Source organism: Pseudonocardia xinjiangensis, from assembly GCF_012911925.1.
Classification (GTDB): Bacteria; Actinomycetota; Actinomycetes; order Mycobacteriales; family Pseudonocardiaceae; genus Pseudonocardia; species Pseudonocardia xinjiangensis.
The window spans coordinates 1-55310 of sequence record NZ_JAAXKY010000030.1 but is presented as its reverse complement, the minus strand read 5'-3'; the positions used below and the strand labels follow the sequence as shown (position 1 = coordinate 55310).

At 71.4% G+C, this 55310-nt stretch carries 58 protein-coding genes, 1 tRNA gene and 1 pseudogene (1 of these 60 running past the window's edge); 28 read left to right on the top strand and 32 right to left on the bottom strand.

From position 1 onward, the window contains the following. The 5 genes from HF577_RS12100 to HF577_RS12080 form a co-directional block, all read right to left on the bottom strand. Nucleotides 1-567, bottom strand: the 5' end (the start) of a protein-coding gene (locus HF577_RS12100) for a glycosyltransferase (protein WP_169395896.1). It extends 648 nt beyond the left edge of the window; 567 of the gene's 1215 nt are visible here — the first part of the coding sequence; it begins with the start codon at nucleotides 565-567; its stop codon lies off the left edge, out of view. Further along, nucleotides 564-1481 carry a UDP-glucose/GDP-mannose dehydrogenase family protein gene (locus HF577_RS12095; protein ID WP_169395895.1) on the bottom strand — a complete coding sequence of 306 codons (918 nt, stop codon included), beginning with the start codon at nucleotides 1479-1481 and terminating at the stop codon, nucleotides 564-566. Before HF577_RS12095 ends, HF577_RS12100 begins: the two co-directional genes overlap by 4 nt. A gap of 474 nt (nucleotides 1482-1955) precedes the next feature. Then, entirely contained in the window at nucleotides 1956-4049 is a 2094-nt protein-coding gene (locus HF577_RS12090; protein WP_169395894.1) for an iron ABC transporter permease, read from the bottom strand. A gap of 4 nt (nucleotides 4050-4053) precedes the next feature. Further along, nucleotides 4054-5049 carry an ABC transporter substrate-binding protein gene (locus HF577_RS12085; RefSeq protein ID WP_169395893.1) on the bottom strand — a complete coding sequence of 332 codons (996 nt, stop codon included), beginning with the start codon at nucleotides 5047-5049 and terminating at the stop codon, nucleotides 4054-4056. Continuing rightward, complete coding sequence (locus HF577_RS12080) at nucleotides 5046-5918, bottom strand: ABC transporter ATP-binding protein (protein WP_169395892.1); 873 nt, start codon at nucleotides 5916-5918, stop codon at nucleotides 5046-5048. Before HF577_RS12080 ends, HF577_RS12085 begins: the two co-directional genes overlap by 4 nt. A 51-nt stretch (nucleotides 5919-5969) precedes the next feature. Here HF577_RS12080 and HF577_RS12075 point away from each other — a divergent pair, with 51 nt between their 5' ends. Next, the gene (locus HF577_RS12075) at nucleotides 5970-6584 is read left to right on the top strand and encodes an MSMEG_1061 family FMN-dependent PPOX-type flavoprotein (protein WP_169395891.1); all 615 of its coding nucleotides are present in this window, start codon (nucleotides 5970-5972) and stop codon (nucleotides 6582-6584) included. A gap of 4 nt (nucleotides 6585-6588) precedes the next feature. Next, entirely contained in the window at nucleotides 6589-8085 is a 1497-nt protein-coding gene (locus HF577_RS12070) for an amidohydrolase (protein ID WP_169395890.1), read from the top strand. A gap of 42 nt (nucleotides 8086-8127) precedes the next feature. On the opposite strand, the gene HF577_RS12065 is transcribed toward HF577_RS12070, so the two are convergent. Next, complete coding sequence (locus tag HF577_RS12065; protein ID WP_169395889.1) at nucleotides 8128-8511, bottom strand: cupin domain-containing protein; 384 nt, start codon at nucleotides 8509-8511, stop codon at nucleotides 8128-8130. 224 nt (nucleotides 8512-8735) lie between these two features. On the opposite strand from HF577_RS12065, the gene HF577_RS12060 reads away from it, so the two are divergent. Beyond that, on the top strand, nucleotides 8736-9674 hold the full coding sequence (locus tag HF577_RS12060) for an alpha/beta fold hydrolase (RefSeq protein WP_169395888.1): 939 nt from the start codon (nucleotides 8736-8738) through the stop codon (nucleotides 9672-9674). 62 nt (nucleotides 9675-9736) lie between these two features. Here HF577_RS12060 and HF577_RS12055 read toward each other — a convergent pair whose 3' ends face one another. Both HF577_RS12055 and HF577_RS12050 read right to left on the bottom strand, forming a co-directional pair. Next, nucleotides 9737-11125 (bottom strand): MFS transporter, encoded by a 1389-nt coding sequence (locus HF577_RS12055; protein WP_169395887.1) that lies wholly within the window; start codon nucleotides 11123-11125, stop codon nucleotides 9737-9739. A 198-nt stretch (nucleotides 11126-11323) separates the two neighbouring features. Beyond that, nucleotides 11324-12100, bottom strand: a complete 777-nt coding sequence (locus HF577_RS12050; protein WP_169395886.1) for an IclR family transcriptional regulator — start codon at nucleotides 12098-12100, stop codon at nucleotides 11324-11326. A gap of 87 nt (nucleotides 12101-12187) precedes the next feature. Between HF577_RS12050 and HF577_RS12045 the strand changes: the two genes are divergently transcribed. Further along, entirely contained in the window at nucleotides 12188-12955 is a 768-nt protein-coding gene (locus tag HF577_RS12045) for an SDR family NAD(P)-dependent oxidoreductase (protein ID WP_169395885.1), read from the top strand. A 38-nt stretch (nucleotides 12956-12993) separates the two neighbouring features. Here HF577_RS12045 and HF577_RS12040 read toward each other — a convergent pair whose 3' ends face one another. Next, on the bottom strand, nucleotides 12994-13995 hold the full coding sequence (locus HF577_RS12040) for an aldo/keto reductase (protein WP_169395884.1): 1002 nt from the start codon (nucleotides 13993-13995) through the stop codon (nucleotides 12994-12996). 126 nt (nucleotides 13996-14121) lie between these two features. Between HF577_RS12040 and HF577_RS12035 the strand changes: the two genes are divergently transcribed. Then, nucleotides 14122-14982 (top strand): helix-turn-helix domain-containing protein, encoded by an 861-nt coding sequence (locus HF577_RS12035; protein WP_169395900.1) that lies wholly within the window; start codon nucleotides 14122-14124, stop codon nucleotides 14980-14982. 27 nt (nucleotides 14983-15009) lie between these two features. Here the strand turns inward: HF577_RS12035 and HF577_RS12030 are convergent, their stop codons facing one another. Beyond that, nucleotides 15010-15576: a TetR/AcrR family transcriptional regulator gene (locus HF577_RS12030; RefSeq protein ID WP_169395883.1), complete on the bottom strand. Its 567-nt coding sequence runs from the start codon at nucleotides 15574-15576 to the stop codon at nucleotides 15010-15012. A gap of 67 nt (nucleotides 15577-15643) precedes the next feature. On the opposite strand from HF577_RS12030, the gene HF577_RS12025 reads away from it, so the two are divergent. Beyond that, the gene (locus HF577_RS12025) at nucleotides 15644-16138 is read left to right on the top strand and encodes an FBP domain-containing protein (protein ID WP_169395882.1); all 495 of its coding nucleotides are present in this window, start codon (nucleotides 15644-15646) and stop codon (nucleotides 16136-16138) included. Nucleotides 16139-16225: 87 nt separating this feature from the next. Then, complete coding sequence (locus HF577_RS12020) at nucleotides 16226-17164, top strand: CPBP family intramembrane glutamic endopeptidase (protein ID WP_169395881.1); 939 nt, start codon at nucleotides 16226-16228, stop codon at nucleotides 17162-17164. Nucleotides 17165-17194: 30 nt separating this feature from the next. Here the strand turns inward: HF577_RS12020 and HF577_RS12015 are convergent, their stop codons facing one another. Together HF577_RS12015 and HF577_RS39695 are read right to left on the bottom strand one after the other, a co-directional pair. Then, nucleotides 17195-17869 (bottom strand): response regulator, encoded by a 675-nt coding sequence (locus HF577_RS12015; protein WP_169395880.1) that lies wholly within the window; start codon nucleotides 17867-17869, stop codon nucleotides 17195-17197. Beyond that, a complete protein-coding gene (locus tag HF577_RS39695; RefSeq protein ID WP_169395879.1) occupies nucleotides 17866-19140 on the bottom strand; it encodes a sensor histidine kinase in 1275 nt (424 codons plus the stop codon). The genes HF577_RS12015 and HF577_RS39695 overlap by 4 nt, the downstream gene beginning before the upstream one ends. Nucleotides 19141-19359: 219 nt before the next feature. On the opposite strand from HF577_RS39695, the gene HF577_RS12005 reads away from it, so the two are divergent. The 4 genes from HF577_RS12005 to HF577_RS11995 all read left to right on the top strand — a co-directional run bounded on the left by HF577_RS12005 (nucleotide 19360) and on the right by HF577_RS11995 (nucleotide 22002). Then, the gene (locus tag HF577_RS12005; RefSeq protein ID WP_169395846.1) at nucleotides 19360-19581 is read left to right on the top strand and encodes a hypothetical protein; all 222 of its coding nucleotides are present in this window, start codon (nucleotides 19360-19362) and stop codon (nucleotides 19579-19581) included. A 247-nt stretch (nucleotides 19582-19828) separates the two neighbouring features. Further along, entirely contained in the window at nucleotides 19829-20584 is a 756-nt protein-coding gene (locus HF577_RS37435) for an amino acid ABC transporter substrate-binding protein (RefSeq protein ID WP_312859092.1), read from the top strand. Then, nucleotides 20585-21253: an amino acid ABC transporter permease gene (locus HF577_RS37430; RefSeq protein ID WP_246266260.1), complete on the top strand. Its 669-nt coding sequence runs from the start codon at nucleotides 20585-20587 to the stop codon at nucleotides 21251-21253. Then, a complete protein-coding gene (locus tag HF577_RS11995) occupies nucleotides 21250-22002 on the top strand; it encodes an amino acid ABC transporter ATP-binding protein (protein ID WP_169395878.1) in 753 nt (250 codons plus the stop codon). Before HF577_RS37430 ends, HF577_RS11995 begins: the two co-directional genes overlap by 4 nt. 87 nt (nucleotides 22003-22089) lie before the next feature. On the opposite strand, the gene HF577_RS11990 is transcribed toward HF577_RS11995, so the two are convergent. From HF577_RS11990 to HF577_RS11955, 8 genes are all read right to left on the bottom strand, one after another. Further along, complete coding sequence (locus HF577_RS11990) at nucleotides 22090-22653, bottom strand: sigma-70 family RNA polymerase sigma factor (protein WP_169395877.1); 564 nt, start codon at nucleotides 22651-22653, stop codon at nucleotides 22090-22092. Nucleotides 22654-22740: 87 nt separating this feature from the next. After that, nucleotides 22741-23178: a GlcG/HbpS family heme-binding protein gene (locus HF577_RS11985; protein WP_169395876.1), complete on the bottom strand. Its 438-nt coding sequence runs from the start codon at nucleotides 23176-23178 to the stop codon at nucleotides 22741-22743. 43 nt (nucleotides 23179-23221) lie between these two features. Then, a complete protein-coding gene (locus HF577_RS11980) occupies nucleotides 23222-24079 on the bottom strand; it encodes an MBL fold metallo-hydrolase (RefSeq protein ID WP_169395875.1) in 858 nt (285 codons plus the stop codon). A 107-nt stretch (nucleotides 24080-24186) separates the two neighbouring features. Further along, a complete protein-coding gene (locus tag HF577_RS11975) occupies nucleotides 24187-24639 on the bottom strand; it encodes a VOC family protein (protein WP_169395874.1) in 453 nt (150 codons plus the stop codon). An 85-nt stretch (nucleotides 24640-24724) separates the two neighbouring features. Continuing rightward, nucleotides 24725-25285 carry a carboxymuconolactone decarboxylase family protein gene (locus HF577_RS11970; RefSeq protein ID WP_169395873.1) on the bottom strand — a complete coding sequence of 187 codons (561 nt, stop codon included), beginning with the start codon at nucleotides 25283-25285 and terminating at the stop codon, nucleotides 24725-24727. A 17-nt stretch (nucleotides 25286-25302) separates the two neighbouring features. Beyond that, the gene (locus tag HF577_RS11965; RefSeq protein WP_211174131.1) at nucleotides 25303-25863 is read right to left on the bottom strand and encodes a carboxymuconolactone decarboxylase family protein; all 561 of its coding nucleotides are present in this window, start codon (nucleotides 25861-25863) and stop codon (nucleotides 25303-25305) included. 84 nt (nucleotides 25864-25947) lie between these two features. Next, nucleotides 25948-26709, bottom strand: coding sequence for an SDR family NAD(P)-dependent oxidoreductase (locus tag HF577_RS11960; RefSeq protein ID WP_169395871.1), 762 nt, complete (start codon nucleotides 26707-26709; stop codon nucleotides 25948-25950). A 201-nt stretch (nucleotides 26710-26910) separates the two neighbouring features. Further along, a complete protein-coding gene (locus HF577_RS11955) occupies nucleotides 26911-29055 on the bottom strand; it encodes a DEAD/DEAH box helicase (protein ID WP_169395870.1) in 2145 nt (714 codons plus the stop codon). A 522-nt stretch (nucleotides 29056-29577) separates the two neighbouring features. Between HF577_RS11955 and HF577_RS11950 the strand changes: the two genes are divergently transcribed. Continuing rightward, a complete protein-coding gene (locus tag HF577_RS11950) occupies nucleotides 29578-30480 on the top strand; it encodes an LLM class flavin-dependent oxidoreductase (RefSeq protein WP_169395869.1) in 903 nt (300 codons plus the stop codon). Nucleotides 30481-30550: 70 nt separating this feature from the next. Here HF577_RS11950 and HF577_RS11945 read toward each other — a convergent pair whose 3' ends face one another. Next, nucleotides 30551-31729: an acyl-CoA dehydrogenase family protein gene (locus HF577_RS11945; protein WP_169395868.1), complete on the bottom strand. Its 1179-nt coding sequence runs from the start codon at nucleotides 31727-31729 to the stop codon at nucleotides 30551-30553. 293 nt (nucleotides 31730-32022) lie between these two features. Between HF577_RS11945 and HF577_RS11940 the strand changes: the two genes are divergently transcribed. Beyond that, complete coding sequence (locus HF577_RS11940) at nucleotides 32023-33306, top strand: MFS transporter (RefSeq protein WP_169395867.1); 1284 nt, start codon at nucleotides 32023-32025, stop codon at nucleotides 33304-33306. A gap of 41 nt (nucleotides 33307-33347) precedes the next feature. Here HF577_RS11940 and HF577_RS11935 read toward each other — a convergent pair whose 3' ends face one another. After that, nucleotides 33348-33851, bottom strand: a complete 504-nt coding sequence (locus HF577_RS11935; protein ID WP_169395866.1) for a DUF4142 domain-containing protein — start codon at nucleotides 33849-33851, stop codon at nucleotides 33348-33350. A gap of 192 nt (nucleotides 33852-34043) precedes the next feature. Here HF577_RS11935 and HF577_RS11930 point away from each other — a divergent pair, with 192 nt between their 5' ends. Continuing rightward, nucleotides 34044-35060, top strand: a complete 1017-nt coding sequence (locus HF577_RS11930; RefSeq protein WP_312859091.1) for an amidohydrolase family protein — start codon at nucleotides 34044-34046, stop codon at nucleotides 35058-35060. Nucleotides 35061-35085: 25 nt separating this feature from the next. Here the strand turns inward: HF577_RS11930 and HF577_RS11925 are convergent, their stop codons facing one another. The 4 genes and pseudogenes from HF577_RS11925 to HF577_RS11910 form a co-directional block, all read right to left on the bottom strand. Continuing rightward, the gene (locus HF577_RS11925; RefSeq protein ID WP_169395865.1) at nucleotides 35086-35919 is read right to left on the bottom strand and encodes an alpha/beta fold hydrolase; all 834 of its coding nucleotides are present in this window, start codon (nucleotides 35917-35919) and stop codon (nucleotides 35086-35088) included. Between the two features lie 90 nt (nucleotides 35920-36009). Then, nucleotides 36010-37101 (bottom strand): family 2 encapsulin nanocompartment cargo protein polyprenyl transferase, encoded by a 1092-nt coding sequence (locus tag HF577_RS11920; RefSeq protein WP_169395864.1) that lies wholly within the window; start codon nucleotides 37099-37101, stop codon nucleotides 36010-36012. Continuing rightward, on the bottom strand, nucleotides 37098-38495 hold the full coding sequence (locus HF577_RS11915) for a family 2B encapsulin nanocompartment shell protein (protein WP_169395863.1): 1398 nt from the start codon (nucleotides 38493-38495) through the stop codon (nucleotides 37098-37100). Before HF577_RS11915 ends, HF577_RS11920 begins: the two co-directional genes overlap by 4 nt. A gap of 7 nt (nucleotides 38496-38502) precedes the next feature. Then, a pseudogene (locus HF577_RS11910) lies at nucleotides 38503-38670 on the bottom strand (Crp/Fnr family transcriptional regulator); the annotation flags it as partial. On the opposite strand from HF577_RS11910, the gene HF577_RS11905 reads away from it, so the two are divergent. Beyond that, nucleotides 38621-39181: a terpene synthase family protein gene (locus HF577_RS11905; protein ID WP_169395845.1), complete on the top strand. Its 561-nt coding sequence runs from the start codon at nucleotides 38621-38623 to the stop codon at nucleotides 39179-39181. The pseudogene HF577_RS11910 and the gene HF577_RS11905 sit on opposite strands and share 50 nt — an antisense overlap. Nucleotides 39182-39251: 70 nt before the next feature. Here HF577_RS11905 and infA read toward each other — a convergent pair whose 3' ends face one another. Together infA and HF577_RS11895 are read right to left on the bottom strand one after the other, a co-directional pair. Further along, entirely contained in the window at nucleotides 39252-39476 is a 225-nt protein-coding gene (gene infA, locus HF577_RS11900; RefSeq protein ID WP_169395862.1) for a translation initiation factor IF-1, read from the bottom strand. Further along, nucleotides 39473-40279, bottom strand: coding sequence for a GNAT family N-acetyltransferase (locus tag HF577_RS11895; protein WP_169395861.1), 807 nt, complete (start codon nucleotides 40277-40279; stop codon nucleotides 39473-39475). Before HF577_RS11895 ends, infA begins: the two co-directional genes overlap by 4 nt. A 282-nt stretch (nucleotides 40280-40561) precedes the next feature. Between HF577_RS11895 and HF577_RS11890 the strand changes: the two genes are divergently transcribed. Genes HF577_RS11890 through HF577_RS11875 form a run of 4 tightly spaced genes read left to right on the top strand, consistent with a single transcriptional unit; the run spans nucleotide 40562 to nucleotide 43182 of the window. Next, nucleotides 40562-41110: a dihydrofolate reductase family protein gene (locus HF577_RS11890; RefSeq protein ID WP_169395860.1), complete on the top strand. Its 549-nt coding sequence runs from the start codon at nucleotides 40562-40564 to the stop codon at nucleotides 41108-41110. 11 nt (nucleotides 41111-41121) lie between these two features. After that, nucleotides 41122-41466, top strand: a complete 345-nt coding sequence (locus HF577_RS11885; RefSeq protein WP_169395859.1) for a DUF1801 domain-containing protein — start codon at nucleotides 41122-41124, stop codon at nucleotides 41464-41466. A 21-nt stretch (nucleotides 41467-41487) separates the two neighbouring features. Further along, nucleotides 41488-41925 (top strand): YciI family protein, encoded by a 438-nt coding sequence (locus HF577_RS11880; protein WP_211174142.1) that lies wholly within the window; start codon nucleotides 41488-41490, stop codon nucleotides 41923-41925. Between the two features lie 3 nt (nucleotides 41926-41928). Then, a complete protein-coding gene (locus tag HF577_RS11875) occupies nucleotides 41929-43182 on the top strand; it encodes an RNA polymerase sigma factor (RefSeq protein WP_169395857.1) in 1254 nt (417 codons plus the stop codon). 75 nt (nucleotides 43183-43257) lie between these two features. On the opposite strand, the gene HF577_RS11870 is transcribed toward HF577_RS11875, so the two are convergent. Together HF577_RS11870 and HF577_RS11865 are read right to left on the bottom strand one after the other, a co-directional pair. After that, the gene (locus HF577_RS11870) at nucleotides 43258-44613 is read right to left on the bottom strand and encodes a Clp protease N-terminal domain-containing protein (RefSeq protein WP_169395856.1); all 1356 of its coding nucleotides are present in this window, start codon (nucleotides 44611-44613) and stop codon (nucleotides 43258-43260) included. A 202-nt stretch (nucleotides 44614-44815) separates the two neighbouring features. Beyond that, nucleotides 44816-44900: transfer RNA gene (locus HF577_RS11865), tRNA-Leu, on the bottom strand. 91 nt (nucleotides 44901-44991) lie between these two features. Between HF577_RS11865 and HF577_RS11860 the strand changes: the two genes are divergently transcribed. Together HF577_RS11860 and HF577_RS11855 are read left to right on the top strand one after the other, a co-directional pair. Further along, nucleotides 44992-46308, top strand: a complete 1317-nt coding sequence (locus HF577_RS11860) for a M20/M25/M40 family metallo-hydrolase (RefSeq protein ID WP_312859090.1) — start codon at nucleotides 44992-44994, stop codon at nucleotides 46306-46308. Beyond that, on the top strand, nucleotides 46308-47081 hold the full coding sequence (locus HF577_RS11855; RefSeq protein WP_169395855.1) for an SDR family oxidoreductase: 774 nt from the start codon (nucleotides 46308-46310) through the stop codon (nucleotides 47079-47081). Before HF577_RS11860 ends, HF577_RS11855 begins: the two co-directional genes overlap by 1 nt. Nucleotides 47082-47162: 81 nt before the next feature. On the opposite strand, the gene HF577_RS11850 is transcribed toward HF577_RS11855, so the two are convergent. Continuing rightward, nucleotides 47163-47378 carry a DUF5703 family protein gene (locus HF577_RS11850; RefSeq protein ID WP_169395897.1) on the bottom strand — a complete coding sequence of 72 codons (216 nt, stop codon included), beginning with the start codon at nucleotides 47376-47378 and terminating at the stop codon, nucleotides 47163-47165. 137 nt (nucleotides 47379-47515) lie between these two features. Next, nucleotides 47516-48460 carry an aldo/keto reductase gene (locus HF577_RS11845; RefSeq protein WP_169395854.1) on the bottom strand — a complete coding sequence of 315 codons (945 nt, stop codon included), beginning with the start codon at nucleotides 48458-48460 and terminating at the stop codon, nucleotides 47516-47518. A 50-nt stretch (nucleotides 48461-48510) separates the two neighbouring features. Here HF577_RS11845 and HF577_RS11840 point away from each other — a divergent pair, with 50 nt between their 5' ends. The 7 genes from HF577_RS11840 to HF577_RS11810 form a co-directional block, all read left to right on the top strand. Further along, complete coding sequence (locus HF577_RS11840) at nucleotides 48511-49332, top strand: undecaprenyl-diphosphate phosphatase (protein ID WP_169395853.1); 822 nt, start codon at nucleotides 48511-48513, stop codon at nucleotides 49330-49332. A 34-nt stretch (nucleotides 49333-49366) separates the two neighbouring features. Next, complete coding sequence (locus HF577_RS11835; RefSeq protein ID WP_169395852.1) at nucleotides 49367-50071, top strand: histidine phosphatase family protein; 705 nt, start codon at nucleotides 49367-49369, stop codon at nucleotides 50069-50071. A gap of 50 nt (nucleotides 50072-50121) precedes the next feature. Then, nucleotides 50122-50688: a DUF3090 domain-containing protein gene (locus HF577_RS11830; protein WP_169395851.1), complete on the top strand. Its 567-nt coding sequence runs from the start codon at nucleotides 50122-50124 to the stop codon at nucleotides 50686-50688. A 22-nt stretch (nucleotides 50689-50710) separates the two neighbouring features. Continuing rightward, nucleotides 50711-51505 carry an SCO1664 family protein gene (locus HF577_RS11825; RefSeq protein ID WP_169395850.1) on the top strand — a complete coding sequence of 265 codons (795 nt, stop codon included), beginning with the start codon at nucleotides 50711-50713 and terminating at the stop codon, nucleotides 51503-51505. A 117-nt stretch (nucleotides 51506-51622) separates the two neighbouring features. Further along, the gene (locus tag HF577_RS11820) at nucleotides 51623-52495 is read left to right on the top strand and encodes an LLM class F420-dependent oxidoreductase (RefSeq protein WP_169395849.1); all 873 of its coding nucleotides are present in this window, start codon (nucleotides 51623-51625) and stop codon (nucleotides 52493-52495) included. 141 nt (nucleotides 52496-52636) lie between these two features. Continuing rightward, complete coding sequence (gndA, locus tag HF577_RS11815) at nucleotides 52637-54085, top strand: NADP-dependent phosphogluconate dehydrogenase (RefSeq protein ID WP_169395848.1); 1449 nt, start codon at nucleotides 52637-52639, stop codon at nucleotides 54083-54085. A gap of 386 nt (nucleotides 54086-54471) precedes the next feature. Continuing rightward, on the top strand, nucleotides 54472-55310 hold an 839-nt coding region (locus HF577_RS11810), incomplete at its 3' end, for a molybdate ABC transporter permease subunit (protein WP_169395847.1).

Below are 55310 nucleotides of genomic sequence, written 5' to 3'. Positions count from 1 at the left end.
CACCGCCTGGCCGAGCAGGCTCTGGCTGGCGTTCTCGTCGAAGTACCGGTGATCGAGGAACATGTCGGTGATGCGGGCCAGGAAGCCCGAGGCCTCGTAGACGTTCTGCCGGGTTCCGACGCCTCCGATCCGGGGGTCCGCGAACGGCTTGCACACCTCGTCCGCGACGTCCGGCGCCCAGACGGTGTCGGAGTCGACGAGGGCGACCAGTTCGGTGCCGGCCGCCCGCCATCCCCGGCGCAACGCGTCCCGTTTCCCCGGCACATCAGTGATCAGCACCCGTACCGGGTAACGGCCGGCGACCTCCTGGCAGTCCGCGTCGGAGACGTCGATGACCAGGATGACGTCGTCGACCCTGTTCGCCAGCCAGGACTCGATCGCGGCGGCGAATATCTCCGGATCCTCCTGGTACACCGGCACGACCACGGTGATCGGCAGGCGATGGTCGTTCATCACCGGCCGGTACAGCACCGCGGGAATCCGCCGTACCAGCCAGCATCCCCACCGGATCAGACCGAGCACGCCGAGAGGCGTGCCCAGCACGTAGTAGTAGAAAGGGAGGGTCATGCCGTCGTGATGCCGGATGCCGCTTTTCCGGCGGCTTCGACCTCCTGTTTGACCACGTTTTCGAGCCGTTCGTTCGTTTCGACCACGGCCTGCAGTAACGGCATGTCGACACCGATCGCGTCGGAGTATCCGAGGAAGCCGCGGGTGTCCTTGGGCAGGCACGCTCCGCCGTAGGGGGCGCCGCCGCGGATCCCGTACCGTGAATTGATCGATCCTTCGGCGGACTTCGCGACCGTCGCCGCGATCGGGTCGAGGTCGAGCCCGATCTCCCGCGCGACGAGCCACATCTCGTTCCAGAAGCTGATCTTCGTGGCGTTGAAGATGTTGTGCGCACATTTGACGAACTCGGCCTCGGCCGGATCGGAGAACGTGCGCATCTCGCCACCGAACGGTGCGAGCAGCGCGCGCAGCTGAGCCACGGCCTGCGGGTCCCGGCTGGCGATGACGGTCATCCACGGGTGGCTGAAGTCCTCCTCCGCGGAGACCGCGCGCAGGAACTCCGGGTTCGTGGCCAGGCGGAACCCGTCACCGGCGGTCATGCCGGAGTTCTCCTCCAGCACCGGCCGCACCAGTTCTTCGGTGGTGCCCGGCGCCACCGTCGACCGCACGACGACGGTGTGCCGTGCGCTCGACCCGGCGAGGGCTCGGCCGACGGCGGCGGACCCCGCCGCGAACGCTCCCAGGTCGTACCCCCGTCCCGCGTTCGGCGTGGGCAAGGTGAGGAAGATGAAGGAGTCGGGCTCGGAGGCCAGGTCCAGCTCCGTACGTGCGTCCAGGCCCTGGGCCCGGAGGTCGCACACCCGTGGCACCGAGATGTCGATGAAGGTCACTGTGTTTCCGGCGGCCCGGAAACCCATGCCTGTCGCTGTTCCGACGACGCCGGACCCAACGACGAATACCCTCGATGGCTGCATTCGCAAGCCTCTCTCGCTCGGCACCGCGATCGATCACTGAGGAGTGTGAGTCTGCAGACCGGATCAAAGGCGCGCACACCGGTGTCGGGTCGCGCCGGGCGCCGGTTTGATCGACTCGTGCGGCGCCTTGGCCAAGATTTTCCCAGCTCAAAGGTCTGGGTAGACGTCGCCCTTAGCGGAGCGCCGTTACTCGATGACGAACCGTGTATCAGTGGCCGCCGAGAATAGTGACCAACGCCATCCTCATCTTCGATCATCTCGCATTGCAATCATTTCATAGTGATAAGGTTTATGTGTCGGGCGACCGTTTGGATGCTGATTGTGGCCCCCTTTCGTCGCATTGATCTGCCCGGAGTGTTCCTCCCGCATTCGAGCGCGGCCGGCTCGCCGGGCGGGAAGAGATGATCTGTCCGGGATAACCCGGTCGGCGGCGAGATGTGCCGGACGTCCCCGCGCCGACCCGCCCCGGAACCGTCAGGCCGCCAGCCGCCGGGAGCGCCAGAGCAGCCACGCGAAGTACGGCGTGCCGATCAGCGACGTGAGCGCGCCCGCGGGCAGCTGGGCCGGCGCGATGACGGTGCGGCCGACGGCGTCGGCGAGCCCGACGAGCAGCGCGCCGAGCAGGGCGGCGACCGGGAGCACGCGGGCGTGCCGGGCCCCGACGAGGGCGCGTGCGGCGTGCGGGGCGACGAGCCCGACGAACGCGAGCACGCCGATCGCGGCGACGGCGGTGGCGGTGAGCAGTGCCGCGGCACCCAGCAGCAGCACCCGGGTCCGGGAGAGCCGGATGCCGAGCACCTGCGGGGTGTCGTCGTCGACGGCGAGGAGGTCGAGCTCGTGACGCCGCCCGGCGAACAGCGCGAGGACGAGCAGCAACGCACCGACCACGGGCAACACCTGCGGGAACGTGCGCCCATACGTCGAGCCGGCCAGCCAGGTGAGCGCCTTCGTCTCGTTGAACGGGTCGGTGGACACGATCATGACGGTGATGAGCGCCATGGCCCCGTAGGAGACCCCGACGCCGATCAGGACGAGCCGGTCGGACGCCATGCCGCCACGCACGGCGAGCCCGAACACGAGTGTGGCGGCGAGCAGCGCACCGAGCGCGGCGCTGCCGGCGAGCGTCCAGACCCCGACGGCCGGGACGGCCGTGATCACCACGACGGCTGCCACCCCCGCGCCGCCGCTGACGCCGAGGAGAGCGGGCTCGGCGAGCGGGTTGCGGCAGACCGCCTGCACGGCCGTGCCTGCCACCGCGAGCGCGGCTCCCGCGAACAGGGCGGCGACCACGCGCGGCACCCGCGTGTCCAGCACGAACGCGGTGATCGGGCCGGCGCGACCGGTGAACCAGTTGAGGACGTCGCCTGCGAGCAGCAGCGTGTCACCGAGCAGCAGGCCACCCGCGGCCACGACCGCGGTGGCGGCGAGTGTCACGGCGAGCACGACGAGGAAGCCCCGGCGGTCACGCAGCCGCCCCGAGTGCGCGGCGGCGACCTGCCGCACCGGGCCGGACTCACGGAACCGGCGGGCCACGGCCACCAGGACGACCGCACCGAAGAGGGTGGTCACCACCCCCGTCGGCACCTCGACGCCGCCCTGCCCGCCGAGCACGAGTCGCACGAGCACGTCGGCCGCGAGCACCACGCCGACCCCGGCCAGCGCGGACATGGGCAGCAGCACCCGGTGTCGGCGCAGCCTGGGCACGAGCGGCGCGACGAGCCGGAGCACGGCGGGCGCGCACAGGCCCACGAAGCCGACCGGGCCCGCCACCGTCACCGCGGAGGCGGAGAGCAGCACCGCGAGCACGGTCACGAGCACGCGGGTGCGGCGGACCGGGACGCCCAGCACCGCCGCGGTGTCGTCGCCGAGGCCGAGGACGTCGAGCCTGCGGCCGAGCCCGACGAGACCGGCGAGGGCGAGCAGCACGACCGGGCTCATCCGCGCCACCGCGTCGAGCCCGGTCTGCGCGAGCTGGCCGCTGCCCCAGGCGTAGAGCCCCGAGGTCTCCTGCGAGAACAGCAGCAGGAGCACCCTCGTGAGCGAGAAGAGCGCGAGTGCGACCGCGGACCCGGCCAGCACGAGCCGGGTCGGCCCCGTGCCGCCGCCCGACAGCGCGAAGACGAGCGCCGCGGCGGCTAGACCGCCGGCGAACGCGAGCAGTGCCGACAGCTCGACGGGCACGACCAGGCCGAACGCCGCGACGGCGACGACCGCGAAGTACGCGCCCGCGTCGACCCCGAGGGTGTCCGGCGAGGCGAGCGCGTTGCGGCTGACGGACTGCAGCACGGCGCCTGCCGCACCCAGCGCCGCCCCGACCACGACGGCGGCGAGCAGCCGGGGCACGCGCGAGGCGACCAGCACCGCGGCGGTCCCGTCGGTGCCCGATCCGGTGAGCAGCGCCAGCAACTGGCCGACCCCGACACCCGATGTGCCCTGGGTGAGGTGCACGGCGGCGAGCAGCAGCACCGCGCCGACCCCCAGCACGGCAGCGGCGGCGACGCGCGACGGCACCGCACACGGCGCCGGCCGCGGGTCGGCGAAGACCTCCGAGACCCCGGCCCTGCCCACCGTCTCAGCCGGCCAGTGCCGCGGTGACGGCGTCGACGTACTGCCTCATCGATGCCGGCCCGCCGAACATCCAGATCCCGTCCGGGAGCCGCGTGACGTTGCCGGCCTGCACGAACGGCAGCGACGCCCACACCGCGTTGCCCGCGAGCCCGTCGACGAAGGGGTCGGGGCCGTCGGCGTCGTTGGCGTAGTAGACGAACTCGACGTCCCCGAGCGTGGTCAGCCCCTCGACGTCGGTCGTGGCGAGGCCGTAGTCGGCGTCGCCGGTGAGTGGCCACGCGTTGACGAGGCCGAGCTCCTGCGACACCGACTCGACCAGCGATCCCTCGGTGAACGGGCGGATCGAGAGGCGCCCACCGTCGAGGTAGCCGTCGGCGAAGGCGAACCGGCGCCCGGCCAGCCCGGCTGCCGCCAGCCGCGCCGCGCCGTCGGTGAGTGCGGTGTCGAAGTCGGCGAGCACGCGCTGCGCAGCGGCCTGGGTGCCGGTGAGCGTGGCGACCAGCTCGACGTTGCGGCGCATCTGGCCGATGCTGTCGGAGGCGTCGGCCGGACGCACGAGCACCACGGGCGCGATCGCCTCCAGCTGCGTGACGGCGCCATCGGGCAGGTCGGTGGTGGCGAGGACGAGGTCGGGGCGCAGGGCGGCGATCGCCTCGACGCTCGGCTCACCCCGCACCCCGACGTCGGTGACATCGCCCGCCAGCGGTGCGGCCTTGACCCAGTTGGTGTACCCCTCGACGTCCGCGACACCGACCGGCGGCACGCCCAGCGAGACCAGGTGCTCGGCGACGTTCCACTCGAGCCCGACCGGCCTGGTCGCCGGACCGTCGAGGGTGACCTGCCGGCCACGTCCGTCGGTGACGGTGATGGGTGCGCTGTTGCCGGCGGTGGGTGCGGAGCCCGCGTCGTCCGGCGCCTCCGTGGTGCCGCAACCGGCGAGCGCCACGGCGACCAGGACGGTCACCGCCGCCCATGGACCGCGCCGCCAGGATCGTCTCATCTGGTCTCCTCCGCACTTCCCGCTGTCGCGGTTCCCTTCCTGCGCGTGCTGTGCCGGCCGACCGGCCGGATGCGCAGGGACTCCGTGACCGGGTCGTGGTCGACCGCGACCTCGATCCCGTAGGCCGCTGTGAGGATCTCGCCGGTGAGCACGGCCTCCGGTGGGCCGGCGGCGCGCACCCGCCCGTCGGCGAGCAGCGCGACCTCGTCGGCGACGGCAGCGGCGTGCTCCAGGTCGTGCAGCACCACGCCGACCGCCACCTGGTCGTCGTCGGCGAGATCGCGCATCAGTTCGAGCATCTCGACCTGGTAGCGCAGGTCGAGGTGGTTGGTCGGCTCGTCGAGCAGCAGGACGCCCGTGTCCTGGGCCAGGCAGCAGGCGAGCCAGACGCGCTGCAGCTGGCCGCCGGACAGCTCGTCGACGGGGCGGTCGCCGATGCCCGCCACGCGGGTCGCCTCCATCGCTCGCGCCACCACGGCCGGGCCGGCGACGTCCTCGCGGCCGAACCGGCCGCGGTAGGGGTGGCGGCCGAAGCCGACCACGTCGCGCACCGAGAGGCCGACCGGCACCGGCCGGCTCTGCGCGAGCAGCGTGACGCGGCGGGCGAACTCGCGGCGGGTCAGGGCGAGCGCATCCAGCGCTTCGGGATCGCGGTCGCCGCCGATCAGGATCTGCCCGCTCCGGGGCCGGTGCAGCCGCGCGAGGGCCCGCAGCAGGGTCGACTTGCCGCTGCCGTTCGGTCCCACCAGCGCCGTGACGAAGCCGGAGCGCAGCCGGACGCCGGCCCCGTGCACGACGTCGACGCCGTGGTAGCCGAGGTCGAGGCCGACGCCGTGCAGCTCGGTGGCCGGTCGGGGAGCGGGGAGCACGAACGGAGGATAGGCTACCTTTACTTGAGCGCAAGGGGGGCATTGATCAGGATGCGCACGATCAGTAGTGAGTCCGAGCTCCGCGAGTACGTGCGCGACCCCTCGGCCGCGATCGCGGCCAAGGCGATCGATCACATCGACGACGCGTCCGCGCGGTTCATCGCCGCCAGCCCGATGTTCATCCTCGCCACCAGCGGGGCCGACGGGTCGTGTGACGTCTCGCCGCGTGGCGACCCTGCCGGCAGCGTGCTCGTGCTCGACACCAGGACGCTCGTGTTCGGCGACCGCAAGGGCAACCGCCGCCTCGACAGCATGCGCAACATCCTCGGCAACCCCGCCGTGGGAATGCTCTTCATCGTGCCCGGGGTCGGCGACACGCTCCGGGTGAACGGCACCGCCCGGGTGGTCGCGGAAGCCCCCTACCTGCCCCGGCTGACGGTCGCCGGAGTCACCCCGGACCTCGCGATCGAGGTCACCGTCGACGAGCTGTTCCTGCACTGCACGAAGGCGTTCGCGCGGTCGGCGCTCTGGGATCCGGAGACGTGGCCCGCCGAGAGCGACGTGCCGTCGGCCGGGCAGATGGTGCGGAGCCAGCACGGCGTTCCGGCGCCGGCCCGGGTGATCGATGCGGCATTGCGCCACGACGCCCGCGTCAACCGATACTGAGCGGATGGACGATCACGGGGACGGCGCGCTCCTGCTGCGCTCGGCCCGGGTGGCGGGCCGGATCGTGGACATCACGATCGAGGCAGGCGTTGTCACCGCGCTCGGCCCGGAGCTGACCGCATCTCGTGGCGCCGAGGTGGTGCCGCTCGACGGGCGCAGTGTTCTGCCCGGCTTGTGGGACAACCACGTGCACTTCGACCAGTGGACGCTGGCGCGCCGCCGGCTCGATCTCGGCTCGGCGCGGTCGGCAGGCAAGGTCGTGGAGCTGGTGGCCCGGCGGATGCGCACCGACCCGCCGGAGCGTGACACCGCGCTCGTCGGCGTCGGCTTCCGGGACGCGCTCTGGCCCGACGCGCCGCATCGCGCCCTGCTCGACCCGGTGACCGGCGGGACTCCGGTCGTGCTCGTCTCCGCCGATCTCCACTGCTGCTGGCTGAACTCCGCCGCCGCGCGGACCTACGGGTGGGCCGCCCATCCAACCGGGGTGCTCCGGGAGACCGACTGGCACCCCATCATGGAGGACACCCGGAAGGTGCCGGCGCACCTGCTCGACGTCTGGGCGCGCGAGGCCGCGCAGGAGGCGGCGGCGCGGGGAGTGGTCGGCATCGTCGACTTCGAGGCGCCGTGGCAGCTCGACGCCTGGGCCGGTCGGGTCGCCCGCGGCTGTACCTCCCTGCGGGTCGTGTCGTCGGTGTGGCCGTCCCATCTCGATGAGGCGATCTCGCGCGGGCTGCGCACCGGCGACCCGATCCCCGGCACGGCCGGACTCCTCACCATGGGCCCGCTCAAGGTCGTGAGCGACGGGTCCCTCAACACCCGCACCGCCTACTGCCAGGACCCCTACCCGGGACTCGAGGGAACGGCGCACCCGTGCGGCGTCCTGCTCGTGGCGCCCGAGGATCTCGTGCCGCTGCTGCGCCGGGCCACTGCCGCCGGGATCGACGTCGCGGTGCACGCCATCGGCGACCGGGCCAACACCCTCGCGCTCGACGCGTTCGCCGCCAGCGGTGCCCGCGGCCGTATCGAGCACGCCCAGCTACTGTCCGAACCCGACGTGGCCCGGTTCGCCGAGCTCGGGGTCGTCGCGAGCGTGCAGCCCGAGCACGTCGTCGACGACCGCGACGTCGCCGACCGCTACTGGAAGGGGCGGACCGGCCGCGCCTTTCCCTACCGTTCGCTGCGGGACGCCGGGGCCGGGCTCGTGCTCGGGTCGGATGCCCCGGTGGCCCCGCTCGACCCGTGGGGCGCCATCGCCGCCGCCGTCCGTCGCAGCGCCGACGATCGGCCGAGCTGGCACCCCGAGCAGGAGATTCCCTTCGACGTCGCGCTCGCCGCGTCGAACGGGCCGGACGGACCGGTCGGCGTCGGCAGGCGGGCCGACCTGATCGTCACCGAGGACGACCCCGCAGAGCTGGATGCCTCGGCGCTGCGCACGTTGCCGGTGGTGGGGACGATGGTCGGCGGCCGCTGGACGCACCGGGCGGGCCTGGAGCCGCGGTGACCCGGCGGTACGTCCGGCCCTGACCGTCTCCGCCCGCCATGGTCATGAGCCGGACACCGGGGCAGCCCCTGCGTGAGCGGCGCGAGGGTCGTTGGCTGTGGATTCGATGGTGGCGCCCGGCGTGTAGAACATCTCGACGACGTCGTGCACCTCGACGTGCCGATGCCAGTGGCCCTTGGGCACGATGGCGAACTGACCGGCGGTGAGTGGCAGGCGATGGTGGTCGGTGTCGGTGAGGATCTCGACGGTGACGCTGCCGGAGAGAACCATCAGCAGCTCGTCGGTATCGGGGTGGAGCTCCCAGTCGGACTGGTCGAGCCGATCGCCGTAGTACATGCAGAACGCGGCGCCGTTGAACGACGCGAGCTCCCGGAAATCGAATGGCGAGAGGTTTCCGGCGAGGGCAACGGGGTCGTGGCTACGCATTGCCCGATGGTCGGGTGTCTGACGACCGTACGTCTTGTACGAATGTTCCGCGGTGAACCCGAGGCCAGGCTGTGGACGGCCGGCTGGGCGCCGACGGCCCTACGACAGCTCACCGAACCGTAGCGTCCGGCCTGCGCAGCGGGTCGCATCGTCCATTCTCCCGAGCCGGAGGGGCGGAACATTCGTCCAAGACGCCCTCGCGAACTGACGGCGACAGTGGGTCCATGAGTGCCACGGGGCTCGAGGAGCGAATCCGGGCGGTGGAAACGCGCGTCTCGGCCGCCTATGGGCTGTCGATGACGGAGCGCCTGATTTCGCTTGAGTACCCACCGGTTCAGTTGCGGGTTCAGGCCACGGGCGCGGGCCTGCCCGTGATCTACGTCAACGGGATCTCGGCTCCGGGCATGGGGTTCGCACCCCTCGTCGCCCAGCTACCCGGGCACCGTCACCTTCTGCTCGACCTGCCTGGGCACGGTCTCGCACCGCCCTACCGGTGGCAGGGCCGATCTCTCCGCGAGCTGGCGGTGCAGGTGCTGACGCGGACGGTGGACGAACTCGGACTCGAACGCGCGGCCGTCGTCGGCAGCTCACTGGGTGGCTTGTTCACGTTGTGGACGGCGATCGACGCACCGGCGCGCCTGTCGCGAGCCGTGATCGTCGGCGCGCCCGCGACAGCGCTGCCCGGAACCCGCGTGACCGCCTCGATGGCGGCGATGGCATCCCCGGTGCGGGGCAGGGTCGCGCAGCTGTCGATGCGGCTGCCGTCCCCGAGGTTCGTGGCCCGCGCCGCCCTTGCGGACGCGATCGGGACCGTGGCGGCGCAGTGCATGTCCGACGATCTCGTCGACCTCCACCGCCTTCCGCTCCGCCTGCGCGGGCAGGCCGCCTCGTACCGCGCGTTGCTGCGCCGCCTGCTGAACGGACCCACCCCGTGCCCCGAGAACGTCCTCACCGATGAGGAACTGGCGTCGATCACGACTCCGCTCCTTTTCGTCTGGGGCGAGCAGGAGAAGTTCTGCTCACCCGAGCTGGGCCGTCCGAGCGTGGCGAAGGTTCCTCGGGCACGGTTGGCGGTCGTGCCCGGCGGACACAACCCCTGGTTCGACGACGTCGCTCGGACCGCGACGCCGATCTGCGCGTTCCTCACCGCGCCGGAGGAATGAACTGCCCGGTCCAGGCTCGCCCTCACCGCGTGGCGGCCGCTCGACGAGTCAGGACGGGTTTCTCAGCCGGCCGTCGAGGGGAGGTTGCACGACTCGCGCGACACCAGGGCGCGGTCGCGGTGCTTGAAGATGCCGATCGTCTCCCGGGTGAACAGCGCCATCAGGATCGCGGCCAGCAACTGGAGGGCGGCGAGGAAGTACAGGCCGTAGTCGAAGCCTCGGACGCTGGAGAAACCCCCGCCGAAAGCGATCAGCACGCCCAGCAGGATGGGGGACAGGCCGCCGATGCCCTGACCGACCATCTGCAGCCCGTTGCCGATGGCGACCGCGCCCTTCTCGCTGGAGTCCGAGGACAGCGAGTACAGCACCGGGTAGATGGCGTTGGTGGCCATACCCAGGAACAGCTGCACGCCGATGAGCCAGCCGAGGCTGATGCCGGTCTGCTGCAGCAGGAGCACTGCCACGGTCAGCCACAGGAAGCAGATGATCAGCGTGTACTTGCGGCCGAGGCGGTCGGAGACCGTCCCCCAGAGGACCTGGCCGATGCCACCGGTGATGGTGAAGATCACGCTGTAGGCCGCGACCTGGGCGAAGTCGTAGTGCGCGACGAACGCGAGATACAGCGGAATCCAGAAGTTGATCCCGGTGTAGATCGCCAGTCCGAGGCCGGACGCTATCGCGCTGACCAGCACGTTCGGGTTGCGCAGCGCCCGGCGGACCGCTCCGGGCGCGGACCCGGCCCCGTCCTGGTCGGCCGCGCCGCCGGTGACCGGGACGGTGAGCCCGCGGGCGCGGGTGTCCGCGACGAAGGCGTCGAACCGGCCGCGGCTCGACGCCCACCAGTAGAAGATCAGGATCGGGATCGTGATCAGCGGCACGAACAGGAACACCAGCCGCCAGTTCTGGCTGCCGAAGCCGGCCAGGATGGCAGCCACCGCCCAGCCGCCGATCAGCGATCCCCACGGGAACGCCGTGTGGTGCAGGCCTTGGGCGAAGCCTCGCCGTTCCACCGGCCACCACTCCGCAACTGCGGTGACCTCGAGCGACTCACCGGTCCCGCTGAACGCGTTCTTGATCGCCTGCAGGGTGAACAGGCCGGCGAAGCTGTGGGTCAGGATGCCGATCCCGGTGAGCAGGGAGAACACCAGGTAGCCGAGAGCCACCGGCAGTTCGCGGAACTTCCGCGCCCAGCCGTGCCCACCCTTGTCGGACCAGACCGACAGGGGCAGGACCAGGACGGACTGGGCAAGGGTGAGGAACCCGGTGAACAGCCCGAGCTCGCCGGGGGTGACCCGAAATTCTTGAACGATGGATGGTTGGACCAAAAACACCAAGTTGCGCATGATGCCGTTCATGGCGTAAACGAGCCACAACGCGACGAGCACGAGCCAGGAGTATTTGAAACCGATTTTTGCGCGCCGACGTGAAGGCGCGATCTCGTCAAGTGCCATGCATGCAACCCCTATGTGACATGCCGCGGACAACCCCCCGGCGTCGAGCCGGGGTCGGAGCGTCGCTGCGACGTGAACTTCAAAATAAGCGCGGCGTTCCGCGGCTCGCAATCCCGTACCGCATGGCGAAACGTCCTCGGGAAAGGCGTGAACCGCCCGGCACGCTGCGTACTCGGAATTGCCGGATTTCTGCGTGTCTCAGCCGGCTTGGGTGGTGGGTCTCCTGCCGAGCCGGTGGCTCGCCCGATCGGCCACGGCGCGCACGACCCGGCTGAGTGTCTCCACCCCGGTGACGCGTAGGCGCAACTCGGGGAGCATCACCGACAGTGCGGCCACCGCTTCGCCGGACGGCTTGCGCACCGCCGCGCCGACCGCGCACACCCCCGGGCGGAGGTAGCTGTGGTTCACCGCGTAGCCGGCTTCGCGTGCCTCGACGAGGACCTTCCGCAGCGCTGACGGATCGGTGATCGTGTCAGGGGAGTGGCTGGTCAACGGGCCGGCCAGGTACTCGTCGCGCAGTTCGTCGTCCGCGGCCAGGATCGCCAGCCCACCGGCGACCGCGTGCGGCGGCCAGACCGTGCCGATCTGCGCGACGGTGACGACCGGATGGGTCGACGGGATCGAGTCCAGGCAGACCGCGAACCGGCCGGCCAGAACCGTCAGCAGGACCGTCTCCTGGGTTCTGGCGTGCAGATCCTCCACGGCCTCGCGCAGCTCATGGCGCAGGTCGATCTCGCTGGACGCCCGCGCGCCGGGGATCAGGCAGCGCGAGCCGAGCCGGTAGCGCGAGTCCTCCAGCTGTTCCAGATAGCCGTTCGCCTGGAGGGTGCGCGCCAGGCGGAACGCGGTGGCCTTCGAGGTGGTGAGCCGGGCGGCGAGCTCGGTGGCCCCCAGGGGCGGCCCTTCCGCGACGGCTTCGAGCATCCGGAGGGCGCGCTCAACGGACGACAGGCCCGCCTCGGTTGACGGTGGCACCCCGTCCAGGCTACTCGGGCCGGTAACGGTTGTGGTTAAGCTGCTTGAGGCACTTTTAGCATACCGAAGTAAGTGAAAGCGGGTGAAATGGACGACTTGCGGCAACTCGTCGGAAAACGCGTGGTTCTCACGGGTGGCGCCACCAACATCGGCCGGGCGACCGCGTTGTTGATCGCCACGCACGGTGCGCGTCTGGTGATCGGTGATCTCAACGCCGAGGGGGCCGAAGAGACGGTCCGCGCCATCACCGACAAGGGCGGTGAGGCTTCCTTCGTGCACACCGACGTCACCGACGAGGATTCGGTGGCCCGGTTGATCGAGACGAGCGCGGAGCGTCTCGGCGGGGTCGACGTGGCCTTCTTCAACGCGGGTATGCAGCGTTCCGGCCCGGTCACGGAGTTCAGCGCCGAGGACTGGGACGCGCTGTTCCGGGTCAACCCGCGGCACTGCTTCCTGGGCGCCAAGCACGTGGTGCCCCACCTGAAGGCGGCGGGTGGTGGCGTGATCGTCTTCACGGCCTCGCTGGCCGCGGTGAAGGGCGGTCCGGGGCTCACCGCGTACTCGGCTTCCAAGGGCGCGATCGTCGCTTTCGGCCGGGCTCTGGCCACGGAGCTCGCCCCGGCCGGGATCCGGGTGAACACCATCTGCCCCGGCTGGGTGGACACCCCCTTCAACGACCCGGCCGTCGACTTCATGGGTGGGCGCGAGGCCCAGGACGAGGTGGTCAAGCGGATCGTGCCGCTGGGGCGGCAGGCGACGCCGGACGAGATCGCGTCGGGCGTGCTCTACCTGGCGTCGGATGCGTCCTCGTACATGACCGGCCAGATCCTGCTGGTGGACGGCGGCGTGGCGTAGACCCCCGCCCGCAACGGGGGTGGTGCCGGCCGGTGGCCTCAGTTGCCTGCCCCGAGGGTCGACATGAACGCGGGCGGGTAGCGGTCGCCGCGCGCCGCGCCCGCCGGCACCGCCTTCTCGATCTCGGCGAGGTCGTCCGCGGTCAGGTCCAGCTCCACCGCGGGCAGTGCCTCGGCCAGCCGCCCGCGGGTGCGGGCGCCGACCAGCGGCACGATGTCGCCGACATCGGAACCCTGCGCGGCCACCCAGGCGATGGCCAGCTGGGCGACCGTGCAGCCCTTCTCCTCGGCAACGCGGCGCAACGCCTCCACCAGTGCGAGGTTGTGCTCCACGTTCCCGCTCGAGAACCGCGGGCTGGAGCCGCGGATGTCACCGGGGGCGGCGCGGTCGGTGCTCCAGTGTCCTGAGATGAGGCCGCGGCTCAGCACCCCGTACGCCGTCAGGCCGATGCCCAGCTCTCGCAGCGTGGGCAGGATGTCCGCCTCCACCGCGCGGGACAGGAGCGAGTACTCGATCTGCAGATCGGCGATCGGGTGCACGGCGTGCGCGCGGCGGATGGTCGCGGCGTCGACCTCCGAGAGGCCGACGTGCCGCACGTGCCCGGCGTCGATCATCTCCGCGATCGCGCCCACCGTCTCCTCGATCGGCACCGCCGGGTCCAGCCGGGCCGGACGGTAGATGTCGATGTGGTCGGTGCCCAGCCGGGTCAGCGAGTAGGCCAGGAAGTTCTTCACCGCCTCGGGACGGGCGTCCGTCCCGCCGAACTCGTGGCCCGGCCCCCGCAGCATGCCGAACTTGACGCTCAGCGCGTAGCTGTCCCGATCCCGGCCGTGCAGCGCCTCGGCGAGCAGCAGCTCGTTGTGGCCCATGGCGTAGAAGTCGCCGGTGTCGATCAGCGTGACGCCCGCCTCCAGCGCGGCGTGGACGGTGGCGATGCTCTCCGTGCGGTCGGCCGCGCCGTAAGCGCCCGACATGCCCATCGCCCCGAGACCCAGCGCGGAAACGGCAGGTCCGGTGCGGCCCAGGGTTCGTGTCTGCATCGCGTGCTCCTTCGTCGTCGATGTCGACCCCACCCTGTGCCCGCGGCGGGACGCGCGGGAGCGGAGCGTTCATCGTGGGAGAGCCGCTCCCTGGATCAGCTCGGCGGCCACGAGGAGCATGAGGTGATGGAGCGTGACCAGCTCGCCGACTTCCTGCGCCGTCGCCGCGAGGCGATCCGCCCGGCCGAGGTCGGTATCCCCGACGGTCCCCGCCGCCGCGCCCCCGGCCTGCGCCGGGAGGAGGTGGCCATGCTCGCCGGCATGTCGGTCGACTACGTCGTACGCCTTGAGCAGGGCCGCAGCAGTCAGCCCTCGACCCAGCTGCTCGGCGCGCTGGCCCGGGCGTTGCGCCTCTCCGACGACGAGCGCGCCCACCTGTTCCACCTGGCCGGCCACCGGCCCCCGCCCGCCGACGGGCTGGCCCGCCTGGCCCGCGCCGGCCTGCTGCGCATGCTCGACCTGCTCGGCGACACCCCGGCACTGGTGCTGTCCGACCTGGGTGAGGTCCTCGCCCAGAACCGGGCAGCGGTCCTGCTGATGGGCGACCTAACCGGCTTCTCCGGTGACCGGCGCTATGTCGTGTACCGCTGGTTCACCGATCGCGCCGCCCGCGCGGTCGGGCCGCCCGAGGAACAGGAGCACCACGCTCGTTCGCTCGTGGCCGACCTCCGCGCGGCCGCGGGCCGCCGGTCCGGCGACGCGGAGGCCGCCGGGCTCGTCGACCGGTTGCTGGCCGCCAGCGCCGACTTCCGCAGGCTCTGGGCCGAGCACGAGGTGGCCGTCCGGCGCGCCGACCGCAAGACCTTCCTGCACCCGCGGATGGGCCCGCTGCTGATGGACTGCGAGACCCTGGTCACGCCCGACCAGGGCCAGCAGCTGTTGGTGCTCACGCCGGCGGACGCCGAGGCCCGCGAGCGGCTGGAGCTGCTGTGCGTCCTCGGGACCGAGGAGTTCCCGACCGGCGCTGCGGGCGCGCCTGCGCGGTGACGCGGCCGTCGGCGGCGCGACCGGGTGTCACGCGGGCCAGTTCCGCAGGAGGGCGTCGAGGGCGTCGAGGATGCGGGACCAGGTCTCCTGGGTGTCGGGGGCGCTGTGGCTGAACCCTCCGCCCATCTCCAGGCTGACGTAGCCGTGCACGACGCTGCCGAGCAGCCGGACCGCGGCGGTGTGATCCGGTTCCGCGAGGTCGTAGCCGCGCAGAATCGCCCGCGCCATGTCGGCGTGCCTGCCGCCCGCGCTGGCGGCCGCCGTCTCCGGGTCGAGCCTGAGCTGGGCGGCGGCGTAGCGGCCGGGGTGCTCCTGGGCGTAGTCGCGGTAGACGTTCGCGTAGGCCGTCAGTGCGTCCTTCCCGGCCCGGCCCGCCAGGGCGCCGGCGAGCAGTTCTGCGAGCTCCTCCAGTGCGAGCAGGGCGATCCGGGTCTTGAGGTCGTGCGAGCTCTTCACGTGTGAGTAGAGGCTCGCGACCTTGACGTCGAACCGCCGGGCGAGCGCCGAGGCGGTGACCTGGTCGAAGCCGGCCTCGTCGGCGAGGTCGGCCCCGGCCCGGACCAGACGTTCGGTGGTGAGCCCGACGCGTGCCATGGCTTCCTTCCACACGGTGTACGCTGCCTAAAATATTTAGGCAAACTACCATCGTCTTTAGGCAGTCATGAAGCCGCTCAGTGAACGCGACATCCGCTCGTCCTTCGTCAACTGCTCCAAGGGAGAGGCCCAGCGGCTGAAGCTCCCCGCCGGCCTCGACGAGCTGCCCTGGCCGGACCTGGACTTCCTGGGCTGGCGCGATCCGGGCGCTCCCGAGCGCGCCTACCTCGTCGCCGACCACGACGGCCGCCTGGTCGGCGTCGCCCTGCGTGCCGCAGCGGCCGGAGCGCGTGGCTTCACGGCGCGCAGCATCTGCTCGCTGTGCCTGACCACGCGCACCGGCGGCGGGGTGGTGCTGATGAGCGCCCGCCGGACCGGAGCGGCCGGGCGCGGGGGCAACTCGGTCGGGCAGTACCTGTGCTCCGACCTGGCCTGTTCCCTCTACATCCGGGGACGGAAGCAGTCGGCGGAGGGAGTGCTCCGCGAGAGCCTGTCCCGGGAGGAGAAGATCGCCCGCACCCTGGCGAACCTCGACGCCTTCCTCACCACGATCACCCGCTAGCGACCCTCCTGCACCTTTCGATGGCATCGGGGATCTTCGATCCTTCGCATCTCGTGACGGGCCCGGCCGGATCACAGACTTCGGTACATGACGATCTCGGACAGGAGCACACCGGAGACCGACCGCGGGACGCTGCGCGGCGCGCCGCCACGAGCGCCCGCGCGGGACGGGGGAGTGCTCGGGCCGGTGCGCCGGCACCCGTTGCTCAGCTTCTTCGTGCTCGCCAACCTGATGAGCTGGCTGGCCTGGTTGCCCTACATCCTGTCGCAGAACGGGCTCGGGATCTGGAGCTACCGCTACCCCGACGCTCTGGGCGCCAGCCAGCTCCTGGGGGTGCTGCCCGGCGCCTACCTCGGCCCGATCGCCTCGGCGCTGTTCGTCACCGCCGTCGCCGACGGGCGGCCCGGGTTGCGGCGCTGGCTCGGCCGGATGTGGCGCTGGCGAGTCCGGTGGCACTGGTACGCGATCACCCTGCTCGGGGTCCCCGCGTTCATGCTCGCCTCCGGCTACGCCTTCTCCGGCGGCCAGATCACCGCGCCGTCGGTGATGGTGGTCGCCGCCTACGTCCCCGGCCTGATCATCCAGATGGTCACGACCGGACTCGCCGAGGAGCCGGGCTGGCGCGACTTCGCGCTGCCCCGCATGCAGCGCCGCTTCGGACCGCTGGCCGGCACCATGATCCTGGGGCCGCTCTGGGCGGTCTGGCACCTGCCGCTGTTCCTCACCGAGTGGGGCGGCTGGCCGGACGCGGACTGGACCCGCCCGGTGGTCTTCGCCGCGTTCTGCGTCGCCTTCAACATCGTCATGACCTGGGTGTTCAACCGCACCGGCGAGAGCCTGCCGCTGGCGATGCTGCTGCACGTCAGCGTGAACAACTTCGCCTCGATCGTGTGGTCGGACGTCTTCCCGACCATCGACATCGACCGGGCCCAGCAGGCCATGGCGAGCGGTGCGGCCGTGGCCGCCGTGCTGGTACTGGTCGGGACCCGTGGGCGCCTCGGGTACCGGGCGCCCGATGCCGACTGAGGCGACGGTCCCCCGGGTCGGGCGCCGGACTCAGGCGCTCGGCCCGGGGACGGCGACGACGTGGTTCTGGTAGGCCCAGACGACCGCCTGCAGCCGGGACTGCACACCGAGCTTGGGCAGCATCCGCGCCAGGTGCGACTTCACCGTCGACACCTCGACGACGAGGGTGCGGGCGATCTCGTCGTTCGACATGCCCTGGGCGAGCAGCAGCAGGATCTCGTGCTCCCGGGGGGTGAGCAGGGCCTCGACGGACCGGCCGGCCACCGGCTGCAGGCGACGGCGGTGGACGAACTCCTGCAGGATGCGCCGGGTGAGCGTCTGGTCGATGGTGCCCTGACCGGCGGCGACCTGGCGGACGGCGTGGACGATCGCCTCCGGCGGCGCGTCCTTGAGCAGGAACCCCGACGCACCGGCCTCCAGCGCTCCGAAGACGTAGTCGTCGAGGTCGAACGTCGTCAGAACGAGGACCGGCACCTGCGGATCGGCGTCGGGGGCGCACAGCTCGCGGGCCACCTCGATCCCGTTGCGGCCGGGCATCCGGATGTCGAGGCAGGCGACGTCGGGCACCAGGTCACGGGCCAGCGTCAGCGCCTCGGTCCCGTCCCGGGCCACGCCGACCACCTCGATGTCGGCCTCGGCGCCCAGCAACGCGGACAGGCCGGCGCGCACCAGGTGCTGGTCGTCGGCGATGAGCACGCGGATCATGCAGGGTCCTCCGGGAGCGGCGCGGGCGCGCGCATCGTACTGATCATGTCGTCGACCGGGAGCGTCAGGCGTACCTCCCAGCCGCCGTCCGGGGTGGCGCCGTAGGTGAGGTCGGCGCCCACCAGCTGGGCCCGCTCGGCCATCCCGACCAGTCCGAACCCACCGCCGGGTCCCGGGTCGGGTCCGGCGGGAGCGCCGTTGCGCACGGTGATCGTGAGCCGGCGGTCCTGCGGGTCGCTGATCTCGACCGTGCACCGGGCACCCGGCGCGTGCGCCGCGGCGTTGGCCAGCGACTCCTGCACCATCCGGTAGGCGACGAGCTGAGCGAGCGGGCCCACACCCGTGCCGGACCCGGTGCCCCGGTCGGGCACGACCAGGTCGATCTCGGATCCCGTCTGCCGGCGGGCCTCGACGAGCGCGACCACGGCGTCGAGGCTCTCCACGGGCCGGGTGGCGTCGGCGTCCTCGCGCAGCAGGCCGACCAGCCGCCGCAGGTCGTCCAGGACGGCCCTGCTCTGCTCGCGGACCTGGCGCGCCGACTGTTTCGCCGTGGCGGGGTCGGAGTCGATCTGCCGGTCCATCGCCGCGGCCATCAGCGCGATACCGGACATGTGGTGGGCGGCGATGTCGTGCAGCTCCCGCGACATCGCCATGCGCTCGCGCGACACCGCGGCCTGCAGCAGCGCGTCCTGCTCCCGCCGCAGCGCCTGCACCTCGTGGCGACGGGCTTCGCGGGCGTCGCGCTGAGCGGCGACCACCAGGCCGAACAGCAGCGGCAGCCCGACGACGACGAGCCCCTGCAACAGCGCGGCGGCGACCGTCGTGCCGATGTCCGGTGTGCCGCTGCGGACCTCGTTGAGGAACTGCGCGGTCGCCAGCAGCAGCGCGGTGACCGCCAGCGCGACCCACAGGCGGCGGAGCGGGCGGGCGACGACGGCGAGGAACACCCCGGCCAGCTCGGCGACGGCGGTCAGGCTGAACGCCCCACCCGGGACCGCCCAGACCAGCACCAGCGGCACGGCGGCCAGCCCCGGTAGGACCGTCGTCGGGAACCGGCCGACCCACGCCACCGCCAGGGCCTGCAGCACCAGGACGACGACCACCGTCCACCAGCCGACACTGCCGAGACCGGGCAGCAGACCGGCGTCCGGCTCGGCCGCCGTGGCGACCGGCAGCGCGAACAGCAGGCAGATCGAGACCAGCCCGCACACCGTGGCGGGCACCGGCCGGAGCGGGGCACGCGGGCGTGGTGCCTGCGCGGGTCGGGACACGGTCGGCCTCCGCGGTGCTGCTCGTCGTCGCCGGGTGGCGCCGTCCGTGATCATCCGGTACGGCGCGTGAACGCTACCGGCTACCCGCCCGCCTCCATCGAAAGTTGGCGACGGGGAACTGGGTACCTCGGACCGATGTGTCCCGGGGGCGCGGCGGACAGGCTGGACCACATCGGACAGCAACGGGGACACCGTCCCCCACGACGAGAGGCGCCTCCCATGACCAGCGATCCCGCCACCCCCGGTACGCCCAGCGAGGCCAGTGCTGCTCCGGCTCGCGGCCTCCCGCGCCCTCTCCTGTGGGTGCTCCTGGTCGTCGCCGTCGCGGCCAACGGCATCTCGTCGCTCTCGTCGCTGCCGGTCGCCGTCGGGGCGACGTTCGGCGTGATCGCCCTCGCGCTCGCCGCGCTGCTGGTGCGCGACCACTACCGCCGAAGGTGAGCCGCGTTCTGATGGACTGCGAAACCCTCGTCACGCCGGACCGTCGGGCTGCCCAGCCCGGCAAGATCGTCGCCGCGGTCCCCTGAACCTCCCGGACGACGAGCGGGCGACGGGATCAACGCAGGCACTGCTGCGGTCGGTCGGCGGCGACGTGGAAAAATACCGTTCGCCGCCTTGGCCGGGCTGCTCGCTGCCGTTGTCCGCGGTATCCCGGGCGCCACTCGTGCCCCATCCGAAGGAGAATCCCGTGCGCCGCACGTTGCTCGCCGCAGCCGTCGTGCTGCTGTCCGCCGTCATGATCGTCGGCTGCAGCGGCGGCTCCGACGCCACCACACTGCGGGTCGGGACCGAGGGCACGTACAGCCCGTTCAGCTTCCAGGGCCCCGACGGCAAGCTCACCGGGTACGACGTCGAGGTCGCCCAGGCCGTCGGGGCGAAGCTCGGGCGCACCGTCGAGTTCGTGCAGACCCCGTGGGACGCGATCTTCGCCGGGCTGGAGTCGAAGCGCTTCGACCTGGTCGCCAACCAGGTGACGATCACCGACGAGCGCAGGGCCGAGTACGACCTCTCCGAGCCCTACACGGTGTCCGAGGGCGTGATCGTCACGCGCGCCGACAACACCGGCATCACCAGCCTCGCCGACCTGCGAGGCAGGACGACCGCGCAGTCCGCGACCAGCAACTGGGCCGACGTCGCCCGCGGGGCCGGGGCGGACGTGGAGGCCGTCGAGGGCTTCGTGCAGGCCGTCCGGCTGCTCAAGGACGGCCGGGTCGACGCCACGGTGAACGACACCCTCGCGGTGGGCGAGTACCAGAAGACCACCGGCGACACCGGCGTGAAGGTCGCCGGGAGTACCGGCGACACCAGCGAGCAGGCGTTCGCGGCGCGCAAGGACAGCGGTCTGGTCCCCGAGGTCAACCGCGCCCTGGACGAGCTGCGCGCGGACGGCACGCTCGCACGGATCTCGGAGAAGTACTTCGGTTCCGACGTGAGTGGGCAGTAGTTGGATGCCTCGACCTGGGCGCTGATCGGGCGCAACCTGTGGCCGATGCTGGTCGCCACCGTCACCCAGACGCTCCCGCTGACGGCGATCAGCTTCGCGCTCGGACTGGTGCTCGCGCTGTTCGTCGCGCTGGCCCGGATCTCGAAGGTCGTGCCGCTGTCGGCGCTGGCCCGCGCCTACATCTCCGTCATCCGCGGCACACCGCTGCTGGTCCAGCTGTTCATCGTGTTCTACGCGCTGCCGCAGCTCGGACTGGTGATCGACCCGTTCCCGTCGGCGGTGATCGCGTTCAGCCTCAACGTCGGGGGTTATGCGGCCGAGGTGATCCGGGCGGCGATCCTGAGCATCCCGAAGGGCCAGTGGGAGGCGGCGCAGACCATCGGCATGGGTTACGCGACGACGCTGCAGCGGGTGATCCTCCCGCAGGCGGCGCGCACCGCGGTGCCACCGCTGTCCAACACGCTGATCTCGCTGGTCAAGGACACCTCGCTGGCCTCGACCATCCTGGTCACCGAGCTGCTGCGGGTCGCCCAGCTGGCGGCGGCGCCGACGTTCGACTTCTTCGCGCTCTACGGGGTCGCCGCCGTCTACTACTGGATCATCTGCCTGGCCCTGTCGTCCGTGCAGAACCGGGTGGAAGCGCGACTGGAGAGGTACGTGGCGCGATGACCGACCTGCTGACCGTGCGGGGTCTGCGCAAGTCGTTCGGTGACCTGCAGGTCCTGCGCGACATCTCGTTCGACGTGCCGGCGGGCACGGTCACCGCGGTGATCGGGTCGTCGGGCTCGGGCAAGACCACGATGCTGCGGACGCTCAACGCCCTGGACCGGGCCGACGCCGGCGTGATCGACATCGGATCCGTCTCGGTCGACTTCGCCCAGCCCGTCGACCGCGCGACGCTCGCCCGGTTCCGCGCCCAGAGCGGCATGGTCTTCCAGTCGCACAACCTGTTCCCGCACCGGACGGTGCTGCAGAACGTCATCGAGGGCCCGGTGATCGTGCAGAAGCGGCCCAAGGCCGAGGCGATCGAGGACGCGAAGGTGTTGCTGGAACAGGTCGGGCTGGGGGAGAAGGCCGACCAGTACCCGTACCAGCTCTCCGGCGGCCAGCAGCAACGGGTCGGGATCGCCCGGGCACTCGCCCTCCGGCCCACGCTGATGCTCTTCGATGAGCCGACCTCGGCGCTCGACCCGGAGCTCGTCGGCGACGTGCTCCGGGTGATCAAGGACCTGGCCGCGGACGGCTGGACGATGGTGATCGTCACCCACGAGATCCGGTTCGCCCAGCAGGTGGCCGACCAGGTGCTGTTCATCGACGGCGGGGTGGTGCTGGAGTCGGGGCCACCTGCGCAGGTGCTGGGCGAGCCGTCCCACGCGCGCACCCGGCAGTTCCTGCAGCGAATCCTGGACCCGATCTAGCACTACCGCCGCCGCGCCCGTCCCTGGGCCGGCGGCACGCCGTCGACCAGCCCGGATGCCTGAAGCGCGACATCTGGACCGGAACGCTTACGAGGGAGGCGTGACGCCCGCGTCGAGCAGGGTCTGCCGCAGTGCCTGCCGTCCGCGGTGCAGCCTGCTCATCACCGTGCCGATGGGGATCCCCGCGATCGCGGCGATCTCCTTGTAGGAATAACCCTCGACATCGGCCAGGAGGACCACCCGGAGATAGGGCAGCGGCAACGACGTCAGCGCCGCCTTGAGGTCGTCGTCGGGGTAGCGGGCGAGGACTTCCTCGGCGGGGTCGCGCCCGATTCCCGGCATTTCGGGGGAGTTGTCGAGCTGGGTCTCGAGCCCGTCGAGTCCCAGCTCTTCGGGCCGCAGCTTCCGGGCGTGATAGGTGTTGATGAAGGTGTTCGTGAGGATACGGGTGAGCCAGGCCCGCAAGTACGTGCCGCGGAAGCTCGAACAGTTCTTGTGTGCTCTGAGGTAGGTCTCCTGCACGAGATCCTCGGCGTCGGCTGAGTTGTGCGTCATGCGGTACGCCGTCGAGAACAGTGACGGCTTGTAGCCGAACGCCTCCTGCGCGTACTCCACCGGCGTGGTCCTCGCCGTCGATGCGGACTCGCTCATCACATCAGCCCCTCATGCCGTCGGACACCCCGTGACCGGTCGACCGGCTCGTGGCCGGCTTTATTCCAGGAGCCGGTCGACCGGGGGCTACGCGGATGGCTCGAGCGGCTCGGGTTCGAGGCCGACCTCATGCGCGGCGACGATGGCGCAGGCCTCGTCGACGTCGGAGTTGTCGCCGCTGACGCCGACAGCGCCGATGATGCCGTCCGCGCGGGTTCTGAGCAGCACCCCGCCTGCTGCGGGGAACATCCGGCCCTCGGCGGCGACGGCGAGCGCGTCGAAGAAGGCCGGCACCCGCGCCGCCACATTGGCGATACCCCGCGAGCTGAAGCCCAGACCGAGGGCGCCCCAGGCCTTGCCGATCGCGATCTGAGGCCGGACGAAGCCCGCGCCGTCCTGCCGGTAGAGGACGATCTGATGGCCTCCGGAGTCCAGCACGGCGACGGTCAGCGCGGAGCTGTTCCGGCGCTCACCCTCCGCCAGCACGGCGTTGGCCAGCCGCTGCGCGGTCCCGAAACTCAGCATTTCCGTTCACCTTTCGTCTCGACGGTGGTGCGGCCGGGCCTGGTTACGGGGCTACGTGCCCGTACAGCATCTGGCTGGAGAAACTCAGCCAGCCCTCCGGTGAGCGATCGGGCAGGCTCGCGCTGACCGCGGCGACGAAGTCCTCCGCCGTGCCCGACGAGTCGTAGGCGGCCTTCACGGTCGTGAGGTAGGCGATGTTCGCGGGCACCGCCTCGGGGTCGATCGGTGCGCCGTGACCGACGATCAGGGTCGTGAGACCGAACCTGGCCACGTCGTTCCGGATCTTGCCCAGCGCGGCGATCCATCGGTCGAACTGCGGCTGGACGGTGAACAGGTGGTTGTGTTTCCCCGCCAGCAGGTCGGCGACCAGTGCGACGCCGTGGTCGGGCAGGGTGATCGTCAGCGTGAACTCGGCCTCGGTGTCGTGGAACTCCTGGAAGAGGAACCGCACCCCGCTGATGACCAGCTCACCGGGAACGATGACCGCGTCCGGGATGACGATCCGCGAGGCGATCTCGTCCCCGAACATCGCCCGGCGGATGTCGAGGACCTGCTGGCCCAGCCGCACCAGGTAGTCGCGCACCGAGGCCGTCGTGGCGAGTTGGACGCCGGGGAAGCGCTCGGTCAGATGCTGGAAGCCCGAGTAGTGGTCGGGGTGGTTGTGGGTCAGGACGAACCGGTCGACCGGCTTGCCCAGCCCGTCGATCACGTCGCCGACCTCGCGGGCGAACCGCTGGAAGATCTGACCGTCGACGACGATGAGCCGGTCGGCGAGCTCGAGGATGGTCGAGTTCACCAGGAAGGACTCGTCCGGCGGGGTGTAGATGTGCACCTTGAGGCCGTCGAGGTCGAGGGTCTGCACTGATCCGTCCATGCTCTTCTTCTCTTTCGTGATGTCCATCGTGGTCTTCCGGTCATTGCCGGGACTTCGCCGGAACTTTCCGCTCAGCCGCACACCCGGTGGACAGGGAAAGGGCGGTCCGTATTCCCGCCTGGAAAGGACGAATATCAGAGGCGCAGTGCGCGAGTCGGTGCCAGTACCTGCTCCACGTCGGTCCAGTCCGATCCGGGCATGTCGACGTAGAGCTCGATCTCGTTCCCGTCGGGGTCGTGGAGATAGAGGCTGTGTGTCACCGTGTGGTCGGCGGTGCCGAGCACGGAAACGCCTTCGCGCTTGAGGTGCTCCCAGGCAGCGGCCAGTTCCTCGTCGTTGTCGCCCACCTTGAGGCCGATGTGGTAGAGCCCGGCACGGTGGCCGTTTCCGGGATGGGGCGCGTTCTTGCCGACCTCGATGAGGAGAAGCTCGTGGTGCGTGCGGCCCGAGGAGAACGCCATCACCTTGCCACGCATGTGCTCGGGTGTCTCGAGGGCCTCGAAGCCGAGCACATCCCGGTAGAAGTGTGCAGAACGTGCCAGGCTCTTGACGAAGAGCACGACATGGCCGAGTTCATGGATTTTCATGGGCTCTTTCCTGTGGTTCGGATGCCTGAGGAAGTAACGCAGGCGGCGGCATCGTGATGTGGAGCAGGGAAACATGGGCGGCGAGTCAGAAGTAGCCGTCGAACTCCGGCGTGACCAGGTCGTCTTCGAGATGCAGGGCTTGGGCGACCGTGTTCGTCCAGCCCGCGTGGCAGGCCATGATCAGGCCCTCGACGATCTCTGCGTCGGACCAGCCGGCGCCGCGCAGGGCGGCGAAGTCGTCCTCGGTCACCGATCCCGGTTCCGCTGCGGCCGAGCGGACGACCCGCACCAGTGCGAGTTCGGCGTCGGTCCATGCTTCCGACTCCGTGCCGCCGCGCATGGCGCGTACCGCGTCTTCGCTGTAGCCGAACTCGTTGACCAGGAAACGGGAATGGCCGCCCGCGCAGTATGCGCACTTGCGTGCGTCGCTCGCCGCGACGAAAAGGGATTCCTTCAACCGGCGAGAGAGCCTGCCGTTCTCCACGACCGGGTGGTAGAGGCTGTCCATCGCCTCCTGGGCGGGCGGGGAGTAGGCGAGCATCATCCGCAGCAGGGTCGGTCGGCCTTGTTCTTCCGTGAAGCGGTCGATCGCTCGGCGGTTCTCCGGGTCCAGCGTGTGCAGATCGGGGTAGTCGATCAAAGCCATGTCCGGCCTCCTGGGGTTCAGTGATGTCCGCTCGGTGCTTCGGCCTGTCCCAGGTGGACGGACAGGGTCATGATGTCCATGTAGGCGGACAGTGAGACGACGGTGAGGACTTCGAGGAGGTGGGCGTCCGACCAGCCGGCTTCGTACAGGGCCCGGACGTCGCGTTCCACGGACTTGTAGGGCTCCAGGGCCATCTTGCGGCTGAAGCGGATCAGTTCGCCGACCCCGTCGTCCGCTACCGCGGTGTCAGGCGTCCGGGTCAGGAAGCTGTTCAGCCGCTCGGTTTCTGCGCCGTGGCGGACGGCCTCTGCGAACAGTGCCTCCGCGAGATAGTTGTCACCGCGCGCGTCGGCGCAGACCGCGAACACGGCTTCCCGTACCCAGCGGTCAAGGGCGCCGTAGCCCATGATCAGCCTGTACTGGTTGTCCAGTGCGGCCAACGCGGCCGGGAAGTGGGCGAATATCGCGCGGACCGCGGCGAAATGGCCGTGGTCCTCGGCGAACGCGTCCAGTTGGGCGCGAGCCGCCGGGTCGAGTGCGGCGTCGGTGGGTGGGTCGATGTAGGGCACGTCCGTCACCTCTCCTGTCGGTCACATGGGGAATTGGCGGGATGAGCTCGTGAATCGATGCCTTCTCGCCGAGACGGCCGTAGCCCAAAACTCTCAGGTGTTGAGCTGCCCGCCGTCGACCAGCAGCGTCTGGCCGGTGAGAAAACCGCCGCTCGCTTCGGAGGCCAGGAAGAGGAGTGCGCCGACCAGATCGTCGGGATACATGTCACGGTGTATCGAGCGGGTGGCGACACCTGCTCTCGCCACGTCGACCAGGCCAGGGTTGTCCTTGACGACGGTGTCGGAGAGGGTGAAGCCGGGGGAGAGCATGTTCACCACGACGCCGTGCTCGCCGAGTTCGCGCGCCAGTGTCCGGGTCAGCGCCGTGATCGCGCCTTTCGACGCCGCGTAGTGGAGCATTCCTGGGTGTCCCTTGATGCTCGTACCGGAACCGATGTTGACGATCCGGCCCGCTCCCCGCGCCGCCATGTGCGGCCCCACGTGTTTGCACAGGAGGAAGGCGCCGGCGAGGTTGACCCGCATCACCCGGTCCCACAGGGCGAGGTCGATCTGGTCGTACGGGGTCGGTTCGAGAGTGGCGAAGAGCGCCGCGTTGTTGATCAGAACATCGATCCGGCCGTGTTCCGTGATGACGGTGCCGACCAGCGCGCGGACGGACTCCTCGTCGCCGACATCGGTGCGGACGAAAATGGCTCGACCTGGTTCCCCCTGGGAGAGCTCAGCCTCGAGCGAGGTTCCGTCGGTGATGTCGGCGATGTAGACGACGGCGCCTTCCCGGACGAGCGCGGCCGAGTAGACGGCTCCGATTCCCGAGGCCCCACCGGTGACGATGACTGTCTTGCCGGAAAGACTCATTGCTCTTCTCCTGCCTTCGGCCGGCCGGCGGCCGTTCCCGGAGACAGGGGGCGCGCGCCCGCATCTCCTGCCTACCCCCGCTGACAGGAGATGCCGGGCAGTTATTCCGGGCCCGGTGAAGGTCTTCTCGGCATGGCCGTGGCAGGTACGGCGTCGATGAACCGCAGACGTACCTGCATATGCCGCCCCACCGGCCGCCGCTCAGCCGGTGAGCTCCTGGGGTGCGTCGGAGACCTCCGACAGCGCGTCGGTCAGCAACGCGACGAGCGCCTCGTGCTGCACGTCGGCCGACGACCCGACCTCCTCCTCCGAGCCGTCGAGCGCCTGGGCGGCGAGGCCGGCCTTGCTGTCGATCAGCTCGGCGATCCGGGCGTCGATCGTCTGCGCGGCGATGATGCGCCACGCGGTGACGGGCTGCGCCTGCCCGATGCGGTGGCTGCGGTCGATGGCCTGCGTCTGCTCGGCGGCGGTCCAGGAGAGCTCGGCGAGCACGAGGTTGGAGGCGACCTGCAGGTTGAGGCCCACGCCGGCTGCGGTCAGCGAACAGACCGCGACGGCCACGTCGGGGTCATTGACGAAGGAGTCGATGTTCCGTTGCCGCACCGCGGGGGTCTGGTCGCCTCGGATCGACGAGAAGCGGACCCCCTGCTTGGCGAACGTCTCCTCGGCGACGTCCATCACGTCGACGTGCTTGGCGAAGAAGACCACCTTGCCCGCGCTGCGCGCGAGCTGGGCCGCGTAGTCGGCGGCGAGACCGGCCTTCGCCCGGCCGATGCGCCGCATCATGCTGAAGACGTTCTCGCCGGTCGTCGAGGTGGTCGCGTCCTTCTGCTCCCACTTGGCCACCTGGCGCACGAGTGCGTGGTCGATGCCCTCGACCACGGCACCGGCCCGGCGGCCGGCCAGTGCCTCCTCGTACCGCGACACCATCCGGAGAGCGAGGTCGCGTTCGGCCGCTCGGATCGACCGGCCGACCGGCCCGTCCAGCTCGACGGGGAGGTCGGCGATGCGACGGGCGGGGATGTCGGCGGCCACGTCGACCTTGCGACGCCGGACGATGCCGAGGTCGACCACGCACTGGCGCGTCGCGGCGTAGAAACCGGGGTCGGCGGGGGTCAGGCCGGTCTCGTCGAGCGCGTTCATCAGCTCGGCGAGCGGCTTGGTCTCGTCGATCCAGCCGAGGAACTGCCAGATCGCCCGGAAGTCCTCGATGTCGTTGATCAGCGGGGTGCCGGTGAGGGCCATCAGCAGCGGGCGCGCGGTGAAGGACCGGATGCGCTCGGAGAGCGCCAGTACGTGCCGCGAGCGCTGCGAGGACTTGTTCTTGATGAAGTGCGCCTCGTCGACGACCATGCCGCGCAGGCCGAAGTCGCCGAGCCATCCCACGTGGCGGTCGAGCACCTCGTAGTTGACGACGAGGATGTCGGCGAACCCGTCGATCGAGTCACCGTCGCCGTGGATCACGGTGGCCGAGCGGTGGGGTGTCCACATCCCGGCCTCGCGCGCCCAGTTCGTCTTGACGACGTTCGGCACGACGACGAGCAGCGGGTAGGCGTTGGCGGCCTCCGCGGCGAGCAGCGCCTGTGCGGTCTTGCCCAGGCCGGGCTCGTCGGCGAGCAGGAAGGTCCGGTGGCCCGCCGCGGCCGCGGCCACCACCGAAGCCTGGTGGGGCATCAGCTCCAGGCCGCGAGGCGTGTACCGGGAGATCGGCGCGGGGAGGTCCATGCATGCCGGGGCGCCGCTGCCTGCGCGCTCGAACGAGCTGAGCAGCGGGCCGATCAGCTCCCACGTGGCCAGCCGCGTCCGGCGGGGGGCGCTCGGCCGGGCCGCGGAGGCGTCAGGGGCGAGGAACGGGTTGGCCAGTTGCCGCGAGATGACCGACCGCGGCATCACGCGAGGCTCGATGGCGGCGGGCGGCGGCTCCGCGGGCGGTAGGTCGTCGGCGGCGGGCTCTATGCCCGCGGTCCGCAGCATCTCCACCTTGAGCGACCGGGCCTCGTCGGAGACGACGGCGTCCTCGGCGAGAAGCGCGAGGAGCGCGGAGTCACGGACGGCGCTCCTCGCGAGGATCGTCGCGATGCCGTCGAGGCGCTTGAGCTGCTCGGCCCGGTGCGTGTCGCTGCTGTTCTCCGCCCGGACCCGGGCGCGCTCATCGCGCAGCAGCAGCGCGACGGCCTGGAACTTCGTGCGCGTCGCGGGCGTGACCCGGCCGCTGCGGAGGGCGGCTTCGACCTCCCGGACGGCTCGCGCGAGCACCGAGTTGACGTCGTCGGGGCCACTGCCGCGACGGCGGTCGCGCGGGGCGCTACGGCGAGCCCCCGTCTGGGGCCGGCCTCGTCGAGCCACTAACTCCTCCTTCGGGGTGCCCGGCACGGTCGCCGTGGCAGCCGTGCCGGCCACAGGACTGCGGCCGGGCGATGGGCGTCGCGGGGAGAGAGCCGAAGCGGCTCCTCCGAGACGCGACCCGGGCCCACGGATCCGTGGGAGATCGATGCCGCCCGCGTACGGGAAGGCGTCGCCACTGATCATCCACCAGTCGACGGCTGCGGCATCACCCACGCACAGGGCCGGCGGTCGCCGGACGAGCGGCGTGCGCCAGGGTCGGTTCTCCGTTCCATGGTAGCGCCTGGCGGCCGGTGGCAGGCGGCGAGCACTCAGACGGGCGCGACCAGCACGGCCGGGTCGCCCTCGAACCACGCGTTGTCGATGGCCGGCCGCGCGATGACGGTCATCGGACACCTCCGACGTGGTCCGGTGCGGGGCGAAGTTGATGCCCACCGGGACACCGCCCGGCCGTGGTGCCGGGAGTGCCGACCGCGACGATCCTCGCCCAAAGAGGAATGCGATCAGAATCGATAGGATGGCGTTGTGAGATATGCGATCGCGATTCCGCAATTCTACTCGGATGGCTCGTTCGACCCGGGTGCCTTCCGGGAGTACCTGGTGCGTGCGGAGGAGGCCGGGTTTCACAGCGCGTGGACGCAGGAGGCCGTGTTCGGCACGCGTCCGCTGCTCAGCCCGATGGAGGTGATGACCTTCGCCGCCGCGTGCACCGACACGCTCCGGCTGGGCTGCACCGTGTTCGTGTCCACGCAACACATTCCGGCGCAGCTGGCGAAGAGCACGAGCAGCCTGGACCAGCTGTCCCGGGGACGGCTGGAAGTCGGGGTCGGCTCGGGTGGGAAGAACCGGCCGTACGCGGCGTTCGGCATGCGGCCCGACCGGTACCTGGCCCGGTTCACCGAGGGCGTCCAGCTGATCAAGCAGCTCTGGACGGAGGAGGGCGTCGAGCACGACGGCGAGTTCTGGCAGCTCTCCGGCGCGACCATCTCGCCCCGGCCGTTCCAGAAGCCGCACCCGCCGCTGTGGTTCGGCGGCAGCGGGCCCACGGCGCTGCGGCGGGCCGTCGAGCTGGGCACCGGGTTCTTCGGTGCGGGCTCGGTCCCGACGGTGACGTTCGCCGACCAGGTGCGGTCCGTCCGGTCGCAGACCGAACGGCCGGACTTCGAGATCGCCAAGCGCGTCTACATCGCCATCGACGCCGACGCCGGCCGGGCGCGGGAGCGGGTCAACGCCGAGCTGACGGCGGTGTACGGCGGCCTGTCGCCCGCCGTCGAAGCGGCCGCGATCGCCGGTACTCCGGAGGACTGCGTGCGCGCGGTGCGCCAGGTGATCGAGGCCGGCGCCGAGCTCATCCTGTTCACCCCGCTGTACGACCAGCCCGAACACCTGGACCTGATCGCCGAGGAGATCATCCCGGCACTGGCCTGAAGCCTGGAGCGCCGGATGACAAACACATCCTGGATGCTGTCCATCGACATCCCCGGCGTGCTGCGAGGCGTCAGTGTCCGGTGGTCGGGTCCTCGCGGTCGTCGGTGAGGACACGGCTGTAGTCGTCGGCGGCCACCCAGGGGCTGACCGCGGCGTGCCGGGTGCCGACCGCGAGATCGCGCCAGAACCGGCCCAGCGGGTACCCCGGGGCGAAAGCGCTGGAGCCGTTCAGGTCGAGGAGCTTATCCACCGCCAGCCGGCAGTCCTGCACCGCGGCCATCAGCTGCATCCGGGCGTGGGCGAACTCGACGCGCGAGACGGGGTGGCCCCGCTCGGCGGTGTCCAGCACGTCGGCCACGCCGAGCGTGCGTTGTTCCGCGGTGCGGACGAGGTGGGCGGCGTCGGCGAAGATCCGGCGTGCCGACGGCGACTCGGTCCGGCGCCGGTAGGCGGTGCCGAACACCGGACGGTCGGCCGTCATGACGGGCTCGACCACACCGAGCGCCCCCATCGCCGCGCCGAGCAGCGGGGAGACGGTGTGCAGCGCGACCTGCGCCCGGCGCGCCTCAGGAGGCGGGAGCGGTGTGCCGTCCGGACCTCGGGGTGGGGCCATCAGGAAGGCGTCCGGCACGAACACGTCGTCGGCCACGAGGGTGTGGCTGCCCGTGCCCCGCAGGCCGGTGACCCCGTCCCAGGTGCGTTCGATCGTCAGTTCGTCGGTGGGCAGCAGCACCAGGTGGGGCCGGCCGGCCGGCTCGTCGTCGAGCACGGCTGCTCCCACCATCGTCCAGGGGGAGTCCAGGCAGCCCGAGGCGTAGGGCCAGCGTCCGGTGATACGGGTTCCGCCGGGGACCGTCCGGGCGTGCCCGGCGGGTTTGGCGGTGCCGCTGATCGACACGTGCGGATCGGTGTAGAAGGCCTTCTGGGCGTCCGCGGTCATCCAGTCGGTGAACATCGATTTGGCGGTCGCCGACACGGCCGCGAGCCACGACGTCGACGGGCACCCGGCGCCCAGCTCCGCGAACACCCGCACCATCGTGCGGTTGTCGGCATCGAGCCCGCCGAACCGGGCCGGGGTGGTCACGGCGAACGCGCCCACCCCGCGCGCCGCGGCGAGGCTCTCCGTCGTGGGTCTGCCGCGCTCCTCCGTGGCCGCCGCGTTCGCGGCGAGGACCGCGCGAGCCCTCCGGGCCGGCTCCCACGGATCAGCGGTGTCCGCGGCCTGGGTGGCATGCAGGTCAGTCGACACGATTCTCCTTCAGAAAGAACAGGTCGTGAGCGATCACGATCTCGACCAAACCAGCAGCCGGGGGCACGGGACCATGCGTGAGCTGCCCCGGTTCATACGAGTCCGTACACCTTTGACGGCACGACCCTGCGATGTCGGTCCCTGCAATGTCGGTTGCCGGTCGGGGGTGCGCCTGGGACGCTCGCTCTCCGAATTGATCCGATCACAGGTGCGGATGGTCCGGCGGATACCGCGCCCGAGCCGTGTGGGTGCGGCGTGAGCACGGTCGCCGGGGCCCGGGTGGGGGACTGCTGATGCGCGAGCGGATCGTCGCCCCGCTGCGCTCCCGCGCTTTCCGGTGGGTCTGGGGCGGCGAGGGTCTGTCGATGCTCGGCGACTGCGCCTTCGACGTCGCCTTCATCTGGCTGGTGCTGCAGGTGACCGGTTCGCCCGTGGCCCTGGCCGGGGCGATGCTGGCGCAGGCGATCCCGCGGGCTGTGCTGATGCTGCTCGGCGGCGCCATCACCGACCGGTTCTCGCCGCGCACGGTGATGCTGGTGTCGCACCTGACCCGCGGGGCCGCGGTGGGCGCGCTGGGCCTCGTCGCCGCGATCGGCGACGTGGCGGTCTGGCAGCTGTTGCTGCTCGCCGCCGTGATGGGCGCGGCCGAGGCGTTCTTCTGGCCGGCCAGCGGGAGCATCCTGCCGTCCCTGGTGGCCGCGCGCGACCTGCCGCGGGCCAACGCGCTGGTCGGCCTGGCCGAGCAGGTGGCGCGGCTGGCCGGTCCGGTGCTGGGTGGCCTCGCGGTCGCCGGGGCCGGCCCGGCGCTGGTGTTCCTGCTCAACGCCGTCACCTTCTTCGTGGCGGCGGCGACGCTGCGGGCCGCACCGCGTGCGCCGCGCGACCCGGCCGAGGCGGCGACGTCGGTGACGGCGATCCGGGACGAGATCGTCTCCGGGTTCCGGTACGCCGGGCGGAGCTGGGAGATCCGGGTCGTGTTGCTGCTGATCAGCGCGGCGACGCTGAGCTACAGCGGGCTGTTCGCGGTGGGCCTGCCGGCGCTGGCCGGTACCTTCCCGCAGGGTGCGCTGGCGCTCGGCCTGCTGCTGTCCGCCTGGGGCCTCGGGCAGCTCCTCGGCACGGTGGGGGCCGGCATCACCGGGCTCCCTGCCCGCTGGGGCATTCTGATCATCGGCGTGACCCTGTGCGAGGGGGCCGCTTTCGCCGGACTGGGCTTCCTGCCGAACCCGTGGGCCGCCGCCGCCCTGCTGGTGGTGCTCGGCATCGGTGTCGCCTACTCCACCGACGTCGCGCTGCCCACGTTCGTCCAGACCCGGACGCCGGGCGAGCTGCTCGGCCGGGTGAACAGCATCCTCAACGCGCCGCGGGTGGTGCTCGAGCCGCTGTCGCTGGCGCTGATGGGCGTGGTGGTCGCGATCGACGTCCGGTGGGGTTTTGCGATGGCCGCCGTACCGATGCTGGCGGTCGGCCTCACCCTGCTGGCCAGCCGGAACGCCCGGCAGTTGCGCATGCCGACCGCCGCGGCCGGGGGCACCGGGCCGGCCGCCTCCTCCGTCCCGGTCGAGTCCGAGACGTAGGAGGCGGCTGCGGAGAAAGGGAATCGCGGAGAGGCGACGGCCTACTTCTCGGGACCAACCGCATTCAGCTCGCCGATATGCCGCTCGACGATGCGGTGGGTCTCAGCGGCGAAAGCCTTCAGCTTCGGGTTCGAACTGGACTCGGCCTCCTTGGCGAAGGCTGCTCCGTCCTTGGCGTGGATCGCCTTCATGTCGCTCAGGTAGGCGGCATCGAAGGCCGGCCCGGACAAGGCCTTGAGCCCGGTCAGCTCCTTCTGGAATTGCGTGTTCAGTCTGTCGCCGGTCCGGATTCCGGCGTCCGCGGCGATGGATGTGAGCTTGTCGCCGACAAGTAGATGATCATGGGCCTCGGTCACGCCCTGGTCCCGGATGTCCTGACTGCCTCCCTGGTCGGCGGCCGCCTGGCCGGCCATCACCTCGAACAGGCCACCCTGGCCGACCATCGCGATGAAGCCGCGATCGGCAGGGGAGACATCATTCGGCGAACCGGCGATACCCAGGGCAGATGCGACAGCCAGCCCGGCGGCAATAACGGTTGTGATCATGTCGGAATCCTAGTCCTCGAAACGCGGATCGTGATCTTGCCGGAGTGGTTGTTCGTGATTGTTCCGGACGCGGGGCGGCCATTGGTGAGCCTCGTCCGTTGTGTCGAATTTCGACGACCACGTGCCGGCACTGTGAGCGGACGAGTGGGGACAATGACGGGGTGCAGATGATTTGCGCTCGCGGCTAGTGTTGTGCTGGACGGATGTTCAGCGAGCAAGGGGTCGGTCATCACCGTTATCGCGATCGAGGAGCACTGGACCACGCCGGAGCTGACGGCGGCGCTCGACGGCCTCCCGGAGGAGCAGCGGGACGACAGCCTGGCGCTCAACGGGCTGGGCGACGCCCGCGTCCGGCTCGAGGACATCGGCGACGCCCGGATCGCAGCGATGGGCGAGCAGGGCATCGACGTCCAGGTCATCTCCCTCGCTCCGCCGGCGACGGGCCCGCTGCGTCCTGCCGACGCGGTCGCGCTCAGCCGGAGAGCGAACGACATCGCGGCAGAGGCGGTCCGGCGCCACCCGTCGCGCCTGCGCGCCATGGCCACGCTGCCGATGGCCGACCCGGGCGCCGTCGTCGGAGAGCTCGAGCGGGCGGCCGGGCTCGGGCTCGTCGGTGCCATGGTCTACGGCCGTACGGGTGCGACGGCACTCGACGACCCCCGTTACGACGACCTGTTCGCAGCCGCCGCGGCGCTCCGCCTGCCGATCTTCATCCACCCCCAGATCCCACCGCGCGCGGTCCGCGAGGCCGCGTACTCCGGATTCGACGAGATGACCGAGCTCGGCCTCGCGACGTTCGGGTGGGGGTGGCACCTCGAGGCGGCGGTCGCGGCGCTGCGCCTGATCGTCCGCGGCACGTTCGACCGTCACCCCGACCTGCAGATCGTGCTCGGACACTGGGGCGAGCTCCTGCCCTTCTGGTCCGACCGGACGAACAGCCTGGCTCGCATCGCGGGGCTGCAGCGATCGGTGTCGGACACCATCCGATCGAACATCCACCTCACGTGCTCGGGCATGCTCAGTCCCGCGCTCCTGCATCACGCGCTCGAGGTCACCACGATCGATCGGCTCCTGTTCTCGACCGACTACCCGTTCCAGCACCCGACCGCGGCGGACCTGTCGCAGTTCCTGGGCGAGTTCGCGAGCGATGAGGACCGGCAGAAGTTCACCGCCGGCAACGCGCGGCAGCTGTTCGACATCCAGCTCTGACGAACGGGAATCCGGACCACTCGCCTCATTCGCCGTGTCCGGAGGTGAAGCCGGCGAGCAGGTGCGAGAGCAGCTGCGCGGGCGCGTCCTCCTGCAGAAGGTGGCCCGCATCGTCGATCCAGTGCAACTCGGCGTGGAGGATCCGTTCCTGCAACCAGGTGCCGTACTCCGGGGGCAGGATGCGGTCCTCGCGCCCCCAGAGCAGCTTCACCGGCACGGCGATCTCGGCGAGCTTGGCCTCATAGGGTTTCGTGTCGGACTCGGAGAGCTGGCGGTACTGCCGGTAGTACGCCGCTTGTCCTTCCGGCCCGAGCCAGGGGGCGAGGTGGGCCTTGAGCACCTCCGGACGGAACCCCAGGTGGGTCGCGTTGTCGAGGTGGCTGGTGACGAGGGACTCGTGCGCGTAGCCGGGGAGCTCGTCGAAGACCTCGGGGTGGGTGCGGATGAGCGCGAACAGACCCCGTTCCCACGCCCCGCCGCTGACCGCGTCGAAGATGGTGAGGTCGCGGTACGCGGCCCCGTCGAGGAGCAGGGCGCGCAGGACGATGGCGCCGCCGATGTCGTTGGCGACGACGCTGGGGGCGCTCAGCTCCCAGTGGGCGAGCAGCTCCACGAATCGGCGAGCCTGCGTGGCCAGCGTGAGGTCCTGGCCCTCTTTCCGGTCGGACTGCCCGTAGCCGAGATGGTCGAAGACGAAGACGGTGCGCTCCAGGGCGAGTGCCGGTGCGATGTCTCGCCAGAGAAACGAGGAGTAGGGCGTGCCGTGCACCAGGACGATCGGATCCGGCCCGTCGCCGAGCCGTGCCCACCGGATGACTCCGCCATCAGTCTCGAACTCCTCGGACAATGTCCAGGTCACCGCATGTCCTCCCGCCGACAGCGACCGAAGCGCTGCTCGTCGAGCACATACCCGACCTTCCCGCGAACGACACTGGCCCGAGCATCCCCTTCAGCGGTCTCGCCGGACGAGCAGGCGGGCGAGCTCGTGCAGGTCGCTGACGGCCGCCGGTTCGGTGCCGTCCCCGCCGACCGGGAGCAGGTCGAGAGCATCCGCCACGAGCGCGTCGGCCTTCGTCCGGCACCACGCGCGGCCGCCGGCGTGCTCGACGAGCGCGGCCGCCCTCGACACGTCGGCGTCGGACAGCTCGGCGTCGCCGCGGTAGAGCGCGGCGAGCTCGCGGCCGGCCGGCCGGCCGGAGGTGAGGGCGACGATCACCGGCAGCGACTTCTTGCGGCGGCGCAGGTCGCTGCCGGCCGGCTTGCCCGTGGTCCGCGGATCGCCCCAGATACCCAGCAGATCGTCCACGACCTGGAACGCGAGCCCGATGTCGCGCCCGAAGCGCCGCAGGCGGGCGACCTCGTCCGGGCGCCCGCCGCCGAACAGCGCGCCGAGCGAGCACGCACAACCCAGCAGGGAGCCCGTCTTGGCCTCGGCCATGTCGAGGCACTCCGCCAGCCCGACGTCGGTCCGTCGCTCGAACGCGAGATCGGACATCTGGCCCTCCACCAGCTCCTGGACGGTGGTGGTCAACATGCGCACGCCCTGCCCCGCCGCCGGGTGCCCGCTACCGGCGAGCACGTCGGCCGCCAGCGCCAGCAGCGCGTCGCCCGCGAGGATCGCCGGACCGATGCCGAACACGGACCACGCCGTGGGGCGGTGGCGGCGGGTCGGGTCGCGGTCCATGACGTCGTCGTGCAGCAACGAGAAGTCGTGCACCAGCTCGACGGCGACCGCGGCCGGCACGGCGTCCTGGACCTGTCCGGCGCCGGCGACGCCGGCCGACAGCAGCGCGAGCGCGGGCCGGACGGCCTTACCGCCGCCGTCGGGCACGGGCGTTCCGTCGGCGTCCCACCACCCCAGGTGGTAGCCCGCGACGTGCCGGACCGAACCGGGCAGCGAGTCGATCGCGGCGCGCTGGGCGGGCGTGACGGTGTCGCGGCACGCCGCGAGGACGGCCGCGACCGGCCGGTGTCCGGTGTCGGTGGGTGACCGGCCGGCCGTGTCCTCCGTCGCGGCGCCCCCGGAGCCGACCGTGGTCACCGGCCCAGCTGCACGTTCTCGAGGACACCCAGCGCGTCCGGCACCAGCACCGCCACCGAGTGGTAGGCGCTGACCTGGTAGGTCAGCACGGCGCGCTCGTCGATGCCGGTGAAGCGCACCGTGACGCCCGGCTCCAGCTGGTCCGGCAGCTCGTCGGGCCGCAGCCCGATGACGCCCTGGTCGTCGGCGCCGGTCCGCATCTCCAGGATCGATCTGGTGCCGTCGGCGGCGATCGGGATCTTGTCCGACGGCAGCACCGGCACGCCGCGCCACCCGGCGTGCAGCCGGCCGTCGACGAGCACCGGGGCCGGGTAGACGCCCCGGCGGTTGCACTCGCGGTGGAACGCGGCGATCGCCTTCGGGTGCGCGAGGAAGAACGCCGTGCTGCGCCGCCTGCTCAGCAGCTCGTCCATGTCGCCGGGGCCGGGTGGCCCGCTGCGGGTCTGCACCCGCTGGGCCAGCGCCACGTTGTGCAGCAGCCCGAAGCCGGGGTTGGTGAGCAGCTCCAGTTCCTCGCGTTCGCGCAGCTCGTGGATCGTGAGCCGCAGCTGCTGCTCGGTCTGGTTCTGCGGCTTGTTGTAGAGGTCGGCGACGCGGGTGTGGACCCGCAGCATCGCCTGCGCGACGCTCAGCTCGTACTCGCGCGGCTGCAGCTCGTAGTCGACGAACGTCCGCGGGAGCACCGCCTCGCCCGTGTGGCCGGCCGCGATCTCGACGGGCGCCTCGCCGTACCTGTTCGCTGCGGGCGCCGCTGCCGCGTTCCGCTCCAGGTGCTCGCGCAGGCCGGCCGCGGCGCCGAGGTACCCGTCGAGCGCGGCGCGGCCGAGCACCAGCACCACGCCACGGGTGGCGGCCGTGAGCGTGGCAGGCCAGACGGCGTCGCGGCCGGTGAGCAGCTCCGCACCGGCGATGTCACCGTCGGCGAGCACCCCGAGCACGGCCGGGTCGCCGTAGGGGCCGGCGCCGAGCCTTCTGATCTTGCCGTGCGCCACCAGCACCAGCTCGTCGACCGGCTGCCCCGCCGTGGCGAGGACCTGCCCGGCCTGCACCTCCCGCTGCGTGAACAGCCCGGCGAGGCCGGCCAGGGTGGACTCGTCCGTGACGCCGCGCAGCGCCCCGATCTCCCGCAGCTCGGCGGGGATGACCGTGACGGCGGAGCCGGTCTGCGCGAACGTCACGCGCCCGTCGCCGACGACGCTCGTCAGGCGGCGGTTGAGCCGGTAGGCGCCGCCGCTCACCCCTTGCCACGGCAGCATCCGCAGGAGCCAGCGCGGGGTGATGCCCCGCATCTGAGGGGCGGTCTTGGTGGTGGTCGCAAGCCGGCGTGCCGCCTCGGTGTGGAGGCTCGTGGCCATCGTCGCGTCGGCGACGTCGGGCGTCTCGGTGACCGTCATCGCCGCGTCAGTCCTCGCGCCCGACCTCGACGTCCTCGAGCACGGCGAGCGCGTCGGGGACCATCACGGCGACCGAGTAGTAGGCGCTGACCAGGTAGGACGCGACCGCCTTGTCGTCGATCCCCATGAAGCGCACGTTCAGGCCGGGCTGGTACTCGTCGGGGAGCCCGGTCTTCCTGCGGCGGCTCGCCGGTGGGGGAGCGGTGGCGTCCGAGGTCCACCAGCACCGGGTGATGCACGAGCTGGACACCGCGGCCCAGGACTACGCGATCTTCCTCAACGACCTGTTCTCCTACCAGAAGGAGATCGAGTACGAGGGCGAGATGCACAACATGGTGCAGGTCGTGGAGACGTTCCTGGGCGTCGACCGCAACCGCGCCGCCGCGGTCGTGGCAGAGCTGATGAAGGCCCGGATGGAGGAGTTCGAGCTGCTCGTCGAGCACGACCTGCCGGCGATGTTCGACGAGCTCGCCCTCGACGCCGCCACCCGGGCCGTCCTGGTCGACCACGTCGCCGGCCTGAAGGACTGGCTCTCCGGCATCCTCGAGTGGCACCGCCGGTGTGCGCGCTACACGGAGGCCGAACTGCAGCGCAGCCGCGTGCCGACCACGCCGTCCGGTCTCCCGCTCGCACCGGTCGGGCTGGGCACGTCGGCGGCGCGGGTCTTCGCCGGCAGCGGCAGGTGATCCGGCTGACACGCCGAGCGCGCGGGTACCGGCGTCCGCCCGGCCGCCGGTACCGCGATCTGACCCGGCGCTACGTCCGGTACCGGAACACGATCCGGCCCCGGTTCAGGTCGTACGGGCTGAGCTCGACGAGCACCCGGTCGAGCAGCACGATCTTGATGTAGTGCTTCCGGATCTTCCCGCTGATGTGCGCGAGCACCTTGTGCCCGTTCTCGAGCTCCACCCGGAAGGTGGCGTTGGGCAGGCAGTCGACGACGGTGCCCTCGACCTCGATGGCTCCTGCTGCCTTCGTCATACGCCACGCACCATTTCCACGGCGCTGCTCACGCGCTGCGCACCGATGCCCTCGAACAGCGCCGCCGCCGCGCTGTTGCGCTCGTCCACCTCGGCCGACGCCGCCTCGACCCCGCGACGGTGCAGCGCACCCAGCACCTCGGCCAGCATCGCCCGGGCGATGCCGCGGCGGCGCAGACCCTCGCGGACCGCGACCAACCCGATCCGCGCGTGCCTGCGGCGGGCCACCACCCGGACCAGCCCCACGTACCGATCGCCAGCCTCGGCCACCGCGTACATCGACGGGTCCATGGGAGCCCCGTCCGGCCGGGCCGGTACCTCGACCGGCATCGAGTCCCAGCCCACGCGGGCGTCGACCTCGGCGCGGACCGCCTCGTAGACCTCGCGCAACGCGGGCTCCCGCGCCGCACCGAGGCCCAGGATCGTCACGTCCGACGGCGCCTGCGCGGTGTCGAGCCCGGTGACCAGCGGGTCGGTGGCGACGAGGTACTCCTGTTCCCGACGCCGGACGGTGAGGCCTGCCCGCTCCCAGCGGGCCGTCAGGTCGTGGTCGGCCTCGTCGACCATCGTGTGCAGCGGGCTCGGCAGGTCCGCCAGCATCGCGGTCGCGAGCCGGTCGAAGACCGCGCCGTGCCAGGTGTCGATGCTGAGGAAGACGCGGCCGTCGGGTCGGCGGGATGCCTCGCTGTGGCCGATCACCACGCCGTCCTCCACGGCCCGCCACCGCAGGTCGTCGAACCGGGTGATCACCGCGTGCGTGCCGACGGTCGGGGGTGCGCCCGCGCTGAAATGCACGGAGTCCATAGGTTGTGCCCTCTCAGAAGTGCCTGGTGGGAGGCGCTCCTGGCGACACCTGCGTCAGTCGCCCGATCGTGACGGAGAGGGGAGCACCCACGTGCGTTCAACGAGCATGGGTCTCACCTCCACCGGCCGGGTCGCGATCGCGGGCACGGTATCAGCGCGGGCACGCTCGGCCGCCACGGATTTTTCCCGAGAAAGTTCGGAGTGGTCGTCGAAATCCGGTGGGGCCACCCGAAGGACGGGTTGAGGGCCGGATCAACCGGCCCCCCGGCAGAGGGAGCCCCCATGCGACGCATCATCGCCTCGACCTACACGACGCTCGACGGATTCATCGACAACCCGCACGAGTGGTCGCTGTCGTACAACGACCCCGGCGCCCAGCAGTGCGCACTGGATCTCACTCTCGGTGCGGATGCTCTCCTGCTCGGCCGGGTGACGTACGCCGGGATGGCCCAGGCGTGGCCGCACATGGGCGGCAACCCGTACGCCGACCATGTCAACAAGATCGAGAAGTACGTCGTCGCCTCGGAGCCGGTGGACGTCGAGGCCTGGGGTCCGACCACCGTCATCGCCGGCGATGACGTCCTCGGAGCGGTCGAGCGACTGAAGCGGAGCGTCGGCCAGGACATCCTGATCTGGGGCAACGGTCGACTGACCGACGCCCTGGCCACAGCCGGGCTGCTCGACGAGTACCGCGTCTGGGTCTACCCCGTCATCAAGGGCAGTGGCGAGCCGCTGTTCCGGCCCGAGAGCCGCACCGGCCTCGAGCACATCGGCACCACGACCTTCGAGTCCGGTGTGGTCGTGCTGTCCTACCGCGTCACCGCAGCGTGAAGGAGAACGAGATGAACACCGACGTCACCGCCTACATCGCCCGCACGAAGCCCTGGCAGGCAGAGGTCTGCAACGCCCTGCGCGAGACCGTCCACAGTGGCCTGGAGGTCGAGGAGGTCCCTCAGTACGGCAAGCCGCATTTCGTGCAGGAGGGGAGGAACATCGCGGTGCTGCACGTAGCCGCCGCTAAGGTCTCGTTCATGGTCTTCGACGCAGGGGACGTCGAACCAGTACCGGGCCTGCTCCGCTCCCTCGGATCCGGCGACCGCAAGGTCGTCGACATCCGGGAGGGCGAGTCCGCCGATCTCCCGTTCATCGCCGATCTGCTGCGCCGCACTGCCGGCCACAACAAGTAGGAGGAACCACCTGTGCGCGTGATGGTGATCACCAAGGGCGATGGTGCCGACGAAGGCAAGGGACAGCCGACGACGGAGATGTTCGAGAAGATGCGGGCCTTCAACGAGCAGCTGGTCAACGCCGGCATCATGCTCGGCGGCGAAGGCCTCCAGCCCAGCGGCGCCGGAGCGAGGGTCGCGTTCTCGAACGCGGGGACCTCGGTCGTCGACGGCCCGTTCACCGAGTCCAAGGAAGTCATCGCCGGCTACTGGATCTGGGAGGTCAGCTCCCTGGCGGAGGCTGTCGAGTGGGCCAGGCGTTGCCCGTTCGACGCCGCGTACGGCGAGACGCAGGTCCTGGAGATCCGGCCCCTGTTCGACATGGCCGACTTCGCCGAAACCGTGGACGGCGAGACCCTCGCCCGCAGCGAGGAGCTGCACGACCGGGCCTCGACCGAGTCGAGCCCGTCTCACGGCTGACCGGTGGAACTCCGGGATTCGGTCGACGCGCTCTGGCGGATCGAGGCGCCGCAGCTGATCGCCACGCTCGCCCGGCGCATCGGAAACCTCGACATCGCCGAGGACATCGCCTCCGAGGCGTTCGTCGCAGCCCTGGCGCAATGGCCCGTCGAGGGGGTGCCACCCTGGCCGGGCGCGTGGTTGATGACGACGGCATGGCACAAGGCGATCGACCGGGCCCGGCGCGAGGAGACGGCACGCACGAAGGCGCCGCTCCTCGTCGCCGGGCAGGACGGCGCGCTTCCCGACGTCGCCGCAGAGGCCCTCGACCCGATCCCGGACGACCTGCTCACCATGGTGTTCACCACCTGCCACCCGGTGCTGCCGCCCGAGTCCCGGGTCGCCCTGACCCTGCGGCTGTTCGGAGGCCTGACCACCGACGAGATCGCCCGGGCGTTCCTCGCTCCCTCATCGACCATCGGCCAGCGGATCTCCCGCGCGAAGCGCACGCTGGCCGGAGCCCGCGTGCCGATCGAGGCACCATCGGCCGACGAACTGCCTGGGCGTCTCCACGCCGTTCTCGAGGTGCTGTACCTGGTGTTCAACGAGGGCTACTCGGCCTCCTCCGGCGAGAGCGTCGTCCGCGCGGACCTCGCGGTCGAAGCCATGCGGATGGGACGGGTCCTGGCCGGGCTGCTGCCGTCCGAGGCCGAGGTCTTCGGCCTGGTCGCACTCATGGAACTGCAGGCCTCGCGGTTCCGTACCCGCACCGACGGGAACGGCATCCCCATCCAGCTCGAGCTCCAGGACCGCCGGCGCTGGGACCGAACCCTCATCGACCACGGCCTCGGCATGCTCGACCGCGCTTTCGGGCTGGCCCGGCCGCTCGGGCCCTACTGCCTGCAGGCCGCGATCTCCGCCTGTCACGCCCGCGCCCCCAGCTTCGCCGAGACCGACTGGGTGACGATCCTCGCGCTCTACGACGCGCTCGCCCAGATCACCGCCTCACCGGTGGTCGAGCTGAACCGCACCGTCGCCGTTCTCCACGTCGACGGCCCCGAAGCCGCACTCATCGCCACCGAGCCACTCACCTCCGACCGCAGATTGGCCGGCTACCACCTCCTGGGCGCCGTCCGCGGCGACCTCCTCACCCGCCTCGGCCGCCGTCACGAAGCAGCCGCCGAACTCGAGCGGGCCGCCGACCTCGCACCCACGAAGCAGGAGCGACAGCTCCTCCTCGACCGCATGGCTGCAGCACTCAACGTCACCGGTGACTGAGCGAACCTGCTGCAGCTGGAGACCTCGCCGAGGGCTTCGGGATCGGCACCCGCACCGCATCCCATTGCCGGAACGCTAGGAGCGGAAGGTCGTCAGCAGCTGCCGCACCTCCCGGCTGACGCGGTCCGGGTCGACGCCCAGCCCGACCAGGGCCTGCGTTGCGACCGTCTCGCCCTCGCCCTCGCCCTCGCCCGCGCGCACGAGGCTGAGCAGGACGTGCTCGGTGCCGACGTAGCTCTGGCCGATCCGCTGGGCCTCGTCCAGCGAGCGCTCCAGCACCTCCCTGGCCCGCGGCCCGAGCGGGACGTCCCCGCTCGGCGCCCGCCGGCCCCGGCGGACGATCCGCTCCACCTGCTCGCGCAGAGCCTCAAGGGTGATCCCGAGGGATTCGAGGACCTGAGGGGCGACCCCGTTGCCCTCACTCAGGAGGGCGAGCAGGACGTGCTCGGGGCCGACGTGGTCGTGGTCGAGCATCCGGGCCTCGTCCTGGGCCAGGGCGACGACGCGCTTGGCCCGGTCGGTGAACCTGTCCGCCCCCGCGAACCCCTTGATCATCGGGAACTCCTCCTCATCCACCGGCACCGAGCGCACGAACAGTTCGAACGCGTCGTCGTGCACGACGAGCCGCGGCCCTCCAGGACCCAGGTCGGGGAACACGCCGTCGAGGTGGTGGGTGACCAGCCGGCTGAGCGCCATGCTGTACTTCGCCGTCGTGGCCGGTCCGGGCATGCGGATCCCGAGCTCGTCCCGGCCGGGCCAGGACTGGACCTCGACGCCCGGGGGCAGCGCGCCCGCCACCGAGTCGGCGTCGGCGGTGAGGACCGGGAGCTTCGCGAGCCAGTGCGGCCCGTCCGCGGTCATGCTGTCGGCCGACTGTCGGGGCGTCTCGGCGGCCGGGGTCTTCCAGGCGGTGCCGGTTTGCTCCAGGCCGCGCGCGGCGGCCACTCCGCGCAGCCGGCGCACGGTGTCGTGGAACGACCGGTGCGCCCGGTCCCAGTCGTACCACCGCTCGTCGACGACGTGGCCCTCCCGGGTCCCGGCCTCGGCGTGCGGCACCGGGGCCGACAGCACAACCTGGCCGGCGAAGCGATCGGTGCGCACCTCGGGCCAGGACGTGAGGAGACTGCGGGCCTCGCCGATCGCCTGGTCCTCGCGGCGGCGCCGGCGCTCCACCGCCTCCGCATGGTCGTGCAGCATCGCCCCGGCGCGATCGAGGTTGTCGAGCGCCCGTCGGACGTCGCGGACAGCGAGACCGGCCTGGCGCAGGGTCGTCACGAGCACGGCCTGCTCCACCTGGTGCATCCCATACGAGCGGTACCCGGTCTGCTCGTCGACCGAAGCCGGTACGAGCAGGCCCTGGGAGTGGTAGAAGCGCAGCGTCTGCGGCGGCAGGCCGGACACGGCGCTGAACTCGCCGATGGAGAAGTCCACGGCGTCCAGCATGGGGCTTGCAGCAACTACAAGGTCAAGGCGGTGGTGATGGGGAGCGCCGGATCGCGGGAACGTCGGCCGCGACGGCCGTGTTCTGGCGGACGGTTCGGGGAAGACGGAGGCGGTGCTGCGTCTGGTGCATGAAGGTGCGACATGCACGTGGATCCATCCCGCGGAATCCACTCGACAGTACCTGATCTTGTGTCCGAGGGGGGACTTGAACCCCCACGCCCGTTAAAGGGCACTAGCACCTCAAGCTAGCGCGTCTGCCATTCCGCCACTCGGACAAGCTGCGTGACCTCCCGGTCGCGCGAGGAAGAGGATAGCTCACGCGCGCCGAGGCTCCGCGCCGGGACCTCCGGTGGTAGGAAGATCGGCGTGACCAGCGATATCGCAGCCGAGGACGAGGTCGTCGAGCTGGCTTCGGAACTCATCCGGATCGACACGACCAACACCGCCGACCCCGACACGACGGTCGGGGAGCGGGAGGCCGCGGAGTACGTGGCGGCGAAGCTCACCGAGGTCGGGTTCGAGGTCGAGGTGGTCGAGTCGGGCGGCCCGCGGCGCGACAACGTGATCTGCCGGCTCAAGGGCGCCGACCCGGAGCGGGGGGCGCTGCTCGTGCACGGGCACCTCGACGTGGTGCCGGCCGACCCGTCCGAGTGGTCGGTGCACCCGTTCTCGGGCGCTGTCCAGGACGGCTACGTGTGGGGTCGCGGCGCCGTGGACATGAAGGACATGGTGGCGATGACGATCGCGGTCGCGCGCCGGTTCAAGCGCGACGGCGTGGTGCCGCCCCGGGACATCGTGTTCGCCTTCCTGGCCGACGAGGAGGCCGGCGGACGGCTCGGGGCCCAGTGGCTCGCCGCGAACCGGCCCGACCTGTTCGAGGGCTGCACCGAGGCCGTCGGTGAGGTGGGTGGGTTCTCCCTGACCCTCGCCGAGGACCGGCGCGTGTATCTCATCGAGGCCGCCGAGAAGGGCATCGCCTGGATGCGGCTGCAGGCCCGCGGGAGGCCCGGCCACGGGTCGTTCCTCCACGACGACAACGCCGTCACCAAGGTCGCGGAAGCCGTCGCCCGGCTGGGCAACCACAAGTTCCCGCTGGTGCTCACCGACACCGTCCGCGCGTTCCTCGAGCAGATGGCCGAGCTCACGGGGCTGGAGTTCCCGGAGGACGACCTGGAGGGGGCGATCGCGAAGCTCGGGCCGCTCTCGCGGATCGTCGGCGCCACGATCCGCGACACCGCCAACCCGACGATGCTCTCGGCCGGCTACAAGGCCAACGTCATCCCCTCGTCGGCCGAGGCCGTGGTCGACTGCCGCGTCCTGCCGGGGCGAGAGGAGGCGTTCCTCCGCGAGGTGGACGAGCTGCTCGGCCCGGACGTGACCCGGGAGTGGGTGACCAACCTGCCGGCGGTGGAGACACCGTTCGGTGGTCCGCTCACCGATGCGATGGCCGCCGCGCTGCGCACCGAGGACCCCGGCGCCGTCACCGTGCCGTACATGCTCTCCGGTGGGACCGACGCGAAGTCGTTCCAGGACCTGGGCATGAACTGCTACGGCTTCGCCCCGCTGCGGCTCCCGCCGGACCTGGACTTCGCCTCCCTGTTCCACGGCATCGACGAGCGGGTGCCGGTCGACTCGCTGAAGTTCGGTGCGCGCGTGCTCGACACCTTCCTGAGGAGCTGCTGATGGATCTGACGGGCAAGGCGGCTCTGGTCACCGGAGGGGCGTCGGGGATCGGCGCCGCCGCGGTGCGCAGGCTCGCCGCCGCGGGGTCCGTCGTCGCGGTCGCCGACCGGGACGAGGCCGGGGCGCGGGCGCTCGCCGAGGAGGTGGGCGGGCTCGCCCTGCCCGGCGACGCGTCGGACCCGGACACGATGACGATGGCCGTCGACGTGGCCGAGGACGCGTTCGGCCGCCTCAACATCGTGCTGCTCAACGCGGGCGTCACCGCGGGCCAGTCGGGCATCGAGAACCTCGACCTGGCCGCGTACCGGCGGATCGTCGGGGTCAACATCGACCACGTGGTCTTCGGGCTGACGGCGGCCGTGCCGGCGCTGCGCCGGGCGGGCGGGGGCACCATCGTCGCCACGGCGTCGCTGGCCGGGCTCGTCGCCATGCCCGGCGACGCGCTCTACACGATGACGAAGCACGCCGTGGTGGGGTACGTCCGCTCCGCGGCGCCCACGCTGGCGCCGGAGGGGATCCGGGTGAACGCGGTGTGCCCCGGCTTCGCCGACACCCCGCTGATCGCGAAGGCGAAGGACCGGTTCGGGGACTTCCCGCTGCTCAGCGCGGAGGACGTCGCCGGCGCGATCGAGGCGGTTCTCGAACGCGGCGAGCCGGGGGAGTGCTGGTTCGTCCAGCCCGGCCGCGAGCCCGCGCCGTACGCCTTCCGCGGGGTACCGGGCCCGAAGAGCGGCACCCCGCCCCCCGAAGACGTGACGTGGAAGGACCACTAGCGAGCCAGGGAAGCACTCCCGAGGTTCAGGAAAGCCACTTTCAGGCCCTCCCAGTACAGGAAAGTGGCTTTCCTGAACCGGCTAGACCGAGAGCTCCGGGAGCATCCTCGAGCTGCGCCGCCGCCGCAGCCACACCTTGCGGACGCCTCCCGGGTAGAGCCGCACGCGCGAGAGCTCCCAGCCACCGAACTCGGCCTGGATCGCCAGTCGCACCGCCGCGGTCATCCGGGACACGTCACCGGGTAGCTGGACCGGGCGGTACTCCCAGTCCCCGTCGATCGAATCCTCCTCGACCATGCCGGTCGGGCCGCCTCGCTCCACCGGCTCACCTCCCGCCAGCTCGTCCGTCCGACACCCCACGTCGGGGTGAACACCGGGTGGAATTCCCCACACCATAGGCGTGGCCGCGATGCCGTGCCAGGTCCCGGCAGCGGTCATGCAGGCGCGCTCACGTCGTCGAGCGCCGAGCGGATCTCCGCGGGCAGCACCACCGACTCGGCGGCCAACGAGGCCGACAGCTGCGCGGCGTCCCGGGCCCCCACGACGGCGGCGGCGACCCCGGGCCGGTCGCGCACCCAGGCCAGTGCGACCGAGAGCGGGGAGGTGCCCAGCCCGTCGGCCGCCGTGAGCACCGCCTGCACGATCCGGGCCGAGCGCTCGTTGCGCCGCGCCTCCACGTAGGGCGCCAGCGTGGGCGACGCGGCGCGGGAGTCGGCCGGGGTGCCGTCGGCGTACTTGCCGGTGAGGACGCCGCGGCCGAGCGGCGCCCAGGCCATCAGCCCGACGCCGTGGTGCTGCGCGGCGGGGAGCAGTTCGGCCTCGACGTCCCGGGCCAGCAGCGAGTACTCCACCTGCGCCGACACCGGAACCGTGATGCTGCCCAGCGCGCGCCCGCGCTCGGCCACCGTGGCGAGCTGCCACCCCTTGGGCGCGACGAGCCCGCAGTAGCGCGCCTTCCCGGCCATCACGGCCACCTGCACCGCGGAGAGCGTCTCCTCCAGCGGGACGTCGGCGTCGAAGCCGGGCAGCTGCCACAGGTCCAGGTGGTCGATGCCGATGCGGGCGAGGGTGGCGTCGAGAGCCGCGAGCAGCGCGCCGCGGGCGGCACCGTCCCCGAGAGGGCCACCGGGCAGCGTGGCGCGGCCGGCGATGACCAGGTCGTCGCGCGGCACGGCGGAGGTGAGCACCTCGCCCAGCGTCGCCTGGGCGGCGCCGTCGCCGTAGCCGTCGGCGGTCTCCACGAGGGTGCCGCCCGCGTCGACGAACGTGGCGAGCTGAGCGGCCGCGCCGTCGACATCGGTGTCGGCACCCCAGGTCATGGTGCCGAGGCCGATCTGCGACACCTCCAGTCCGCTGCCCCCGACCCGTCGCCGCCGCACGGGAAGAGCCTAAGCGGGCGACTCGGAAGGGTGTCGGTACGGTCCCGCGCGTGACTTGGCTGGAAGTGCTCGTTCTCGGTGTTGTGCAGGGTTTGACGGAGTTCCTCCCGATCTCCTCGTCAGCGCACCTCAGGATCATCTCGGAGGTTTTCTTCGGGCGTGATGCCGGTGCCGCGTTCACGGCAGTGACGCAGCTGGGCACCGAGGCCGCCGTGATCGTCTACTTCGCCAAGGACATCGGTCACCTGGCCGTCACCTGGTTCCAGGGCCTACGTGACCCGTCCGTCCGCAATACCCCGGACTACCGGATGGCGTGGCTCGTGATCATCGGCACGATCCCGATCGGCCTGCTCGGGGTGCTCCTGGAGGACCAGATCCAGACCGCGGCCCGCAACCTCTGGCTCATCGCGACCACCCTCGTCGTCTTCGGGCTGCTGCTCGGCCTGGCCGAGCGGCTGGGCAAGCAGCGCTACGAGCTGAAGCACATGGGCGTTACGGACGGCGTGCTGCTCGGGTTCGCGCAGGCGATGGCGCTGGTCCCGGGGGTCTCCCGCTCCGGCGGCACGATCACCGCCGGGCTCTTCCTCGGCTACACCCGGCCCGCGGCTGTGCGCTACTCGTTCCTGCTCGCGATCCCGGCCGTGGTCGCGTCCGGCCTGTTCCAGCTCCCCGACGTGTTCTCCGGTGACGGGCCCAGCCCGCTGCAGATGACCGTGGCCACCGTCATCGCGTTCGTCATCGGCTACGTGACGATCGCCTGGCTGCTGCGCTATGTGGAGCGTCACAGCATCTACGTGTTCGTCTGGTACCGGGTGGTGCTGGGCGCGGTGTTGTTCGTCGCGCTGAGTGCCGGTTGGCTCGCAGCCACCTGAGAGCAGGCGGCTGTTCCACGTAGGCTCGCTGATCGTGACCACCCTGATCCTGCTCCGCCACGGCCGGTCGGCGGCCAACGCCGCCGGTGTCCTCGCCGGCCGCACCCCCGGCGTGGAGCTGGACGAGGTCGGCCAGACGCAGGCGCAGAAGATGGTCGACCGGCTGGCGGGCGTGCCGCTGGCGGAGATCGTCTGCTCGCCGATGGTGCGCTGCGAGCAGACGGTCGCGCCGCTGGCGAAGGACCGCGGGCTCACACCGGTGTCGGAGCCCGAGCTCGCGGAGGTCGACTACGGCTCGTGGACCGGGGCCGAGCTGAAGACGCTCTTCAAGGAGCCGTTGTGGAAGGTGGTGCAGGCGCACCCCTCCGCCGCGGTGTTCCCCGGCGGCGAGGGCCTCGCGGGGATGCAGGCCCGCGCGGTGGCCGCCGTGCGCAGGCACGGGGCGCGCATCGCCGCCGAGCACGGGCCCACCGCGGTCTGGCTGGCCTGCACCCACGGTGACGTGATCAAGGCGGTGCTGGCCGATGCGCTGGCCACCCACCTGGACAACTTCCAGCGCATCGTCGTCGACCCGAGCTCGATCAGTGTCGTGCATTACACCGACACCCGCCCGTTCGTCGCGCGTGTGAACGACCTCGGCGGCGACGTGGCCGGGCTGATCCCGCCCAAGCCCAAGCGCCGGCGCAAAACGGCCGCCCGCAGCTCCGACGCGGTGGTGGGCGGGAGCACCGGCGGCTGACCCACGAGGACGTGCCGAGCGCGCCGACGTGGCCTACTCTCGATGTCGCCATGTCACGCGTCATCCATGTCTTCCGCCAGCCCGAGCGCTTCGTCGCCGGGACCGTTGGCGAACCCGGCGACCGCTCCTTCTACCTGCAGGCCATCGAGGACGCGCGCACCATCAGCGTCCTCCTGGAGAAACAGCAGGTGTCGGTACTCGCCGACCGCATCAGCGCGTTGCTCCAGGAGGTGGCTCGCCGCTTCGGCGACGAGGTACCCGACGAGGGGGGCGGCAACGACCTCGACCCGCTCGCGGTGCCGCTGGAGGAGGAGTTCCGCGTCGGCACCATGGGCCTGGGCTGGGACGCCGACTCCCGCTCCATCGTCGTCGAGCTGCTCGCCGTCACCGATGAGGAGATCGACGAGTCCGTCGTCCTCGACGACACCGAGGAGGGCCCCGACGCGCTCCGCGTGTTCCTCTCGCCGGTGCAGGCCCGCGCGTTCGCCGACCGCGCCGAGCGGGTCGTGTCCGCCGGCCGGCCGCCGTGCCCCCTCTGCGCCGAGCCGCTCGACCCCGAGGGCCACGTGTGCGTGCGGCTCAACGGCTACCACGAGCGGTCCCCGGTAGCGGACTGACGAAGAGACCGACCTGACGCACGTGGAACCTCGTGACCCGGCTGTGCCGGAACTGCTCCGGCGAGGCCGGATAGAGATCACCGGACGACTCGTCGACGCCTCCAACGCCACCCTGTTCGGCACGATCAGCAGCAACGGGCTCGAGGCGCAGTGCGTCTACAAGCCGGTGCGCGGCGAGCGTCCGCTCTGGGACTTCCCGGACGGCACGCTCGCCGGGCGCGAGGTGGCGACGTACCTGGTGTCCGAGGCCGCGGGGCTGCACGTCGTGCCGCCGACGGTGCTGCGCGAGGGCCCGTTCGGGCCGGGCATGGTGCAGATCTGGGTCGACACCGACGAGGAGCGCGAGCTCGTCGACGTGCGTGACCCGTCGGACGTGCCGGCGGGGTGGCTGAGGGTGCTGCGGGCCCGCGGCGACCACGGCGAGCCCGCCGTGCTCGTGCACGCCGACAGCGCGGAGCTGCAGGCGATGGCGGCGTTCGACGTGGTCACCAACAACGCCGACCGCAAGGGCGGGCACGTCCTCGCGGGCGTCGACGGCAACGTCTACGGCGTCGACCACGGGCTCTGCCTGCACACCGAGGAGAAGCTCCGCACCGTGTTGTGGGGCTGGGTGGGCAAGCGGCTTCCCGACCGGGTGGTCGAGGCGATGGAGCGGCTGCGTTCCGAGCTCGACGACGGGCTCTCCGACACGCTCGGCGAGCACATCACGCGCCGTGAGATGCGCACGCTGTCGGCGCGGGTGGACGCGCTGCTGGCCGACCCCTGCTACCCCGAGCCCTCCGGCTACGGCCCGGCCATCCCCTGGCCCGCCTTCTGACCACGCGTCCTGGGCGCCGTCAGCCGGGGTCCGATCGTGTCACCTTCGCCCGGCTCCGGACCGCGTACGGGGACTAGCGTCGGGAACGCCCCGGACGGCGTTCACCGAGGAGTCATCGTGGATATCGGTCTCCACCTCGCAGACCTCACGTTTCCGGCGGGAGCCCCCGGGCTCGCCGACGACCTGACGCGGATCGTCATGACGGCCGAAGATGTCGGCTTCGCGCGCATCAGCGTCATGGACCACGTCTGGCAGATCGGGACGATCGGGCCGCCCGAGCACGACATGCTGGAGGCCTACACCACGCTGGGCTTCCTCGCGGCGCGCACGTCGCAGGTGCAGCTCCTGGCCTGGGTCACGGCCGCCACCTACCGGGAGCCCGGGATGCTGGCGAAGCTGGTCAGCACGGTCGACGTGCTCTCCGGCGGACGCGCCTGGCTCGGCATCGGTGCCGGCTGGAACGCCGAGGAGGCGCGTGGCCTCGGGCTGCCGTTCCCACCCACCGCCGAGCGGTTCGAGCGCCTGGAGGAGGCCCTGCAGATCTGCCTGCAGATGTGGGGTCCCGCCGACGGCCCGTACGAGGGGCAGCACTACCGGCTCGAGCGGACGCTGAACGCCCCGCAGTCGCTGCGCCGCCCCCACCCGCCCATCCTGATCGGCGGCGGTGGGGAGCGGAAGACACTGCGGATGGTCGCCCAGTACGCGCAGGCCTGCAACCTGTTCGCGAACGCCGATCTCGAGCACAAGCTCGACGTGCTGCGGGAGCACTGCGAGGCGCTCGGCCGCCCGTACGACGAGATCGAGAAGACGGTGATGTTCCCCCTCGACCCCGGGGAGAAGGGCGAGAACGTCGACGCGATCCTCGAGCAGCTCCACCGCTTCGCCGAGCTGGGCATCGGTGAGGTCCACGGCCGGGTCGCCCGGGTGTGGGAGCTGGAGCCGCTGAAGCTGCTCGGACGTGAGGTCGTGCCGATCGCGGCGCAGCTCTGACACCGCGTCGAGGACCGTTCACACCGCGTTCGCGTCCCGGACGGAATGCCGGGGCAGCGGGCATGGTCGTGGTGGTGGAGGCGACGAGCCGGGCACTCCGCTCCGGCGGTACCGTCGCCAGGGGCTGACTGAGGGAGAACGATGACCGTGGCAGACGCGAAGAGCCGCATCGGGGTGACCGGGCTGGCCGTGATGGGGGCGAACCTGGCCCGCAACATCGCGCGGCGGGGCACACCGGTCGCTGTGCACAACCGGACATCGGCGCGCACCCGCGAGTTCATGGAGGCCTACGGCGACGAGGGCGCGTTCACGGCCACGGACAGCCTCGAGGACTTCGTGGCCGCCCTGGAGAAGCCCCGCCGCATCCTCGTCATGGTGAAGGCCGGCGCCCCGGTGGACGCGGTCATCGAGGAGATCTCCCCGCTGCTCGACGAGGGCGACATCATCATCGACGGCGGCAACTCGCACTTCCCCGACACGACCCGCCGCACGCGGGCCTGCGCGGAGCGCGGGCTGCGGTTCATGGGCGTCGGGGTGTCCGGCGGCGAGGAGGGCGCGCTCAACGGGCCGAGCATCATGCCCGGCGGCGACCCCGCGGCCTACGCCGAGGTCGAGGACATCTTCACCACCATCGCCGCGCAGGTGGACGACACCCCCTGCTGCGTGCACGTCGGGCCGGACGGCGCCGGGCACTACGTCAAGATGGTGCACAACGGCATCGAGTACGCCGACATTCAGCTCATCGCCGAGGCGTACGACCTGCTCACGCACGTGGCCGGGCTGGACGCCCCGGCGATCGGCAAGATCTTCGAGGAGTGGAACGCGGGCGACCTCGAGTCCTACCTCATCGAGATCACCGGCGAGGTCCTCCAGAAGACCGACGCGCGTACCGGCGGCCCTCTCGTCGACGTCATCGTCGACGAGGCCGAGCAGAAGGGCACCGGCCGCTGGACCTCGCAGGACGCCCTGGAGCTCGGCGTCCCGCTCACCGGCATCACCGAGGCCGTGTTCGCCCGCACGCTCTCCTCGCTGCGCAGCGAGCGCAAGGCGGCAGCCGGCACGCTGGCCGGGCCCGTCCCCGGCGCGGGGGAGGACCGGACCGACCTCGTCGAGGACATCCGCCAGGCGCTCTACGCCAGCAAGGTGGTGGCCTACGCGCAGGGCTTCGCGCAGATGCGCGCCGCGTCGAAGGCCAACGACTGGAACCTCGACCTCGGCGCCATGGCCACCATCTGGCGGGGTGGCTGCATCATCCGGGCCCGTTTCCTCAACCGGATCCGCGAGGCGTACGCCGAGCACGGCGACGTCGAGAACCTGCTGATGGTGCCGTACTTCACCGAGGCCGTGGCCGACGCGCAGGACGCGTGGCGGCGGGTCGTGGCCACCGCCACGCAGCAGGGCGTGGCGATCCCGGCGTTCTCGTCGTCGCTGTCGTACTACGACGGCTACCGCCGCGAGCGCGGCCCGGCCAACCTGATCCAGGGCTTGCGCGACTACTTCGGCGCCCACACCTACCGGCGCATCGACGCGGACGGCTCGTTCCACACCCGGTGGGGCCAGGACGGCACCGAGGTGCGCACCGACGCCTGACGGCCCGCGAGTCGCCCTTTCCGAGTGCGCGAGTCGCCCGTTTCCTGCTGCGGGCGGCCAGGGTGACAGCGTTGTGGTCCCGTGTTGCTGTTCCAGGGCGGGGCGTCAGCTCTCGAGCCGCCAGCCTCCGCACGCCTCCGGCGTTCCTCGCAGACCGCGTGGGTTCCTCGCAGATGCTGTGGGCCCTGCGAGGATCACACTCGCTCTGCGAGGACGTTCCGCGAGCGGGCGGCCGCGCTCCGGAGCTCGTGCGGCGGCGGACACTCGCGTCCTGTTCGCCCCGGTTCTCCGTATCTGCGATCGAGAGACGGACTCTTGTCCGCAGTCGCGGATATCCTGGACGTCGTGAGTGCCTTCGAGCGTGACGCCCCTGCCGCGGTGCGCCGATGGGCCTGACGGGGCGGCGGGCGGGCACCGGGGTGCTCGCGACCCCGCTCCCGTGGCTCGCGGCGCTGCTGGTCGCCTACCTGCTCGTGCCGATCGGGGCGTTCCTGGTGCGGCTGGCGGGGGCGTCCTCGGAGCAGCTGACCGTGCCCGGCATCGTCGACGCCCTGGGCGTCTCCCTGGTGAGCGCCAGCATCGCCACGGTGGTCATCGCCGTGGCCGGGATCCCGTTGGGCTACCTGCTCGCGCGGGCCCACGGCCGCGCCGCCGAGCTGCTCGGCGTGACGGTGCAGCTGCCGCTGGCGCTCCCACCGCTGATCAGCGGCCTGCTGCTGGTGTACGTCATCGGGCCCTACACCTCGCTCGGGCAGCTGTTCGACGGCCGGCTGACCGACGACCTCACCGGGGTGGTGCTGGCGCAGATCTTCGTGGCGGCCCCGTTCCTGATCATCGCCGCCCGCTCCGCGTTCGCGGCGCTGGATCCCGAGCTGGCCGACGTGGCCGCCACCCTTGGGCACGGCCCCTGGTCGCGGTTCGCGCGGGTCGCCCTGCCGGGTGCCTGGGCGGGCATCCGGGCGGGGCTGCTGCTGGCCTGGCTGCGCGCCTTCGGGGAGTTCGGGGCCACGGTGGTGCTCGCCTACCACCCGTACTCGCTGCCGGTGTTCACCTACGTCGAGTTCGGCAGCTCCGGGGTGGACACGACCATGGTCCCGGTCGCGGCTGCGCTGCTCGCTGCCGTCCTCGTGCTGGCTCTGAGCGGCGGAGCAGGACGGCGGCACCGCCGCCGTGCGGTCCGGATGACGCTCCCGGGGCCGCAGGCTCCGAGCGCCCGCCCGCCCGC

Excerpts from the sequence above, each read along its gene's own strand:
- HF577_RS11990 (WP_169395877.1), bottom strand. The coding sequence starts at position 22,653 with ATGAGCGAGTCCGCATCGACGGCGAGGACCACGCCGGTGGAGTACGCG.
- HF577_RS11915 (WP_169395863.1), bottom strand. The coding sequence starts at position 38,495 with ATGACGGTCACCGAGACGCCCGACGTCGCCGACGCGACGATGGCCACG.
- HF577_RS12005 (WP_169395846.1), top strand. The coding sequence starts at position 19,360 with ATGACCAGCGATCCCGCCACCCCCGGTACGCCCAGCGAGGCCAGTGCT.
- HF577_RS11985 (WP_169395876.1), bottom strand. The coding sequence starts at position 23,178 with ATGCTGAGTTTCGGGACCGCGCAGCGGCTGGCCAACGCCGTGCTGGCG.
- HF577_RS11895 (WP_169395861.1), bottom strand. The coding sequence starts at position 40,279 with ATGGACTCCGTGCATTTCAGCGCGGGCGCACCCCCGACCGTCGGCACG.
- HF577_RS11855 (WP_169395855.1), top strand. The coding sequence starts at position 46,308 with ATGGATCTGACGGGCAAGGCGGCTCTGGTCACCGGAGGGGCGTCGGGG.
- HF577_RS11940 (WP_169395867.1), top strand. The coding sequence starts at position 32,023 with ATGCGCGAGCGGATCGTCGCCCCGCTGCGCTCCCGCGCTTTCCGGTGG.
- HF577_RS12085 (WP_169395893.1), bottom strand. The coding sequence starts at position 5,049 with ATGAGACGATCCTGGCGGCGCGGTCCATGGGCGGCGGTGACCGTCCTG.
- infA (WP_169395862.1), bottom strand. The coding sequence starts at position 39,476 with ATGACGAAGGCAGCAGGAGCCATCGAGGTCGAGGGCACCGTCGTCGAC.
- HF577_RS11890 (WP_169395860.1), top strand. The coding sequence starts at position 40,562 with ATGCGACGCATCATCGCCTCGACCTACACGACGCTCGACGGATTCATC.
- HF577_RS11970 (WP_169395873.1), bottom strand. The coding sequence starts at position 25,285 with ATGGCTTTGATCGACTACCCCGATCTGCACACGCTGGACCCGGAGAAC.
- HF577_RS12040 (WP_169395884.1), bottom strand. The coding sequence starts at position 13,995 with ATGCAGACACGAACCCTGGGCCGCACCGGACCTGCCGTTTCCGCGCTG.
- HF577_RS11995 (WP_169395878.1), top strand. The coding sequence starts at position 21,250 with ATGACCGACCTGCTGACCGTGCGGGGTCTGCGCAAGTCGTTCGGTGAC.
- HF577_RS11880 (WP_211174142.1), top strand. The coding sequence starts at position 41,488 with ATGGTGATCACCAAGGGCGATGGTGCCGACGAAGGCAAGGGACAGCCG.
- gndA (WP_169395848.1), top strand. The coding sequence starts at position 52,637 with ATGACCGTGGCAGACGCGAAGAGCCGCATCGGGGTGACCGGGCTGGCC.
- HF577_RS12035 (WP_169395900.1), top strand. The coding sequence starts at position 14,122 with ATGGAGCGTGACCAGCTCGCCGACTTCCTGCGCCGTCGCCGCGAGGCG.
- HF577_RS12015 (WP_169395880.1), bottom strand. The coding sequence starts at position 17,869 with ATGATCCGCGTGCTCATCGCCGACGACCAGCACCTGGTGCGCGCCGGC.
- HF577_RS12065 (WP_169395889.1), bottom strand. The coding sequence starts at position 8,511 with ATGCGTAGCCACGACCCCGTTGCCCTCGCCGGAAACCTCTCGCCATTC.
- HF577_RS11935 (WP_169395866.1), bottom strand. The coding sequence starts at position 33,851 with ATGATCACAACCGTTATTGCCGCCGGGCTGGCTGTCGCATCTGCCCTG.
- HF577_RS11960 (WP_169395871.1), bottom strand. The coding sequence starts at position 26,709 with ATGAGTCTTTCCGGCAAGACAGTCATCGTCACCGGTGGGGCCTCGGGA.
- HF577_RS12025 (WP_169395882.1), top strand. The coding sequence starts at position 15,644 with ATGAAGCCGCTCAGTGAACGCGACATCCGCTCGTCCTTCGTCAACTGC.
- HF577_RS11905 (WP_169395845.1), top strand. The coding sequence starts at position 38,621 with ATGAAGCGCACGTTCAGGCCGGGCTGGTACTCGTCGGGGAGCCCGGTC.
- HF577_RS11975 (WP_169395874.1), bottom strand. The coding sequence starts at position 24,639 with ATGAAAATCCATGAACTCGGCCATGTCGTGCTCTTCGTCAAGAGCCTG.
- HF577_RS12030 (WP_169395883.1), bottom strand. The coding sequence starts at position 15,576 with ATGGCACGCGTCGGGCTCACCACCGAACGTCTGGTCCGGGCCGGGGCC.
- HF577_RS12060 (WP_169395888.1), top strand. The coding sequence starts at position 8,736 with ATGAGTGCCACGGGGCTCGAGGAGCGAATCCGGGCGGTGGAAACGCGC.
- HF577_RS11830 (WP_169395851.1), top strand. The coding sequence starts at position 50,122 with ATGTCACGCGTCATCCATGTCTTCCGCCAGCCCGAGCGCTTCGTCGCC.
- HF577_RS12075 (WP_169395891.1), top strand. The coding sequence starts at position 5,970 with ATGCGCACGATCAGTAGTGAGTCCGAGCTCCGCGAGTACGTGCGCGAC.
- HF577_RS12020 (WP_169395881.1), top strand. The coding sequence starts at position 16,226 with ATGACGATCTCGGACAGGAGCACACCGGAGACCGACCGCGGGACGCTG.
- HF577_RS11885 (WP_169395859.1), top strand. The coding sequence starts at position 41,122 with ATGAACACCGACGTCACCGCCTACATCGCCCGCACGAAGCCCTGGCAG.
- HF577_RS11980 (WP_169395875.1), bottom strand. The coding sequence starts at position 24,079 with ATGGACATCACGAAAGAGAAGAAGAGCATGGACGGATCAGTGCAGACC.
- HF577_RS12095 (WP_169395895.1), bottom strand. The coding sequence starts at position 1,481 with ATGCAGCCATCGAGGGTATTCGTCGTTGGGTCCGGCGTCGTCGGAACA.
- HF577_RS12055 (WP_169395887.1), bottom strand. The coding sequence starts at position 11,125 with ATGGCACTTGACGAGATCGCGCCTTCACGTCGGCGCGCAAAAATCGGT.
- HF577_RS11850 (WP_169395897.1), bottom strand. The coding sequence starts at position 47,378 with ATGGTCGAGGAGGATTCGATCGACGGGGACTGGGAGTACCGCCCGGTC.
- HF577_RS12070 (WP_169395890.1), top strand. The coding sequence starts at position 6,589 with ATGGACGATCACGGGGACGGCGCGCTCCTGCTGCGCTCGGCCCGGGTG.
- HF577_RS12045 (WP_169395885.1), top strand. The coding sequence starts at position 12,188 with ATGGACGACTTGCGGCAACTCGTCGGAAAACGCGTGGTTCTCACGGGT.